Origin of the sequence: Pseudomonas sp. JL3, assembly GCF_031570575.1 — a bacterium.
In the GTDB taxonomy this organism is placed as follows: domain Bacteria; phylum Pseudomonadota; class Gammaproteobacteria; order Pseudomonadales; family Pseudomonadaceae; genus Aquipseudomonas; species Aquipseudomonas cucumis.
This window is the reverse complement of record NZ_JAKWJK010000002.1, coordinates 170,957-225,353: the sequence shown is the minus strand read 5'-3', so window position 1 is coordinate 225,353 and position 54,397 is coordinate 170,957. Positions and strand designations below refer to the sequence as shown.

The 54,397-nt window shown below is 58.8% G+C and carries 62 protein-coding genes and 4 pseudogenes (2 of these 66 cut by a window edge); 31 read left to right on the top strand and 35 right to left on the bottom strand.

Features of this window, described 5'->3' with window-relative positions; all coding sequences use genetic code 11:
* The 3 genes from MMG91_RS04275 to MMG91_RS04265 all read right to left on the bottom strand — a co-directional run.
* On the bottom strand, positions 1-140 hold the 5' portion of the coding sequence (locus MMG91_RS04275) for a hypothetical protein (protein ID WP_305446103.1). 88 nt of this gene lie to the left of the window's left edge; the window shows 140 of its 228 coding nt (coding positions 1-140); its start codon is at positions 138-140; the stop codon falls past the left edge of the window.
* Positions 141-179: 39 nt separating this feature from the next.
* Complete coding sequence (locus MMG91_RS04270) at positions 180-926, bottom strand: tRNA (adenine(22)-N(1))-methyltransferase TrmK (RefSeq protein WP_310658843.1); 747 nt, start codon at positions 924-926, stop codon at positions 180-182.
* Between the two features lie 131 nt (positions 927-1,057).
* On the bottom strand, positions 1,058-1,219 hold the full coding sequence (locus tag MMG91_RS04265; protein ID WP_305446105.1) for a DUF2986 domain-containing protein: 162 nt from the start codon (positions 1,217-1,219) through the stop codon (positions 1,058-1,060).
* Positions 1,220-1,308: 89 nt separating this feature from the next.
* Here MMG91_RS04265 and MMG91_RS04260 point away from each other — a divergent pair, with 89 nt between their 5' ends.
* Together MMG91_RS04260 and MMG91_RS04255 are read left to right on the top strand one after the other, a co-directional pair.
* Positions 1,309-1,518 (top strand): hypothetical protein, encoded by a 210-nt coding sequence (locus MMG91_RS04260; RefSeq protein ID WP_305446106.1) that lies wholly within the window; start codon positions 1,309-1,311, stop codon positions 1,516-1,518.
* 122 nt (positions 1,519-1,640) lie between these two features.
* Positions 1,641-2,171: a helix-turn-helix domain-containing protein gene (locus MMG91_RS04255; protein WP_310658842.1), complete on the top strand. Its 531-nt coding sequence runs from the start codon at positions 1,641-1,643 to the stop codon at positions 2,169-2,171.
* A 217-nt stretch (positions 2,172-2,388) separates the two neighbouring features.
* Here the strand turns inward: MMG91_RS04255 and MMG91_RS04250 are convergent.
* Positions 2,389-2,526 (bottom strand): annotated as a pseudogene (locus MMG91_RS04250) (transposase); the annotation flags it as partial.
* A 16-nt stretch (positions 2,527-2,542) separates the two neighbouring features.
* Positions 2,543-3,472 carry a LysR substrate-binding domain-containing protein gene (locus tag MMG91_RS04245; protein ID WP_310658841.1) on the bottom strand — a complete coding sequence of 310 codons (930 nt, stop codon included), beginning with the start codon at positions 3,470-3,472 and terminating at the stop codon, positions 2,543-2,545.
* A gap of 155 nt (positions 3,473-3,627) precedes the next feature.
* Between MMG91_RS04245 and MMG91_RS04240 the strand changes: the two genes are divergently transcribed.
* Both MMG91_RS04240 and MMG91_RS04235 read left to right on the top strand, forming a co-directional pair.
* Positions 3,628-4,386 (top strand): TSUP family transporter, encoded by a 759-nt coding sequence (locus tag MMG91_RS04240; RefSeq protein WP_310658840.1) that lies wholly within the window; start codon positions 3,628-3,630, stop codon positions 4,384-4,386.
* A 149-nt stretch (positions 4,387-4,535) separates the two neighbouring features.
* Positions 4,536-4,973 (top strand): annotated as a pseudogene (locus MMG91_RS04235) (phage infection protein); the annotation flags it as partial.
* 285 nt (positions 4,974-5,258) lie between these two features.
* On the opposite strand, the pseudogene MMG91_RS04230 reads toward MMG91_RS04235, so the two are convergent.
* Positions 5,259-5,426: pseudogene (locus tag MMG91_RS04230) on the bottom strand (arsenate reductase ArsC); the annotation flags it as partial.
* A gap of 233 nt (positions 5,427-5,659) precedes the next feature.
* Here MMG91_RS04230 and MMG91_RS04225 point away from each other — a divergent pair.
* Positions 5,660-5,965 (top strand): panthothenate synthetase, encoded by a 306-nt coding sequence (locus MMG91_RS04225; protein WP_310658839.1) that lies wholly within the window; start codon positions 5,660-5,662, stop codon positions 5,963-5,965.
* Positions 5,966-6,035: 70 nt separating this feature from the next.
* Here MMG91_RS04225 and MMG91_RS04220 read toward each other — a convergent pair whose 3' ends face one another.
* Together MMG91_RS04220 and MMG91_RS04215 are read right to left on the bottom strand one after the other, a co-directional pair.
* The gene (locus MMG91_RS04220; RefSeq protein WP_310658838.1) at positions 6,036-6,371 is read right to left on the bottom strand and encodes a hypothetical protein; all 336 of its coding nucleotides are present in this window, start codon (positions 6,369-6,371) and stop codon (positions 6,036-6,038) included.
* A gap of 124 nt (positions 6,372-6,495) precedes the next feature.
* Complete coding sequence (locus tag MMG91_RS04215; RefSeq protein WP_305502468.1) at positions 6,496-6,885, bottom strand: cytochrome c family protein; 390 nt, start codon at positions 6,883-6,885, stop codon at positions 6,496-6,498.
* Positions 6,886-7,021: 136 nt separating this feature from the next.
* Between MMG91_RS04215 and MMG91_RS04210 the strand changes: the two genes are divergently transcribed.
* Positions 7,022-7,819, top strand: a complete 798-nt coding sequence (locus MMG91_RS04210; protein ID WP_305502469.1) for an alpha/beta fold hydrolase — start codon at positions 7,022-7,024, stop codon at positions 7,817-7,819.
* A gap of 15 nt (positions 7,820-7,834) precedes the next feature.
* Here the strand turns inward: MMG91_RS04210 and yfcF are convergent, their stop codons facing one another.
* Complete coding sequence (yfcF, locus tag MMG91_RS04205; RefSeq protein ID WP_305446114.1) at positions 7,835-8,467, bottom strand: glutathione transferase; 633 nt, start codon at positions 8,465-8,467, stop codon at positions 7,835-7,837.
* Between the two features lie 135 nt (positions 8,468-8,602).
* Between yfcF and MMG91_RS04200 the strand changes: the two are divergent.
* The 3 genes and pseudogenes from MMG91_RS04200 to MMG91_RS04190 form a co-directional block, all read left to right on the top strand.
* Positions 8,603-8,872 (top strand): annotated as a pseudogene (locus MMG91_RS04200) (thioesterase); the annotation flags it as partial.
* Between the two features lie 42 nt (positions 8,873-8,914).
* On the top strand, positions 8,915-9,418 hold the full coding sequence (locus MMG91_RS04195) for an SLATT domain-containing protein (RefSeq protein WP_305446116.1): 504 nt from the start codon (positions 8,915-8,917) through the stop codon (positions 9,416-9,418).
* 48 nt (positions 9,419-9,466) lie between these two features.
* Positions 9,467-9,952, top strand: a complete 486-nt coding sequence (locus MMG91_RS04190; RefSeq protein WP_305446117.1) for an adenosine-specific kinase — start codon at positions 9,467-9,469, stop codon at positions 9,950-9,952.
* Between the two features lie 94 nt (positions 9,953-10,046).
* Here the strand turns inward: MMG91_RS04190 and MMG91_RS04185 are convergent, their stop codons facing one another.
* The 3 genes from MMG91_RS04185 to MMG91_RS04175 all read right to left on the bottom strand — a co-directional run bounded on the left by MMG91_RS04185 (position 10,047) and on the right by MMG91_RS04175 (position 12,439).
* The gene (locus tag MMG91_RS04185) at positions 10,047-10,868 is read right to left on the bottom strand and encodes a MinD/ParA family protein (protein ID WP_310658837.1); all 822 of its coding nucleotides are present in this window, start codon (positions 10,866-10,868) and stop codon (positions 10,047-10,049) included.
* A gap of 275 nt (positions 10,869-11,143) precedes the next feature.
* Complete coding sequence (locus MMG91_RS04180) at positions 11,144-11,530, bottom strand: cupin domain-containing protein (protein ID WP_310658836.1); 387 nt, start codon at positions 11,528-11,530, stop codon at positions 11,144-11,146.
* 96 nt (positions 11,531-11,626) lie between these two features.
* Positions 11,627-12,439 carry an AraC family transcriptional regulator gene (locus tag MMG91_RS04175; RefSeq protein ID WP_310658835.1) on the bottom strand — a complete coding sequence of 271 codons (813 nt, stop codon included), beginning with the start codon at positions 12,437-12,439 and terminating at the stop codon, positions 11,627-11,629.
* 253 nt (positions 12,440-12,692) lie between these two features.
* On the opposite strand from MMG91_RS04175, the gene MMG91_RS04170 reads away from it, so the two are divergent.
* A complete protein-coding gene (locus MMG91_RS04170) occupies positions 12,693-13,553 on the top strand; it encodes a CAP domain-containing protein (RefSeq protein WP_305446121.1) in 861 nt (286 codons plus the stop codon).
* 205 nt (positions 13,554-13,758) lie between these two features.
* Here the strand turns inward: MMG91_RS04170 and MMG91_RS04165 are convergent, their stop codons facing one another.
* From MMG91_RS04165 to MMG91_RS04155, 3 genes are read right to left on the bottom strand one after another with little or no spacing between them, the layout of a single operon-like run.
* Positions 13,759-14,991, bottom strand: coding sequence for a nucleoside permease (locus MMG91_RS04165; protein ID WP_310658834.1), 1,233 nt, complete (start codon positions 14,989-14,991; stop codon positions 13,759-13,761).
* 54 nt (positions 14,992-15,045) lie between these two features.
* A complete protein-coding gene (locus MMG91_RS04160; protein WP_310658833.1) occupies positions 15,046-16,149 on the bottom strand; it encodes a sugar phosphate isomerase/epimerase family protein in 1,104 nt (367 codons plus the stop codon).
* Entirely contained in the window at positions 16,146-17,312 is a 1,167-nt protein-coding gene (locus MMG91_RS04155) for a Gfo/Idh/MocA family protein (RefSeq protein WP_405046515.1), read from the bottom strand. The genes MMG91_RS04160 and MMG91_RS04155 overlap by 4 nt, the downstream gene beginning before the upstream one ends.
* Before the next feature lie 200 nt (positions 17,313-17,512).
* On the opposite strand from MMG91_RS04155, the gene MMG91_RS04150 reads away from it, so the two are divergent.
* Positions 17,513-18,514, top strand: coding sequence for a LacI family DNA-binding transcriptional regulator (locus tag MMG91_RS04150; protein WP_310658832.1), 1,002 nt, complete (start codon positions 17,513-17,515; stop codon positions 18,512-18,514).
* Positions 18,515-18,524: 10 nt separating this feature from the next.
* A complete protein-coding gene (locus MMG91_RS04145) occupies positions 18,525-19,022 on the top strand; it encodes a heme-degrading domain-containing protein (protein WP_310658831.1) in 498 nt (165 codons plus the stop codon).
* A gap of 71 nt (positions 19,023-19,093) precedes the next feature.
* On the opposite strand, the gene MMG91_RS04140 is transcribed toward MMG91_RS04145, so the two are convergent.
* From MMG91_RS04140 to MMG91_RS04120, 5 genes are all read right to left on the bottom strand, one after another.
* Entirely contained in the window at positions 19,094-19,747 is a 654-nt protein-coding gene (locus MMG91_RS04140) for a peroxiredoxin (RefSeq protein ID WP_305502477.1), read from the bottom strand.
* A gap of 162 nt (positions 19,748-19,909) precedes the next feature.
* Positions 19,910-21,322, bottom strand: coding sequence for a cytosine permease (locus MMG91_RS04135; protein ID WP_310658830.1), 1,413 nt, complete (start codon positions 21,320-21,322; stop codon positions 19,910-19,912).
* A 55-nt stretch (positions 21,323-21,377) separates the two neighbouring features.
* The gene (locus MMG91_RS04130) at positions 21,378-22,118 is read right to left on the bottom strand and encodes a TorF family putative porin (protein WP_310658829.1); all 741 of its coding nucleotides are present in this window, start codon (positions 22,116-22,118) and stop codon (positions 21,378-21,380) included.
* A gap of 111 nt (positions 22,119-22,229) precedes the next feature.
* Positions 22,230-23,972, bottom strand: a complete 1,743-nt coding sequence (locus tag MMG91_RS04125; protein WP_310658828.1) for an amidohydrolase — start codon at positions 23,970-23,972, stop codon at positions 22,230-22,232.
* Between the two features lie 18 nt (positions 23,973-23,990).
* Positions 23,991-25,859: an amidohydrolase gene (locus tag MMG91_RS04120; RefSeq protein WP_310658827.1), complete on the bottom strand. Its 1,869-nt coding sequence runs from the start codon at positions 25,857-25,859 to the stop codon at positions 23,991-23,993.
* Between the two features lie 563 nt (positions 25,860-26,422).
* On the opposite strand from MMG91_RS04120, the gene MMG91_RS04115 reads away from it, so the two are divergent.
* From MMG91_RS04115 to MMG91_RS04105, 3 genes are all read left to right on the top strand, one after another.
* Positions 26,423-26,779 carry a DUF6124 family protein gene (locus MMG91_RS04115; protein ID WP_310658826.1) on the top strand — a complete coding sequence of 119 codons (357 nt, stop codon included), beginning with the start codon at positions 26,423-26,425 and terminating at the stop codon, positions 26,777-26,779.
* 131 nt (positions 26,780-26,910) lie between these two features.
* A complete protein-coding gene (locus MMG91_RS04110) occupies positions 26,911-27,486 on the top strand; it encodes an antitoxin Xre/MbcA/ParS toxin-binding domain-containing protein (protein WP_310658825.1) in 576 nt (191 codons plus the stop codon).
* Positions 27,486-27,983: an RES domain-containing protein gene (locus MMG91_RS04105; RefSeq protein WP_310658824.1), complete on the top strand. Its 498-nt coding sequence runs from the start codon at positions 27,486-27,488 to the stop codon at positions 27,981-27,983. The genes MMG91_RS04110 and MMG91_RS04105 overlap by 1 nt, the downstream gene beginning before the upstream one ends.
* Positions 27,984-28,051: 68 nt before the next feature.
* On the opposite strand, the gene MMG91_RS04100 is transcribed toward MMG91_RS04105, so the two are convergent.
* The 3 genes from MMG91_RS04100 to ggt all read right to left on the bottom strand — a co-directional run bounded on the left by MMG91_RS04100 (position 28,052) and on the right by ggt (position 31,586).
* The gene (locus MMG91_RS04100; RefSeq protein ID WP_310658823.1) at positions 28,052-29,074 is read right to left on the bottom strand and encodes a LuxR C-terminal-related transcriptional regulator; all 1,023 of its coding nucleotides are present in this window, start codon (positions 29,072-29,074) and stop codon (positions 28,052-28,054) included.
* Positions 29,075-29,188: 114 nt separating this feature from the next.
* Entirely contained in the window at positions 29,189-29,722 is a 534-nt protein-coding gene (locus MMG91_RS04095) for a cysteine hydrolase family protein (protein ID WP_310658822.1), read from the bottom strand.
* Positions 29,723-29,858: 136 nt separating this feature from the next.
* Positions 29,859-31,586: a gamma-glutamyltransferase gene (ggt, locus tag MMG91_RS04090; protein WP_310658821.1), complete on the bottom strand. Its 1,728-nt coding sequence runs from the start codon at positions 31,584-31,586 to the stop codon at positions 29,859-29,861.
* A 151-nt stretch (positions 31,587-31,737) separates the two neighbouring features.
* Here ggt and MMG91_RS04085 point away from each other — a divergent pair, with 151 nt between their 5' ends.
* Positions 31,738-32,256 carry a methylated-DNA--[protein]-cysteine S-methyltransferase gene (locus tag MMG91_RS04085; RefSeq protein WP_310658820.1) on the top strand — a complete coding sequence of 173 codons (519 nt, stop codon included), beginning with the start codon at positions 31,738-31,740 and terminating at the stop codon, positions 32,254-32,256.
* 44 nt (positions 32,257-32,300) lie between these two features.
* Here the strand turns inward: MMG91_RS04085 and MMG91_RS04080 are convergent, their stop codons facing one another.
* Positions 32,301-32,894 carry an NUDIX domain-containing protein gene (locus tag MMG91_RS04080; protein WP_305446130.1) on the bottom strand — a complete coding sequence of 198 codons (594 nt, stop codon included), beginning with the start codon at positions 32,892-32,894 and terminating at the stop codon, positions 32,301-32,303.
* Positions 32,895-33,007: 113 nt separating this feature from the next.
* Positions 33,008-33,445, bottom strand: coding sequence for a hemerythrin domain-containing protein (locus tag MMG91_RS04075; protein WP_310658819.1), 438 nt, complete (start codon positions 33,443-33,445; stop codon positions 33,008-33,010).
* 148 nt (positions 33,446-33,593) lie between these two features.
* On the opposite strand from MMG91_RS04075, the gene MMG91_RS04070 reads away from it, so the two are divergent.
* Positions 33,594-34,016, top strand: coding sequence for a GNAT family N-acetyltransferase (locus MMG91_RS04070; protein WP_310658818.1), 423 nt, complete (start codon positions 33,594-33,596; stop codon positions 34,014-34,016).
* Positions 34,017-34,163: 147 nt separating this feature from the next.
* On the opposite strand, the gene MMG91_RS04065 is transcribed toward MMG91_RS04070, so the two are convergent.
* Positions 34,164-34,514, bottom strand: coding sequence for a hypothetical protein (locus tag MMG91_RS04065; RefSeq protein WP_305446133.1), 351 nt, complete (start codon positions 34,512-34,514; stop codon positions 34,164-34,166).
* A 162-nt stretch (positions 34,515-34,676) separates the two neighbouring features.
* Between MMG91_RS04065 and MMG91_RS04060 the strand changes: the two genes are divergently transcribed.
* The 9 genes from MMG91_RS04060 to MMG91_RS04020 all read left to right on the top strand — a co-directional run bounded on the left by MMG91_RS04060 (position 34,677) and on the right by MMG91_RS04020 (position 39,664).
* A complete protein-coding gene (locus MMG91_RS04060; protein WP_008008546.1) occupies positions 34,677-34,931 on the top strand; it encodes a hypothetical protein in 255 nt (84 codons plus the stop codon).
* A gap of 2 nt (positions 34,932-34,933) precedes the next feature.
* Positions 34,934-35,263: a DUF6388 family protein gene (locus MMG91_RS04055; RefSeq protein ID WP_310658817.1), complete on the top strand. Its 330-nt coding sequence runs from the start codon at positions 34,934-34,936 to the stop codon at positions 35,261-35,263.
* Positions 35,264-35,291: 28 nt separating this feature from the next.
* Positions 35,292-35,996: a YoaK family protein gene (locus MMG91_RS04050; protein WP_305446135.1), complete on the top strand. Its 705-nt coding sequence runs from the start codon at positions 35,292-35,294 to the stop codon at positions 35,994-35,996.
* 196 nt (positions 35,997-36,192) lie between these two features.
* Complete coding sequence (gene tusD / locus MMG91_RS04045) at positions 36,193-36,585, top strand: sulfurtransferase complex subunit TusD (RefSeq protein WP_048396957.1); 393 nt, start codon at positions 36,193-36,195, stop codon at positions 36,583-36,585.
* 1 nt (position 36,586) lies between these two features.
* On the top strand, positions 36,587-36,949 hold the full coding sequence (gene tusC / locus MMG91_RS04040; protein WP_310658816.1) for a sulfurtransferase complex subunit TusC: 363 nt from the start codon (positions 36,587-36,589) through the stop codon (positions 36,947-36,949).
* The gene (tusB, locus tag MMG91_RS04035; RefSeq protein WP_310658815.1) at positions 36,949-37,242 is read left to right on the top strand and encodes a sulfurtransferase complex subunit TusB; all 294 of its coding nucleotides are present in this window, start codon (positions 36,949-36,951) and stop codon (positions 37,240-37,242) included. Before tusC ends, tusB begins: the two co-directional genes overlap by 1 nt.
* Positions 37,239-37,574, top strand: coding sequence for a TusE/DsrC/DsvC family sulfur relay protein (locus MMG91_RS04030; RefSeq protein ID WP_310658814.1), 336 nt, complete (start codon positions 37,239-37,241; stop codon positions 37,572-37,574). Before tusB ends, MMG91_RS04030 begins: the two co-directional genes overlap by 4 nt.
* Positions 37,571-38,572, top strand: a complete 1,002-nt coding sequence (locus MMG91_RS04025; RefSeq protein WP_310658813.1) for a glycosyl transferase family protein — start codon at positions 37,571-37,573, stop codon at positions 38,570-38,572. The genes MMG91_RS04030 and MMG91_RS04025 overlap by 4 nt, the downstream gene beginning before the upstream one ends.
* A gap of 90 nt (positions 38,573-38,662) precedes the next feature.
* Positions 38,663-39,664 carry a glutathione S-transferase family protein gene (locus MMG91_RS04020; protein ID WP_310658812.1) on the top strand — a complete coding sequence of 334 codons (1,002 nt, stop codon included), beginning with the start codon at positions 38,663-38,665 and terminating at the stop codon, positions 39,662-39,664.
* Positions 39,665-39,711: 47 nt separating this feature from the next.
* On the opposite strand, the gene cysG is transcribed toward MMG91_RS04020, so the two are convergent.
* The 6 genes from cysG to MMG91_RS03990 form a co-directional block, all read right to left on the bottom strand.
* Positions 39,712-41,106, bottom strand: coding sequence for a siroheme synthase CysG (cysG, locus tag MMG91_RS04015; RefSeq protein WP_310658811.1), 1,395 nt, complete (start codon positions 41,104-41,106; stop codon positions 39,712-39,714).
* Positions 41,107-42,387, bottom strand: coding sequence for a serine--tRNA ligase (serS, locus tag MMG91_RS04010; protein ID WP_310658810.1), 1,281 nt, complete (start codon positions 42,385-42,387; stop codon positions 41,107-41,109). It abuts the gene before it with no gap.
* A gap of 15 nt (positions 42,388-42,402) precedes the next feature.
* Entirely contained in the window at positions 42,403-42,777 is a 375-nt protein-coding gene (gene crcB, locus MMG91_RS04005; protein ID WP_217857144.1) for a fluoride efflux transporter CrcB, read from the bottom strand.
* Positions 42,777-44,099, bottom strand: a complete 1,323-nt coding sequence (locus MMG91_RS04000) for a replication-associated recombination protein A (RefSeq protein WP_038982565.1) — start codon at positions 44,097-44,099, stop codon at positions 42,777-42,779. The genes crcB and MMG91_RS04000 overlap by 1 nt, the downstream gene beginning before the upstream one ends.
* A 107-nt stretch (positions 44,100-44,206) precedes the next feature.
* The gene (gene lolA, locus MMG91_RS03995) at positions 44,207-44,830 is read right to left on the bottom strand and encodes an outer membrane lipoprotein chaperone LolA (protein WP_007904916.1); all 624 of its coding nucleotides are present in this window, start codon (positions 44,828-44,830) and stop codon (positions 44,207-44,209) included.
* Positions 44,831-44,898: 68 nt separating this feature from the next.
* Entirely contained in the window at positions 44,899-47,307 is a 2,409-nt protein-coding gene (locus MMG91_RS03990; protein WP_305446143.1) for a DNA translocase FtsK, read from the bottom strand.
* A gap of 307 nt (positions 47,308-47,614) precedes the next feature.
* On the opposite strand from MMG91_RS03990, the gene trxB reads away from it, so the two are divergent.
* The 4 genes from trxB (at position 47,615) to infA (ending at position 50,406) form a co-directional block, all read left to right on the top strand.
* Positions 47,615-48,574, top strand: coding sequence for a thioredoxin-disulfide reductase (gene trxB, locus MMG91_RS03985; protein WP_305446144.1), 960 nt, complete (start codon positions 47,615-47,617; stop codon positions 48,572-48,574).
* 68 nt (positions 48,575-48,642) lie between these two features.
* Positions 48,643-49,323, top strand: coding sequence for a leucyl/phenylalanyl-tRNA--protein transferase (aat, locus tag MMG91_RS03980; protein WP_310658809.1), 681 nt, complete (start codon positions 48,643-48,645; stop codon positions 49,321-49,323).
* A gap of 56 nt (positions 49,324-49,379) precedes the next feature.
* The gene (locus MMG91_RS03975) at positions 49,380-50,087 is read left to right on the top strand and encodes an arginyltransferase (RefSeq protein WP_305446146.1); all 708 of its coding nucleotides are present in this window, start codon (positions 49,380-49,382) and stop codon (positions 50,085-50,087) included.
* 100 nt (positions 50,088-50,187) lie between these two features.
* A complete protein-coding gene (infA, locus tag MMG91_RS03970) occupies positions 50,188-50,406 on the top strand; it encodes a translation initiation factor IF-1 (protein ID WP_002553999.1) in 219 nt (72 codons plus the stop codon).
* A 215-nt stretch (positions 50,407-50,621) separates the two neighbouring features.
* Here infA and clpA read toward each other — a convergent pair whose 3' ends face one another.
* Entirely contained in the window at positions 50,622-52,892 is a 2,271-nt protein-coding gene (clpA, locus tag MMG91_RS03965) for an ATP-dependent Clp protease ATP-binding subunit ClpA (RefSeq protein WP_052967012.1), read from the bottom strand.
* Between the two features lie 30 nt (positions 52,893-52,922).
* On the bottom strand, positions 52,923-53,285 hold the full coding sequence (clpS, locus tag MMG91_RS03960) for an ATP-dependent Clp protease adapter ClpS (protein WP_015094394.1): 363 nt from the start codon (positions 53,283-53,285) through the stop codon (positions 52,923-52,925).
* Positions 53,286-53,509: 224 nt separating this feature from the next.
* On the opposite strand from clpS, the gene MMG91_RS03955 reads away from it, so the two are divergent.
* The gene (locus MMG91_RS03955) at positions 53,510-53,791 is read left to right on the top strand and encodes a cold shock domain-containing protein (RefSeq protein WP_310658808.1); all 282 of its coding nucleotides are present in this window, start codon (positions 53,510-53,512) and stop codon (positions 53,789-53,791) included.
* 60 nt (positions 53,792-53,851) lie between these two features.
* On the opposite strand, the gene icd is transcribed toward MMG91_RS03955, so the two are convergent.
* Positions 53,852-54,397, bottom strand: the end of a protein-coding gene (gene icd / locus MMG91_RS03950; protein ID WP_123358348.1) for an NADP-dependent isocitrate dehydrogenase. The gene runs 711 nt beyond the window's last position; only the last 546 of its 1,257 coding nucleotides appear in the window; its start codon lies beyond the right edge, outside the window; the stop codon is at positions 53,852-53,854.

The window sequence follows — 54,397 nt, the reverse complement described above, 5'->3', positions numbered from 1 at the left end:
AGGCTGTTCTCACCATCCCCATAATGCAGCTGTAGCAGGTGCATCGCTGCCTCATGGACAGGCAGTTGAGGCTGCTCGAATTCGAACATGTATGTGCGGGGCTCGCCGTTGAACAGGTATTCCAGGGTGTAGTTGCGCATGGTGGGATCCTCGTAGGCGTGCAACTGTCTCCTGACTTATCAGCCAGCGTTTAGCTTAGTTGCTCGGCTTTGCACTGTTCCGCTTGGCTCAAAAGCCAGCAGCTCGGTAATCCACCGAGCCTGCCGGGCGATATCTTGCACCTTCTCCTCGGGCACGGCCTGCCGCGCCCGAGCTAAGCTGGTCAGGGTCTGTTGCTTGTGGCGCAGAATGCGCTGCCACTTAACCAGGAACGCCGGGCTGCGTGCCTGCATCTGCAGCGGGCCGAAGTACAGCTCCTCGGCGGTGTATAGCACCGGCCCGACGCGCTCGGCGACAATGATCTCGTAGTAGAAGCGGTTTTCCCGGAGCACTTCCTCGCAGAGGATACGGTAGCCATTCTCCATCAGCCATTGGCGCAATGGCTGCTCGCCGCCGTTGGGCTGCAGGATCAGGCGCTCCTGGCCGCTCAGGCGCGCCTTGTCGCTGTCGAGGATATCGCGGATCGTCTCACCGCCCATGCCACAGATGCTGATCGCCGTGATCCCGTCTGCCGGCTCGATCGCCGCCAGGCCATCGGCCAGGCGCACGGTGATCCGCTGATCCATTCCGTTCTCGCGCACCGTGCGTTCGGCCGAACGGAATGGCGTCAATGCCACCTCGCCCGCCACCGCCGCTGCGATGGCGCCACGACGCACCAACGCTACCGGCAGGTAGCCGTGATCCGAGCCGATATCGGCCAGGCGCGCATCTGCTGGTATATGCGCCGCGACGCGCTCCAGGCGCATGGACAATGTGTGTTCGTTCAACTGCAGTTCCTTTTCACCACGAACGTCCAAAACCTTTGGCCGGATCGGGGCGCGATTCTGTCGAGTAACATGATGCATTTCAAATTTCTGCGACCAGGGCCATGGCTTGCCCTGTCATCGGTGTACCTGGATCAGCACTCAGGAGAAATGATTGAGTCCAGACTGGGTTCAGCAGCCAGTTTCAATCGGTCAGCTTTACTAACGTATTTAGACTTACTGGGCGGTGCCAATTTGGCACTGGCCTTTTTTGCGTGAGCCTTTAATAACTGCTTTATTTTTTTACGACGATTCATGTTTTCTACTCGGCGTGTAAGTTCTTGAATGATGGCAGAGGTTTGCACCCCAATGTCACTGTTTGACCATCGGTTGGAATGAACAGCCTGTGCCCGACACCGGCCTCGGCCGCTGCCTGCGCCAGTTCCTCTCGGGTGACGGGACAATGGTTGATGGCTTCCAAATGGTTCGCGACAACGGTGCCCTGGCTGAGACGCGTAAATTCGAGCACCTCTTCCAGCCCCATTATGATTTCGCCGCCAATATCGAAGCGAGCCCCGCCGGCGGGTACGACACTCACCTGAGGCTGATGCTGTAGCACGAGTCAACAGTGTATCGCCCGCCAGATACAGGCTGGGCTCGCCGGGAAACTCAATCAGATAGCCGACGCCATGCTCCATCAGTTGACCGATCAGCCCCTCGCCGTGCATGCAGCGAACCGTGCGAATCCATCCGCTCAGGAACTGCATCTTCAACGAATCTGATGCCACCGCGAGCGGTGTGAACGGTTACCTGCCGATCGCTCAGACGCTGATCGAGCGGCATGTCAGCGCGACGGTCTTTCACGATCTCAACAGGCTGATGGTACTCCCTCGCCCCACACAGTCGCACGACGCCTTCCAGTCCCTCAGCCTCATTGAGCAACCCAGCCAACTGTTGCGACGGGTGCACACCTTGGTACAAGGGCTGTCTGCCAACCAGATCACCGTTCAGAGACTGGCAGATGAGTTGGGTATGTCAGAACGCACGCTGGCGCGCAAAGTAAGGGATGAAACGGGAACGGCAGCAGCGACTTATACACGCCGCATCAAACTGAGCCAGGTCAGTGAACGCCTGACCCTGACCTCTGCGCCCATCAAAATGATCAGCGACGAACTAGGCTTCAGCAGCGATTCCAACATGCGACGAATGTTCAAGGAACTGACCGAGCTGACCCCGGCACAATATCGACAGCGATTCGCCCGGTTCTAGCACGCGGAAGTTATAGCTACCCAGTTTGGCTGTTCTGATGTGGGCGAATTCGGACGCCGCACTGCGAGTACGATGCGGTTGGGACCTGGCCTTGGATTCGATGGCGGTCAGCAGAATCCACCCTAAACCCTTGTTGCTGTCGACAAGCCTTTTCCCCGCAATGCGCGCCTTAGGGTTTGGCCCCCCCCAACGACCAACTTAAAACGTCGTTGTTTGCTCGGCGAAACAAATCGCTGTCCCGAAAACGACCGTGTCGATTCTTGGAGAAGGTTGAGTGATTAGGGACTTCATCTTCAAGGCTCCAGCGGCAAAACCAGCGATACGCCAGGTTCAAACGGCCATTCAGTTCGAGGTCCCTTGCAGTCCAGCCCCTAACGCATCACCGCATGCTTTTCACCAAGGCTGTCGCCAAAGCCACGGATCACCGCCAGCAATGACTTCACCCGCAGCGGCAGATTCCCGGCCGGGTACACCGCGTGCATCTGCGGGCTCTCACCGCCGCTGGAGGTGAGTTTGTACTCGGGACAGACTCGCAGCAACCGCCCCGCTTCCACTTCAGGCTCCGCCATCCAGTCTGCCAGACGGGCGATCCCGACGCCCGCCAGGGCCGCCTGGAATACCGCCAAACCGGAGCTGAAACGAAATTTGGGATGAACCCGAAAGCTGATGGCCTGTTCCTCGCTGCGAAAATTCCACTCCTTGAGAATCCGCGGCGCTGTATGCAGGATCAGCGAGTGCGCCTCCAGCGCCTCGATGGAGTCGGGCATCCCGCGCCGCTCCAGATACCCGGGGCTGGCATACAAATAACGTGAGTAGTTCCAGAGCGGAAAGCCGATCAGCTCACTGGATTGCGCAAACGCGCCGCGAATCGAGAAGTCCAGCTTGCTCTTGGCCGGGTCGATGATCTCATCGGTGAAAATCACATCGACGCTCACGTCTGGATAACGCTCGGCGTACTGCGCGATCAGCCGGGGCAATACCCCGTGGCCAAGGAACTCGGGGGCGGAAAAGCGGACCCAGCCGTAGGCCTGGCCGCTGATGCCGGCCAGGTCTTCATCCGCCTCACGTTGCAGATCCAGCATTTTGTAGGCATGGGGCAACAAGCGCTCACCCGCCTCGGTCAAGCTCACGGCATTGGAGGAGCGATTGAACAACTTGACCCCGACACTTTCCTCCAGGGCCTGAACGGCGCGGGTCAGAGCACTGGGAGAGCGCCCCAGGGCCCGTGCCGCCGCGACGAAGCTACGCTTGCGAGCCACCGTTGCGAAGGCTTCGAGTTCCCCCAACATATCCAATGCCATGTGCCACCTCGTTGCACTTTTCACAACGTGGCATTGCAACACAAAAAAAGCCCTTCCGTTAACCTTCCTGCTCAAGTACGCAGGCAAGCCGATGCGACGAAACACGTAGAAGCCGCCGGACGCTCACCCACCCTTCATCGTCAGAGCCTGATTTCATGGTCGATATTATTATCCTTTGCGTGTTCGCCTTCGCCGCCGGCCTGATCGATGCGGCAGTGGGCGGCGGTGGACTGATCCAGATACCCGCGCTATTCAACGTGCTGCCCACGGCACAACCGGCGGCGCTGCTGGGTACCAATAAGGTCGCGGCAGCCTGCGGCACCGCATTCGCGGCCCGGTCCTTCGTGCGCAAGGTGGTGATCAACTGGGGTCTGGTGATCCCCGCCGCCTGTTCGGCCTTTGTCATGGCCTTCTTCGGAGCCGCCACGGTGTCGTTTGTACCCCAGTCGATGATTCGGCCGGCGGTGCTGGTGTTGATCGTGCTGATGGCGATCTACACCTTCTGGAAAAAGGACTTCGGCGCCCTGCACAAACCCATGCACATCGGCACCAAGGAAAAACTGCTGGCGATCGTCATCGGCGGTGCGATCGGCTTCTACGACGGACTGTTCGGTCCCGGCACTGGCAGCTTCCTGATCTTCCTGTTTATCCGTTGCTTCGCCTTCGATTTTCTTCATGCCTCGGCGTCGGCCAAGCTGGTGAACATCGCCACCAACATAGCGGCGCTGATGTTCTTCATTCCGACGGGTAATGTGCTCTACCTGATCGCAATCCCCATGGCGGCATTCAACATCCTGGGCGCGCTGACCGGCACCTGGCTGGCGGTTCATAAAGGCGTGCCCTTTGTCCGGGCTCTGTTCCTGGTGTTGCTGGTGATCCTGATCGGCAAACTGTCCTACGACCTGTTCGTGTAAACCTGAGGACGTGGAGGCGGCATTTGCCCACTACGTTTCAACCATTGCTGGCATCGATAGTCACCATCACGCCAATGAAGTTCTCATAAAAAATCCTCGGCGTAACATCCGCTCCATACCCAACCAATAACACCCCGGAGCACACCACCATGAAACGCCAAATCCTCCTCAGCATCGCTTTTTCGGTTTTTGCAGTTAACGCTTTCGCCGCTTCCTCTGCTCACCCGGTCGTCGCCGAAGGCGGCTTGGATCGTTTGATTGAAAGCCGTTTGGCTGAAGGTGGTTCGGATCGTCTGATCGAAAACCGCGTCGCTGAAGGTGGTTCGGATCGTTTGATCGAGAACCGCGTCGCCGAAGGTGGTTCGGATCGTTTGATCGAGAACCGCGTTGCTGAAGGTGGTTCGGATCGTTTGATCGAGAACCGCGTTGCTGAAGGTGGTTCGGATCGTTTGATCGAGAACCGCGTTGCTGAAGGTGGTTCGGATCGTTTGATCGAGAACCGCGTTGCTGAAGGTGGTTCGGATCGTTTGATCGAGAACCGCGTTGCTGAAGGTGGTTCGGATCGTTTGATCGAGAACCGCGTTGCTGAAGGTGGTTCGGATCGTTTGATCGAGAACCGCGTCGCTGAAGGTGGTTCGGATCGTCTGATCGAGAACCGCGTCGCCGAAGGTGGTTCGGATCGTTTGATCGAGAACCGCGTTGCTGAAGGTGGTTCGGATCGTTTGATCGAGAACCGCGTCGCTGAAGGTGGTTCGGATCGTCTGATTCAGAATCGTGCGGCATGAATGAGTGGCTTTAGCGCAACACTCAACCAAAAAACCCGGCCTCATCAGCCGGGTTTTTTCATGCGTTTTTAGTGCCCGACGGGATCATCAAAGATGGTCAGCGCGGGTCTTCACAGTGATGAACATTTTGATGCGATCGTGGATTTCCTGAATGGCATGACGGAACGGATCATGTTTTTCACTGGTGATGGGGTCCTCGAAATTCCACACGATCACTTCTCCGGCGCCGGGCATCCTTGAAGCCTCTTCGGAGGAGGCAAACCTGCCTAGGTAACCGTAACGTTGCGGCATACACGCCCTGACGCTGCCAGGCCTCGTCGCTGAATCATCAAGAACGACCGTCCGTAACCCTGCCCTGGCACCCTCCAACCCTTCGCTATTCTTAACCACACACCACCGCTGGCACGGCTGAATGCACGGCTTGCGGCATCATCGTCAGGAGTAAGGATCCGGGTAAGGAGTACGCCACTTCAACAGAGTATCGAATAATGAAAATGCTACTGATGGTCGAGTTTCCCCATGAGCCTTTCAACGCGCTTGTCAGGTCCGGGAAAATCGGCGAAATCATGAACCGCATTCTGGAAACCATTAAGCCGGAGGCGACTTATTTCACTGAGCAGGATGGAATGCGAAGTGGGATTTTTCTGATCGATATAGAAGACCCTTCCGAAATTCCCGGATATGCGGAACCCTTCTTTCTCAACTTTCAGGCCAACTGCAAACTGCGTGTGGTCATGAGTGCGCAGAACCTGCAAGACGCGGGTCTGGAGGAGCTCGGTAAAGCATGGGGGTAGGTTCGATCAATGAGTGAAAAACCTGTGGTGAGCGAGCTTGCTCGCTCACCACACAGGCGGAGCCTGTCGCTTACTGAACGGTTTTCAGCTTGACCACATCACCGGAGATTGTGGTGGTGTAACCGGTCAAGACCCAAGCCCAGAACCAGTTTTCCTGCACCTGGGTATTGATCATCGCGTCGCCGCCCTTGGCCTTGATCGCGGCATTCTGAGCGCGGATGAAGCGGTTGTTCTGCTGGATCGGGATGAGGCCAAACAGCAGGAGGCCAGTGGCGGTCGCTTCACTGTGGCCAACCACAGTGTACTGGCTGCTGTCGTACTGCTGAGTCTTCATCGGGGCGCCGGTGCAACCCCCCAGAACCAGACCGAACAGGACTACGGCAACCACTTTGCTGAGATAATTCACTGCATCACTCCATTAGAAATACCCGGGATCCGTCTCTCGGGCGGCGCATACTTTAACGGATGAGATAGCTCATTGATATCACCTGTACAGCCTTTACGCGGCAAACATCTTGATGAGGCACAGATTATTGCGGCTGAAATGTCTGAAGGTAGGCCAACAGATTTTCGATCTTCTGCGGATCGCTCAGGCCCCAGAAAATCATGCGGGTTCCGGGGACTACTTCTTTTGGCGCTTCGATATAGGCGGTGAGTGTTTCGCGAGTCCAGATGACGCCTGATGATTTCATCGCAGATGAGTACTGGTAGTCCGTCGTGCTTCCCGCAGGACGCCCGAAGATGGCATTGAGCTGCGGACCAAAAGAGCCCCGTGCCGAAGTCCCGACTTGATGACAGCCGCCGCAGATACGGGTAAATAGTTTCTGACCGGCTTCGGCATCCCCCGCCGCTTCTGCTTGCATGCTGAATAACCCGGTATTGAGCATCAAGGCGAAGGTCAGTACGGCGGCGTTTTTCATGTGGTGCTCCAAATCAGGTGTTGCTGACAGCAAAAACGGGCGGCTATTTCATCATGACTGGCTGCTACACCGAAGCCTTGACGTTAATCTATAACTCTCTTTGTTCCTTTAAACGTCGTTGCGCAGGAGGGCCAGAATGAAACCCGTGGAACCCTTTTTCCGGGACTCAGGCGTAGGCCCGGGCGTTGTCTGCTTTCATGCCAATGCGAGTCACTCGGTGCAGTGGCGTGGACTGCAAGATCATCTGGCCGCAAAGTTTCGGGTTCTGGCGCTCGATTCGTTTGGCGCCGGCAAGAGCCCGGCATGGCCCACCGATCGAATCGTCACCCTCAGTGAAGAAGCCCGCTTCGCCGAGCCGGTGCTCGCCCGCGCCGGCGAACCGCTCATTCTGGTCGGTCACTCTTACGGTGGGGCGGTGGCGTTGATCGCAGCGTTGCAGAACCCCGGCCGGGTGCGCGCCATGGTTTTGTATGAGCCAACCTTGTTTGCCCTGCTCGACGCCGAATCACCTCCACCCAATGAAGCGGATGCCATCCGTGAAGTCGTCGCACACGCCGGGCTGGCACTTGAGGCGGGTAACCTCGACGCCGCAGCCCAGCACTTCATTGACTACTGGATGGGTGCCGGGGCCTGGGAGCAAACCCCAGAACAACGCAAGCCCTCCATCGCCGCCGCGGTGGCCAATGTGCAGGGCTGGGCTCACGCGCTGTTGAACGAACCGACGCCATTGCAGGCGTTCCGTTCGCTCAACCTGCCAGTGCTTTTCATGGTGGGCAAGGACTCGCCGGCATCGTCACGGGCAGTGGCGCGGCTGCTGACCGCCACACTGCCGAACGTTGAAGTGGTAGAACTCGAGGGGCTCGGTCATATGGGGCCGATTACGCATCCCGAGATCGTCAATCAGGTCATCGAGCAATTTATTGAGCGCAGTTGACCTGATTCCACGCCACTAAAGCGCAGGACGCTGCAGTTTGACCCACTCCTGCACCGTCGGCCGCTGCCATTGACGTTGCGCGTATTCCACCAGCGCGGATGGCACGGCGTCACCGTTGAGTATCAACCGGTTGAGCATCAAGGCCAGGTCCACATCGGCGATCGACCATTGCCCGAACAGGTACTCGCGGCCGTCAGCCAGCAGCGCTTGTGCGGCACCGATCAGCTTGCGCGCGGCCGACTCGGCAGCGGGCGACAAGGGCGCTGATTTGAGGCCATAAAACACCACCAGTGTGGATCGCTCCTGCCGAATGGGCAGCAAATCACTGCGCAACCACGCCTGGACTTGTCTTGCCTTCGCGCGCTGCGTCAGCTCTTGCGGGTAAACCGGCGTCTGAGGGAGAACGTCTTCCAGGTATTCAGTGATCGCCGACGATTCAGACAAGGCAAAATCGCCATGCACCAGCGTCGGTACGCGCTGGGTCAGCGAGAGGCTGGCATAGTCTTCTGACTGGTTTTCGAAGGCGTCGAGGTCCAGCGGGCTCAGTTCGAATTCGATGCCCTTTTCGCGAAGAACCACGAAAGCCGACATGGCATAAGGGCTGGTGAATTGAGCATCAACGTACAGGCGCAGGCGGGAATCATTCACGGGGTCATCTCCATATGGTGAGCAAACACGCTACGAGATCCAATGCCATAAAGAAAATGCATGATTTTTATGGGGGCATTCCTGAGCGGAATATCTGATTGGCGGGCAACCGCTGAGATGACTGCCCCAGCGCATGAGTGGAGCTTTATGGAACACCGCTTCGTGAGCAAAGGACGGGTGATTGGCGTCGTTATCATGCGAGGGCTGTTCCGCGCGGCCAAAGGCGCGGTCCCACCTGCCGAGTTTGTCCGGGAGCTGGGATTGGCTGAACGGTCACCCGAGATGTCGCCGTGGCTGACAACCTGGTCGCAAAGCTGCGACGATATGAGCCGCCAGCTCCGAGAGGAAGAAGGTATGGCGATTCAGCCCCGTCCTGTCTCTGAACCCGAACAGGCGGTCAAATAGTAGCTAATATTCACCTCAATCCCCCTGCCAAGGACTGCAACCATGAGCCGGCTCGAGCTATTGACCAAATGGAATCGCATGATTGTTCGGTTGCAGATTGAACACGAAATCAGTGCCCGGGATTTCGAGAAATTCAGCTGGAAACTGGGTATCCCCTGCGTTGTTCTGTCGGCCATCGTCAGCGCCAGTGTCTTTGGCTCGATCAGTGACTCATCGCCCGTTTGGCTCCAATACCTGGCCGGTGTCCTGTCACTCCTGACCTTGGTGTTGAGTTCGGTTCAGACCTTCCTGAACTTTGACACCCGGGCTGCCGGGCACAAGGACACCGCCGAGAAACTCGGGGCGATCTCGCGTGAGATTCAGGACGAAATCGCCAGCGGCAAGGACGAAGCGATCCTGGGCCCGATCGTTTTTGACATCCGCAAGCGCATTGATTCGATTCTTCTTGATGCGCCGACCTTGCCCAAGTCGACGATAAGGAGACTGGGGGACGTTCGCGTCTACACAGAGCCACCGCCAGCAGGGCAAGACACCGTCCCGGCTTGATAAAAGGCCAGACTCTGGTTCGCAGCATCGTGAAAGGAGGCGTTTGAAATGCAACTCATCACGTTGAAAATCGATAAGCCGGAAACGACGAACTTCATTTTGGGTCAGACGCACTTCATCAAGTCCGTCGAGGACATTCACGAAGCGTTGGTCAACGCCGTGCCAGGTATTCAGTTTGGCGTGGCCTTTTGTGAAGCCTCCGGCAAATGCCTGGTGCGATGGTCCGGCACCGATACCGCCATGATCGAACTTGCGCAGAAAAATGCGCAAGCCATTGCCGCGGGCCATAGCTTTATCATTTTCCTGGGCGACGGTTTCTACCCGCTGAACGTGTTGAACGCCGTCAAAATGGTTCCAGAGGTGTGCCGTATTTTTTGTGCAACGGCCAATCCCACCGAAGTGATTGTTGCCGAGACGGAACAGGGGCGAGGAATTCTGGGCGTGGTGGATGGCTTCTGTGCCAAAGACATTGAAGGTGATGAAGATATTCTGTGGCGCAAGAACTTGTTGCGGCAGATCGGCTACAAGTTGTGATTTGAGTCTGTGTAAACGTTTTTGTGGCGAGGGAGCTTACTCCCGCCACAGGTTTCTCACCGACTCAAGATTTTCTTAAGGCAGGCTTTGCGCCTCACCTGCCAGAATTCTGCACAAGTTGCTCAACAAAAAACTCCACATGCCCTCTCGGATGAGTCGGCAATGGCCAGGTATCGACGTTGTGAGCCAGGGCCTGGAAAGCTTGAGCGCATTTGGAACGGGGAAAGGCTTCAAGCACTGCACGTCCCTTCTGCACGGCTTTGTGCGCACATTCATCGCTGGGTATCGCGCCGACGTATTGCAGCGAGACATCCAGGAACATGTCGGTAATCTTTTCCAGCTTGGCAAACAGATTACGGCCTTCCGACGGGCTGCCCGTCATGTTGACCAGCACCCGAAACCGGTGCAAACCGTAATTCAGGCTAAGCAATTTGATCAGCCCGTAGGCGCCGCTGATTGAAGTGGGTTCATCGCACACAACCACCATCACTTCCTGGGCCGCGCGGATGAAATTGACCACCGAGCCACCGATACCGGCGGCCGTATCGATCACCAGTACATCAAGCTTGTCGCCAATATCGCTAAAAGACTGGATCAGCGCACGGTATTGCGCCGGCTCCAGATGAATCATGCTCTGCAAGCCAGAAGAGGCCGGGGCAACACGAATGCCTCCAGGCCCAGGCAACAGCGCCTCGGACAGCTCGCAACGTCCTTCGATGACATCGGCCAGTGTGTAGCGGGGGGTCAGCCCCAACAGAATATCGATATTCGCCAGGCCCAGATCGGCGTCCAGCAATACGACGCGCCGGCCCATTTTTGCCAGCGCCAATGAAAGGTTAACCGCCACCGTTGTCTTGCCCACGCCACCTTTACCGCCAGTCACAGCGATAACTTGCACGCAATGCCCATCATCCATTTTGTCTTCCCTTCCTTGCGCATCGTGTGCCAGTACGTCATGGCCACCGTCCAGATGCCGCAAGAATAGCTGAAAAGCGCGGAATAGCCGCTTTATCTTCCGACGAGAGGCACTTCGCCACATGTCATCGAGCCTTTTCAATGAAAACGCCCCTAATTGGTTGATTCAGAGCGTTCCTGAATGCTTGCTGGCAAATGTAGCGATAGATGCGGATGAACTGGCGCCAGGCTCTCAGGCGCCCTGCTCACCCAGCGATGAAGAAACTACCAAAACGTCTAAATCCAGACGTCATTGATTGCGGTTCTTTCTCCCTGTTGATCGCCGGTATTCAGCACGCCACGCGGCTCGATCAGTAGCATCTTCACCTCTCGCTCAGCATAAGGCTTGTGTTCGACGCCCTTGGGGACGACGTACATTTCTCCCTGCCTGACCACGACGGCCCCCTCTCGAAGATCAATGCGAAGCTCGCCTTCGAGGACGATAAAGGTTTCATCGGTGTCGGCATGGGAATGCCAGACAAAGTCGCCTTCGATTTTCACCACCTTGAACTGGTAGTCGTTCATTTCGGCAATAACCTTGGGCGCCCATTGCTCGTTGAACAAAGCCAGTTTTTCGGCAAAGTTAATCGCGGTGCAGGTTGTCACGCCGGGTTGGGAATTCATTTGGGTTGCCCTCATTAGCCAGGATATCGAGCACTGACTTTAGAAACGCCTCAACGCTGCGTATTGCATGATTGTGCAAGTAACCCAAGAACATCCTCAAACAAGGCCCAGCCGCTTCATCCACCGGCCGGGTGAGACGCCGTAGGTCTGGACGAACTGACGCGTCATGTGGCTTTGATCGAAAAAGCCTGCGGAGACGGCCGCCTCCGCCATCGAATGGCCCCCGAACATCAGTGCTCTTGCCAGATCGAGACGTCGTTGAGTCATGTATCGATAGGGGCTCGTACCGTACAGCGCACGAAAATCACGGCTCAGGCTCCAGCGGTCTCGACCACTGGCCTGCGCTAATTCATCCAGGGTAATGACTCGATCCAGCGACTCATGAATCAGCGCACGCGCGCGTTCGGCCGCTGCAAAGTCAAACGACTTGCGCCGCCCGCGTTGACCCGAGAGCACATCCAGCGCCTGCGCGAGATCGTAAATGGCATCGTCTTCTTCCAGGGGTTCGATGCAAGAATCGAGGTTCTGCAGCAGCACCTGGGTTGCGGCACAAAGTCGTGGGTCGCTGGATAACCCGCCGTCGATGAAGGGCAAGGGTTTGCCGCCTAATACTTGCTGAATCAAAGCGGGCTCGATGTAGATCATCCGATAATGAAAACCCGCCTCGGTGCCGGCTTCACCGTCATGCACCTCGTCCGGATGCAAAACAATGGTTTTCCCGGGCAGGCTGTGACGCTTGGTATTGCGGTACTGGAAGCTTTGTACACCCGACAGCGTTCGTCCGATGGCGTACGTATCGTGGCGATGTGGGGTAAACCCATGGCCGCCAAAAAAGGCTTCGATACGCTCCATCTTCAACGGCTGGGCCGAGCGCTTTACCCAATCTTTGTCACCCCTGGTTTTTGTCATGTCCCTGTACCCCCTGAAGGATGTCGGTACGGTACCAGCCAGAGAGTCCGATGTCCCCGGCGGACTGACCCGTGTAAGCCTGAATCAGCCCCACGACGGCGCCGCCAAATTTGTCTCTTCCCCTCGTGAACCAGTCTTCAGACCCGCAGTCTTAGCCGTGCCGTAAAAGAAGCTCACCCAACGCAGCGCTCCTACGGTCATTGCTCGCCCCTACCCCACTTTACCGTCGTCATCCCATCAGAGTTGTTCGTTCATGCGCCCAACCGTCCGCCGCTGTCGCTTTATCTCGCTGTGCCTGATGCCTTTGCTTCCGCTGCTCGCCAGCCCCGCCCATGCCAGTGGGGAGCGGCAACTGGTGGAAGTCATCAACGACTACCGCGCCGATCCCGATCGCTGCGCAGGGCGTGCGGTCAAGCCGTTGCGGCCATTGTCGCTGAAATCGAACCTGGCGTTACCGGTCGGCTATGGCGGCGGTTTGCGCAACGCCTTGAAAGCTAAAGGCTATCAAGCGGTGACGGTGCGCACCATTCGCCTGGTCGGCGCGCAGGATGCCGATGAGGCGTTTGACATGCTTGAGAGCGACTACTGCGGGGCGCTGCTCGATACCCAGTTCGCCGACATCGGCGTCACTCGCGCCCGCAGCGAATGGCAGATAGTACTGGCGCAACCGGTGCTCGACGGACGTGTCGGTGATTCGCGAGAAGCGGGCAAGGCGTTGCTGGCCGCGGTCAATGCGGCACGGGCCAGGCCACGCCTGTGCGGGCGCCAACGCTTTGCCGCCACACGGCCGTTGACCTGGAATGCCGCCTTGGGCGCCGCTGCGCAAGGCCATAGCAAGGCAATGGCCTACGGCAATTACTTCGCCCACCGCGATCCTGACGGTGATATGCCATTGGATCGGGCCAAAGCCGCCGGCTATCGAGGCCGGCAGATCGGCGAGAACATCGCCGCCGGGCAAAGCTCACCGAACAAAGCGATGGCCAGCTGGCTGGCCAGCCCCGGACATTGCGCCAACCTGATGAACCCGATGTTTACCCAAGTGGGCGCAGCCTATGCCGCCGATTCGCGCAGCGATGAGGGTGTTTACTGGACGATGCTGTTTGGCGCGCCTTGAGTGCATTCCATACCCCCTGAAATGCCAGTCGGTAATAACAAACCCTGTGGGAGCGGGCTTGCCCGCGATGAGGTCAGCAGACTCAACATCAATGTCGCCTGACACACCGCCATCGCGGGCAAGCCCGCTCCCACAAGGATCTGAGCCGAACACCAAATTGGTGAACCACAGGTTCCGATGGTGTTCTTCAGACTCGGGTCATGCTTCAAATACTCGACGGCGCTGCCACGCTTTGCCGCCCTTTGAAGGCCAGCGAAAAACAGAAAAATATCGCCAACGCGAACCCTGCCGGGAACAGCCAGATGCTTTTCCAGTCATGGCTGTCAGCCGATGCATAGTGATCGGTGACCGCCCCGGCCACCCAAAAGCCAATCAGCATGCCCAAGCCGTATGTCGCGAGCGTGATCAACCCTTGCGCAGAGCTTCTGAAACGCTCCGACGCTTTGGCATCGGTGTAGATCTGCCCCGAAACAAAAAAGAAGTCGTAGCAGATGCCATGCAAGGCGATGCCGGTGAACAGCATGAAAGCGAGGTCCCCGTTGTTGCCGTAGGCGAACAACAGGTAGCGCAACGCCCACGCCAGCATCCCCACTAACAGCGCGATCTTGATGCCGAAACGCTGAATGAACAGCGGCAGGAGCAACATGAACAGCACTTCCGAGACTTGCCCGATCGCCATCTTGGCGGTCGGATTGGTCACGCCGATTTCCGCCAGGAACGGGTTGGCATTCTGGTAATAAAACGCCAACGGAATGCAGATCAAAATGGAGGCGATGAAGAACACCAGGTAGCTGCGATCCTTCAACAATCCCAAGGCATCCAGCCCCAGCATTTGCTTCAAGCCGACACGGCCCGGCTCAGGTTTGAGCGGCGCGGTGCGCGGCAGGCTGAAGCTGTAGATCCCAAGCACGAGGGACGCGACGGCCGACATCAGAAACGTGTTGCGCAAGCCACCGGATGAGATCGCTTGTTGCGAATCCCAGGCAAACACAAAGCTGATCACCACCCCCGCCACGATCCAGCCGAGGGTGCCCCACACTCTGATCCGCGAGAACTCCAGGGCCGGGTCGCGCATCTGCCGGAACGCCACTGAATTCACCAATGCCAGCGTCGGCATGTAGATCATCATGTAAGCCAGCACGAACGGGTAAAACGCACTGAAGTCAGGCGCTCGATAGAGTTGCAACAGCAGCACCGCGCCGATCAGATGCAACACCGCAAGAATGCGCTCGGCATTGAAGTAACGGTCGGCAATCAAACCGATCACAAAGGGCGCGATGATCGCGCCCCAGGACTGCGTCGAGAACGCCATGCCGATCTGCCCGCCGCTGGCCCCAAGATTACTGGAGAGGAAGGTGCCGAGGGTTACGAACCATCCGCCCCAGATAAAGAACTGCAAGAACATCATTACGCTTAATCGCGCACTCATCGTGGTCATATCAGTCACCGCTTTATTGTTTTTTTTGGGGGGAGAAAGGGGCAAACAGGTTTTTCAGGCGTCGGGCAAACCCAATAGCCGCCGATTGAAACGTTCGTCGGACGCCACGCTGGCGAAATCGTCAAAGGCCTTTCGGGTTTTGCTGATCATGTGCTGCTGAATGAAGGCCGCGCCTTCTGCGGCGCCCTGCTCCGAATCCTTCAGGCAACACTCCCATTCCAGAACCGCCCAACCGGCAAAGTCGTACTGCGTCAATTTGCTGAAAATCGATTTGAAATCGATCTGCCCATCGCCCAGAGAACGGAAGCGGCCAGGCCGCTCTACCCAACCTTGATAGCCGCCGTAGACACCCGAACGGGCATCGGGCCGGAACTCGGCGTCCTTGACGTGGAACATGCGGATGCGCTCGTGGTAGCGATCGATGAAGCCCAGATAGTCCATTTGCTGAAGCAGCAGGTGACTCGGGTCGTAGAGGATCGCGGCGCGCGGATGGTGATCGACGGCCTCAAGAAAACGCTCGAACGAGGCGCCGTCGTGCAGGTCTTCGCCGGGATGGATCTCGTAGCAGAGGTCGACGCCGGCTTGCTCGAAACAATCGAGGATCGGCAACCAGCGCCTGGCGAGCTCGGCGAACCCTTGCTCGACCAGACCGCTCGGACGTTGCGGCCACGGGTAGACATAGGGCCAGAGCAGCGCACCGGAAAACGTCGCGTGCGCCTTCAACCCCAAGCGTTGGCTGGCGCGCGCGGCGAGCTTCAACTGATCGATGGCCCACTCGGTTCGAGCCTGAGGCTGGCCGCGCAACTGCGCGGGGGCGAAGTCATCGAACAACGTATCGAACGCCGGATGCACCGCTACCAGTTGGCCCTGCAGATGCGTCGACAGCTCGCTGATTTCGACACCCGCCTGGGCGCAGACGGCTTTCAACTCGTCACAGTAATCCTGACTGTCGGCGGCGCGCGCCAGGTCGATGTATTGCGTGCCCAGGGTCGGCAATTGAATGGCCTTGTAACCCTGCGCTGCGGCCCAGCGGGCAATGTTGGCGAGCGTGTCGAAGGGCGCTTCGGCGGACATGAACTGCGCGAGGAAAATACCCGGGCCGCGCAGGCCTGCCGGTGTTGGGGAGGTGTGGTTCACGGGAGGGTTCTCCGGATTCATGGGTTGCAGATCAGTTCGGTCCACTTCGCGTCGCCGCGATGATTGGCGACCACCGCCTCGATGAACGCCATGCCACGCAACCCGACTTCGATGCCCGGCACGCCGGGAGCATCATTGCCTTCGATGTTGCTGCGGATCGCGGTGGCAAAATCACCATAGAGATTGGCCATGGCCTCGAGATAACCTTCGGGATGCCCGGCAGGCAAACGCATGCGCTGGCTGGCGGCCTCGCATAACCAGGGCTGACCGACACCGGAACGAAGGATGCTCAACGGTTGATCGAGGGAGCGATGGATCAGGCTTGCAGGCTCTTCCTGACGCCACTCCAGCCCGCCCTTGTCGCCATAGACGCGGATCTTCAACGGGTTCTCTTCGCCAGCGCAGACCTGGCTGGCGATCAACACCCCGCTGGCCCCGGCGGCCATCTTGAACAGCATCGCCGCGTCGTCATCCAGTTGCCGCCCGGCAACGTGCGAGCCCAAGGTTGCGCACACCTGTTCGATGGGTTGGTCCGCGACGAATTCGGCCAGTGAAAAGGCATGGGTGCCGATGTCGCCAATGCAGCCGCCCAGCCCGGACTGCTCGGGCTGATCGCGCCAACTCGCCTGCTTGTTGCCCTGCCCGGCCACATCCCGGCTCAGCCAGCCCTGCGGGTACTCGACGATGACCTTGCGCACCGCGCCGATCACGCCGGTACGCACCATCTTGCGCGCCTGCCAGACCATCGGATAACCCAGATACGTGTGGGCCAGTCCATAGAGGCGGTCGCTGCTTTTCACCACTGCCTTGAGCGCCAGTAGTTCGGACAGATTCAGTGCCGCGGGTTTTTCGCTGAACACATGAAAACCCGCGCTCAGTGCCTGGCTGGCGATCGGCGCGTGCAAGTGATTGGGCGTGACGATGACCAACAGCTCCATGCGCTGGTCGGCAGGCAATGCGCGCTCGCTATCGAGCATCAGTTGCCAGTCGCTGTAGCAGCGTGAGGCGGACAATCCCAGCGCGGCGCCGGTGTCCTGATTGTTGCGGGCGTCTCGGCTGAAGGCACCGCACACCAGTTCAAAACGACCATCGAGGCCGGCGGCCTGGCGGTGGGCTTTGCCGATGAAGGCGCCCTCGCCGCCCCCGACAAACCCCATTCTTATTTTTGCCGTTGCAACATTCATCGCGAATTTTCTCTTGTTCGGGGCGGATTAGTGCTCAGGTTTGGCTATGATGTAACCGGTTACATCATGCCGGGAATTTAGGCTCAGTTACTTCAGGTGTCAAACCCGGGATTAAAAATGAAGGTCATTTCAGCGCACGGCCGGACTGCGGTAAGCTCGCCGGCCATGTTTACATCTGCCGGTTCGATAACGAGGTCGTCTTGTCCAATATCCGTGAAGTAGCCCGGCTGGCCGGCGTCTCGGTGGCCACCGTGTCCAGAACGCTGAAGTCGCCCGAGCGCGTACTCCCCGAAACCCGAGACAAGGTCAATGCAGCCGTGGAACAGGCCGGCTACCGGCCGAACCTCATGGCCGTGCAGTTTCGTTCGCGCAGAACCGGCAACCTGGTGATTCTGGTCCCGGCCATCGCCAACACATTTTTCGCACGGGTGATCAGCGGTGCCCAACAGGCGGCACAGGCGGCCGGTTACCGCCTGCTGCTGTGCGACACCCAGGGTCGCGAGGAAATCGAACGGGAATTTGCCGCGCTGGTGTACGCCCACCAGGCCGACGGCGTGATTCAGTTGCGCGCCTACGACCCGTTTGAATCGCCCTTCCCGCATGGCGAGTCACTGCCTTTGGTCAATGCCTGCGAGGTGATTCAAGGCGGGCGGCATCCGACGATCAGCCTCGACAACCGGGCGGCGGCCAAGGCCATGACGGAGCATCTGATCGATCTGGGTCATCGCCGGATCGGCCTGATCAAAGGCCCGAAAAGCAGCCCGCTCACACGCGACCGTGTGGCCGGCTATCAAGATGCATTGCATCAGGCCGGTATCGAGCCGGCCCCACAATTGATCTGCCACGGGGACTTCACGTTGAAGGCCGGTTTTGATGGTGCGGGAATGCTGCTGGATTTGCCCGACCGTCCGACCGCGTTCTTTTGCGAAAACGATGAAATGGCAATCGGTGCATTGAAGCGCATCAAACAACAAGGTTTGCGGGTACCCGACGATATTTCGTTGGTCGGCTTCGATGACATTCCATTCGCGGCCTACTGTGATCCGGCGTTGACGACCATTGCGCAACCCGCCGAAATCTTTGGCCAAAAAGCCGTTGAAATGCTGATCGCCCTCATTGAAAAAAAGCCCATCCCGGACCGCCATGTGGTGCTGCCGTTCACATTAACCGTGCGTAACAGTACGACCGCCCGAAAGGGATGAGGGAGAAATCATGGACATCAAAACCGACCTGCAACGCATCGCGCTCCAGGAAGAAACCCTGAAATTTGAGCGCTTCGACAAAGCGACGGCCTGGGACTTGGGCACCCGTTTGAAAACCGCCTGCGAGGAGCAAGGCGTGTCCACCACGATTGAGGTCAGGCTGGCGCGGGACACCGTGTTTTTCTACTCGATGCCGGGAACCTCCGCCAGCAATGCCGACTGGGCACGACGCAAGCGAAATGTCGTAGAACTGATGGAACTCAGCTCATACCGCGTAGGCCTGTCTTTTAAGCTTCAGGGCGATTCACTCGAAAGTTTGATGGGGTTGCCCCTGCGTGATTACGCCGATCATGGGGGCAGCTTCCCGGTGTCGGTCAAGGACGTAGGGTGCATTGGCGCCGTCACCGTTTCAGGGCTGCCCCAGCGTGAGGATCATGCCCTGGTGGTTCAAGTGTTGGCACAGATGTGTGGGGCCGACCCGAGCGAACTTGCGCTCGAGGACGAGTAGCCTGCAGTCGCCACCGAGTCTTGCCCATCAATGCCCGCGCAGGCGGGCATTGGGGTCTCCCAACGAATCGGTTACTTCGGTTGCGCCACCGTGCGCAGATAAGGTTTCAGCGTTTTGAAGCCATCCGGATACTTCTTCCTGGCGTCCTCATCGGAGACCGAAGTGGGAATGATCACGTCCTCACCCGGACGCCAGTTCACCGGGGTCGCAACCGTGTGCTTGGCATTCAACTGCAGAGAATCGAGCAGACGCAGCACTTCATCGAAGTTGCGCCCGGCACTCATCGGGTAGATCAGCATCGCCTTGACCTTTTTGTCCGGGCCGATGATGAACACTGAACGCACCGTGGCGTTGTCCACGGCAGTCCGTGCGCCCCCACTGGCATTCGGATGAATCATGTCGTAGAGCTTCGCCACCACCAGGTTCTCGTCCCCGATCATCGGATAGTTGACCGCATGCCCCTGGGTCTCTTCGATGTCTTTGGCCCAGGCCTGATGGTTACTGACAGGGTCGACGCTGAGCCCCACGATCTTGGTGTTGCGCTTATCGAACTCCGGCTTGAGCCCCGCCATGTAGCCGAGCTCCGTGGTGCACACCGGGGTGAAGTCCTTGGGGTGCGAAAAAAGAATCGCCCACTTGTCGCCGATCCACTCGTGGAAATGCAGCGGGCCTTCGGTGCTTTCGACGGTAAAGTCCGGGGCTTCGTCGCCAATACGGATTGCCATGATTGTTCTCCTTACTGTTGAGTCGTAGGGAAGCCGCTGGCTGCTGTTCCAACGGCGCTCAGGATCTGCGTTGAACCTGCCAACGCGGATCAGTATAGGAGACGCTTGAACACAAGGTAGTTATCGTCGCGCCCACTCTACAGCCCTTGATCGACGGGGCCTTCAAGCCTTCGAGTTACTTTCGACCGACACAGCAAGCCCCGATGTCCTGGCCACCCAGTAATAGAGAATGCCCGGTACCACCAGCCCGACGATCCAGGAAATATCGACGCCGCCAAGCTGCGCGACCATCGGTCCGGAATAGAAGTGCGTGTCGACAAAAGGTAGCTGAACCAACACACCGAAGACGTACACGCTGATCCCCAACACATTCCAGCGGCCATAACGCCCCGCCGGGTCGGACAACGCGGGAATGTCATAACGCTCTTTGTTGACGAAGTAATAATCCACCAGGTTGATCGCGCTCCACGGCGTGAAGAAGGTCAATAAGAACAGGATGAAGTATTTGAACGTCGTGAGAAACGAGTGCTGCCCCAGCAATGCAAGCGCGGTCGACGCCCCGACAATCGCCAGCACAAACAGCATGCGTTTGCCGGCGGATATCTCGAAGCCACGACGCAAGCCACTGATAATGGTGGCCATGCACATGAAGCTGCCATAAGCGTTGAGGGTCGACACCGTGACCTTGCCGAACACCACGCTCAAATACAGCAAGGAAGCGATCACACCGCTACTGCCCAACCCAACGATGGTGGCGACTTCATGCCCGCGAAAACCCGGGCCCGCCAACGCAGCGGCGAACACCCCCAGCACCATGGAAGCCTGCGCGCCCAGCACCGTCCCCAGGCCTACGGCGGTGAAGGTCTTCCAGGACGAAGTATTGCTCGGCAGGTAACGTGAGTAGTCAGCCACATAAGGGCCAAACGCGATCTGCCAGGACGCGGAAAGGGATACCGCCAGCAGGAAAGTGCTCCAGCCGAAATGGCGATTTTCCAGCAACAGACCGATGTCGTTGAGCGTCATCAATCGGGTAAACAGATAGACGAAAGCAATGATGCCCAGCACGCTGGCCACCCGTCCGACCAAGTGGATGACCCGATAACCGAAGATCGTCAGAAACGCGATGCAGGAGGCGAAAATCAGAATTCCGGCGCTGTCGCTAACGTTGATCAGCTGAGCAATGGCCTGCCCCGACAGTACCGCGCCGGTGGCGCTGAAACCGAGGTACATCAGGCACACCAGCACAATCGGGATCGCCGCCCCATAGACGCCGAACTGCACACGACTGGAGATCATCTGCGGCAGCCCAAGCTTCGGCCCTTGTGCCGCATGCAGGGCAACCACCGCACCGCCGAGCAACTGGCCGATCAGCAAACCAATCAGTGACCAGAACACATCGCCGCCCAGCACCACGGCCAGCGCGCCGGTGACGATCGCGGTGATCTGCAGGTTGGCGCCGAGCCACAGGGTGAACTGACTGTAGAGGCTGCCATGACGCTCGGCCTCGGGAATGTAATCGATCGAACGTGTCTCGATCAGGGGACTTCGCTGCTGACTATCGCTGACCTTGGTCATTAAGGTGCTTTCCTGTGAAGAACAGTTTGTTGTTTTTATCGTGTCGGCTTGAACACTAGAAGGCCTTGCTGGCACTGGCTACCACGGTGGCAGTGCATAGATCGCCATAGCCGTACCAGCTCGCGCATTCGCTTTTCGACAGGTCGGTATCGATGTAGCTGAGGCCCCAGGTCACGCCGACGAAATCACGGGTCAGTTTGGCTTCCCACTCGGTGTAGGCATCACGGCTTTCACCGTTGGAGGACCAGAAAGCCGGGTCTTTGACATCGTTGCGACCCACGCGCAGGTCCAGGCCGATCTCGGCCGGCAATTCGATTTTGTAGCTGAGGTAGGTGTAAAGGGTGTCCTGGTCCTCGCCAAAGAAGTTCGGCGTATCGTTTGAGTAGTTGGCGCCGAGCTTCACGCCATAAACATCAAGGATGGCGTAGACCTCACTCAGGTTGAATTGGCCTTCCTTTGGATAGTCGTACTTGAGGTACCCCAGATCGAGACTGATTGCCTCGGTCGCCTGCCAGTAGTAGCCCGCGTAGTACTCGAGTTCCTGCCGGGTCTTGTAGGGGCCGCCGAAATCGACATTCGAGGTCCAGGCGCCAACGTACAAGCCGCTGCTGTGCACCAGCGTGGCGCCGGCCTGAACTGCCGGATCCCCCAGGGTTTGCGAAATGCCACGCGTGCGGTAGTCACTGACAACGCCCAGGGTCATGTCGAGGCTGAAGTTGTCGTTAAGTGTCAGTGCCTGGCTGGTCAGGGGAGCCAATACAAGGCTGGCAAGGGTCAATGCTGAGCGTACGTTCATACAAGTCTCTTGTTTTTATGGATCAGCGGGTGATTTCGGGCATGGCGTTGCCCAGCCCCTCGCAATGCGAGGGGCTGGTGCATTTTTCTGGGTGCTGCCGGCGGGTAGTCGTCAGGACGCGGGCGCGTAAACCTGCTTGCCAGCGAAGAAAGTCTTCAGGACCCTGGTGTCGAACAGCTCGTCGTCGCTGACCTTGAACACATCGCGGTCGAGGATGATCAAATCGGCCTGTTTGCCGGGCGCCAGCGAGCCAATCTGTTGCTCCAGTCGCAGGACTTTGGCGGCATTGAGGGTATAGGCGTACAACATGGTCTGGCGATCAATGCTTTCATTGGCATTCAACACCCCCAGCGGCCCTTTGCGAGTGCTGGCCTGGGCGATGGCATTCCACGGGTTGGGGCTGGACACCGGCCAGTCACTGCCACCGGCGATGACCGCACCGGCGTTATGCAGGGACCTGGCGGGATACTGGTAACCGTAAGCAAACGCGCTGATATACGGTTTGACCAACTCCACCGTGTAAGACTCGCCGGTAGCCCACAGCAGCTGCATGGAAGCGATCACGCCAAGCTGCTTGAAGCGCGGGAATTCCTTTGGATTGACCAGTTGCAAGTGGGTAATGCTGTGGGCCATCGGTGTCGGGTTGAGCTTGCGCGCGTATTCAATGCCATTGAGTGACTCACGTACGGCGCGGTCGCCGACCGCATGCGTGTGCACAATCCAGTCACGCTTCTCCGCCGCGACTACCAACTCACCAAAGTGTGCCGGGTCGATCAGCAACTGACCGTTTTTTTGACTGTTGGTGAACGGAACAATCACCGCTGCCGTCTGCCCCGGAAACTCCAGAACGCCGTCCGCAAAGACCTTGATGCCAGGGAAGCTCAGGTTGGGCACGCCCTCGAATTTCTTCATCACCTTGGCCAGCACCTCCAAGTCCGCCGGCCGGCTTTTTGGGTTGGCCAGCAACAGAGCTGCGACGTGGGCATTGAGCTCGCCCTTCTCTGCCAGTTCACGGTAAAGCGGTAGAACTCCGTAGCTCTGCTCGGTGGCCTGGAAATCGAACAGCGAATCACCACTTCCGGCATTCGCTGCCGCGTCCATCCAGGCGGTAACGCCATATTGATTATTGACCTTCACCGCCTCGCGGGCAGCCTTCAACATGACCTCGTTGCCGGGCGCGGGGATCTGACTGCGTACCTTGTCCCAGCGCGACTCGGCGAACAAACCATTGGGGGTGAAGTCCGCTGCGTGCCCCACGAAACTGCGGTCCTGCTCCGACAGGCCTTTTACCAGTGCCGCGTCGATCTTCAGACGCTTGAGCATCGCGTTGTTGGCCCAACCGGTATGCCCGTCAATCCCGCTGAGGACCACCGGTTGGTCCGCCCAGCGGCCCTGATTGAAGCGCTGACCGAGCTCGCGGCTTTTCTCCCAATAGGCCGAACTCACCCCGGCAATGCTGATCACGTCACCCGCCCGTGCACGCCCCGCTTCATCCTGCTCGATTACCCATTGCTCGAGTTCCGGCAACGGCTTTACCTCATCCAGCAGGTTAGCCCCTTGGCTGTTGAAGGCCGCAACGACCGGGTGGCTATGGGTATCAATCATTCCAGGCATCAGTACTTTGCCCGCCAGATCGATTCGTTGCGTCTGGGCATCGGCCAGGGCGTTGATCTCGGCATCGCTGCCCACTTTAAGAATCTTGCCGTCTTGCACCGCCACGGCCTGAACCAGTGCTTGACCGGGTTCGGCGGTAAAGACCTTGCCATTGAACAGCACAAGATCAGCGGCAGCCATGGCCTGCACCGAAGAAATGGCCAGGGCTGCGGCCAACAGGTTGGGAATGAATAGTTGCATCGGAACACTCTCTTGTTTTTATTGGGCAGCTCGGGATGTGGAAGCTTGTGACAATGCCTTCGGATCAAGTCCAACGAACGGCGCCTTGGCCCACACGACCTTGCCGCCGACCATCGTCAGCAGTACCTCGTTTCGGCCCAGTTCATCCTCCGGCACCTGCATGAAGTTCTTGTCCAGCACGATCAAGTCGGCGAACTTGCCCACTTCGACCGAACCGACGACAGCGTCCAGTTTCAGTTGCTCGGCGGCGTTCATGGTGATGGTGCGCAGCACGTCAGTGCGCGACAGCGCCGGGTCGGCATTCAACCTGCCCGCATACTTGGGGCCGTAGCTGTGCGGGTTCAGTGGATCGCCTGAACGGGTGACACCGATCTTCAGCGCCAGGAACTCATCGAGCGGGTCGACGGGCCAATCGCTGCCATAAGCAACCCGGCCGCCAGCGCGGCTGATGCTGCCCGATGGCTCCATGCGGGCAAAACGCGCAGGCCCGAGATGATCGCTGGTGCCGTCGACCGTGGACGGCGCCTGCTGGGCCCACTGGAACGACATGTTGGCGGTCACATCAAGCGCCTTGAAACGTGAGTAGTCGGCGGGGTCCACCGATTCGGCGTGAGTAATGGCTGGACGAAAGCCATTGTCAGGCAGTTGCTGGCGCACGTATTCGATACCGTTCAACGAGTCACGCACCGCTCGGTCCCCGGTGGCGTGAAGGTGCGGATCGAGGCCGGCCCGCACCGCTTGCAACAGCAACGGATTGAGCACTTGCGGCGGGTAGTAAAGCTCACCGGTATTCTTGCCAGGCGTCCACTTGGGCGCGGCATCGGTGCCGGCATTGCGCAAGTACGGCGTCAACATTGCCCCGGTATCCGCTGGAGCGTTGATGATGCCGTCCATGAACAATTTGACGTGACGCATGCTCACACCCGGCGCGACTTTGGCTTCGCCCTGGTCATAGGTGCTGGCCAATGCCTTGGCCTCGGCGATGGTTTTCGCCGGGTCTGCCGCGGCCGCGGCAGGGTCGAGTTTGATCGCCAGCAAGGCCCGTGCGGTCAGCTCGCCCGACTGTTGCAGGGTGGTAAACGCTTTGCCATTTTCAGGTCCCGACAAGGCATCGAAGAAACTGGTGATGCCTTGCTGGCGCATGGCGTCGAGCGCCGCCCGGGTCTGGTTGAGTTTTTCTGCGTCGCTGGCCGGCGGCACCACGGCAGCCATGGCATCGGCGGCACCGTCTTCGCAAATACCGGTCGGGTTGCCGGCGCTGTCGCGCACGTATTTGCCATCCCCCGGATTGGCCGTGTGCTTGTTGATGCCCGCGACCGCCAGACCGCGAGAGTTTGTCAGCACGGTATGGAAGTCGGTGGAACGGACCTGAATCGGGCGATGGGTCTTGAGTGCATCGAGCGTCGACTTGTCGGGATCGCCGTCGAGCCCGGTCATGCCCATGCGGTCCCAACTGCCCACTTCAAGCCAGACATCCGGGCCCTTGCCCTTGTCGGCATCCAGACACGCCTGAATGGTTTCCTGGAAAACCTTGCGGGTCATCGTCTGGTATTTCAGGTCGCACAACGTCATGGCGCGACCGCCGTCCCCCGGATGCATGTGCGCATCGACGAAGCCCGGCATTAACATGCGCCCCGCCAGATCGATCAACTGTGTCTGCGTGCCGATGTACGAGGCAACGCCTTCATCGCTGCCGACATAGACGATCTTCCCGCCCGTAACGGCGATCGCCTGCTGCACGGAGTTCTTGCCATCGACGGTGTAGACATAGCCGTTGCGCATCACCATGTCAGCGGGTGTCGAACCCTGTGTCTGACACCCCACCAGCGCCATGCAGGAAAATGCCGTTGTCGACGCAACGGCGATAAACAGCCTGGAAAATTTCAACTGCCTCACCTCTATTTTTATAGTTTTGGAAGTGGCCCGAACAGACGGCCGCAAGCCTCTGATATGCAGGGCATACCCTATAGGGCGCGGGCGTCGGATGGACCTCTACAAATGAGGAGGGGTGAGGCAATTAAATGACAGGGATCCGTTCTGGTGTAGAGGCGGAACCTGTGGGAGCGGGCTTGCTCGCGAAGACGGCGGCGCAGTCAACATTGATCGAAGAGGCTTGTTTAAAAGACCTCAAAGTTACGTCCTGAAAGCTACAAAACCTTGCGCCGTTGCCTACGGCTGCACCAGAATCCGCCGGCTTGTGCGCTTTGGGGTCACTCGGTAACTTGATTCGTGTCACTGCTCATCAGTGATCGGGTTTAGCAGCCCGTCGTGACGAAGCGCATTTGCATCCAGACAGTCAGGTCATTTCATGCCTGCACTTTATGGTAGCTGTGCGCAGGGCGCCCTCGGGCGCGCCGGATTCGTCTCCGCCGGTCTGCTAACCTGCACACAGCTGCCACCTTCGTTTAGCAGCGATTCGGTGATGGCTCCAAATTGTTGGAGACGTAAATATGTTCAAGGTAACGCCAAACCCGCCAGACGCCGATCCGATATCCCCATACGAACCCGATTCAAAAAAACTCAACGAGGCCGCCGAGCGGGCTCTGAACTTCCACTTCCCGTCGAATGCCGACATCAAAGCCACCGAGCGTAAACCCAGCAAGATGTTTGCCGTGGACCCAGAAGCCACAGCCGAAACCCTGGCGGTTTTTTTGGTTGAGACGCTGGCTTCGGTCGATGTGATGGTCCATCAGTTGGTGGATCATCTGGAGGGTGAATCGCGCTACGCCCTGCTGGGCATTTCAAACAGCATCATGGTGGCGGAGATCACCGCGAACCGGGTGCTGGATAAAATCGATACGCCTTAGAAACGTGAGCTCCACTCCCCTTGTAGGATCGCCGCACCGCTCGCTCCTATAAGGGACGCGTTGTTGGATTAGGTCTTTTCTGCCATTTGGCACTATAGTTTATGCCAGATGACAAAGCGGCGGAGGCTGCCATGAGCGCCAAGAAAAAAGATGTCGTAGTCGACGAGGCAGGCAAAGATGCCAGCCCAAAAAGAAAGGTTAAACCACGCGAATCCGATGTTGCCGTAACCGTCTTGAGTAATGGCGAGCGTGCGGTGAAGGTGAAAATGCCGGGGTCGAGTCGCGTGCCCCCAATGGTTGCGGTCTTGCTTTCTGGAAGAAATAGCGATGATCGTATGGAGATTTACAGGGCCGTTAAAAACGGTTTCCCGCTGCAGTCGGTGCTCGATATGATCGAAAACAGCGAGGTGTATAAGCAACGCGGCGTGCTGTCGAAAATCGTTGGTGCATCTGATCGCACGCTAGCGCGGCGGTTGAAAACGCCCAATGAAGCGTTGACCGCGGAGCAAAGCACGCGAGCGCTCAACTATGCGGAGGTCTTGGAAAAGGCAACGGAGGTGCTGGGTTCGCGTGAGCTTGCCGAGCAGTGGATGGTCAAACCTGCACGGGGCCTGGATGGTGAAATCCCCATCGACCTGATTTCAAATTCGGTCGGGTATGAGTTGGTGACTGACTTTCTGACGCGCATTGAGTATGGGGTCTATTGATGGCTAAAGACCCTTTGAGCAGTGAGATTCACTTCTGGCGCCTTGATCCTGCTGAGTATGCCCCCTCCTGGAATTCGGGTATTGGCGCTGAAAAAGTGGGTGGGCGCTGGACCCCTAAAGGTATGGCCACGGTTTATGCAGCCCTGGATGCCTCTACGGCCATCCTTGAAGTTGCGGTGCATAAGGATTTCGACGCGCTGGATTGCAAGCCCCATCGTCTTACCCAGGCCCGAGTCCTGAACCCGTCCAGGATTTATGTGGTGCAGCCCGAAAGCATCGCAAACTCTAATTGGCTGGTACCAGGTACCCCAAGTCGCAGCCAGCAACAGTTCGGTGCGGACCTGTTAAGTGTGTACCCCTTTGTGTTGGTCCCTTCCAGTGTCTCGCCGCATAGCTGGAATTTGTTGATGAACCCGCAATTGGCTAATGGGTTGTACGAGTTGGTGTTGCAAGAGCCTTTTGCCCTTGATGGGCGGCTTAATAAGCCTTCGTCTTAAAGGTGCCTTCGCGGGCAAGTCGGATCGCCGCCCCGCTCGCTCCTACAGAGAGCGCGTTGTAGGCGGATTTAATCGCGGCGCGGCGCATCGGCGAGCGAGGTCGCTGAACGCAGCACCGAACCCAGTTCCACCTTGCTCTTCACGCCCAGTTGCAGGTAGCAGTTGCGCAGATAAGTGCGCACTGTCGCAGGACTCAATTCAAGGATTTTGGCAATTTCCTTGTAGGAATGACCGGCGGCGAACAGCATCGCTGCCGTTCGCTCGCGTGGCGCAAGCATCGCCCCGCGCGACTGGGCTTCGAGCGACAGGATGACGTGTTCGGCGTTAGGGCTCAGTGTCAGGGCGCAGCGGCCCAGGCGGATGGCGCAGGGTGCCTTTTGCAGTTGCGCGATCACCTGCGCGGGAAGCATTGAACCGTTCCAGCCGGGTAACTCACGTTCGATGGCTGCACACAGCGTTGCCCCCACGTACAGCAAGCTGCCGTCCATGCGCGCGACGCCAAAGTCAGACGCCCCGTTGCCTGTGTCGAAGCGAATCATGTCCTGCACCTGGAATCGCCATAGCTGCAACAGGTGGTCGCAGAAGGCCGAAAACAGATCGGCCTCGCTGTCGTTGAAAACCGAGGCATCAATGCCTCGGTAGAGACAGACGAAGAACATCATGCCGCTTTCGGGTAACTCGAAGGTGATGCACATCAGGTGGTAGAGGCCGTGGCGCCGGGCGAACGCGTTCACTTCTTCATTGGGGTCGGTGAAACCGCTGTCGCGCACGACCTCACCGGGTCGACTCATGGTGTCATGGGAGAATTTGTCGTTGCGCGCACACGTGTGCCACTCGGCGGCAAACGACTCGGGCAGATTGATTCGCCCGTGCATCCAGTTTCTGGGCGAAACATCGACGCCTGACCCAGACATCTCGCCCCACCAGGCCGAAGCGAAGGGCACCAGTTGGCTAAATGCCTGCAAGCCGTCGGTGATAAACCGGGATGCACCGCGATCCCGGGCAAGACGCCCCAAGTGCAATACGCAAAGATTGAATGCCTGCAATGTTGCCATCGACGCCTTGGCGCCGACTTCATCACCCTCCTCCATCGTTCTGATCCTGTTTGCTACATGGCGTATTATTTTTTTGACCATGCCATAGGCGCAGCGATTGCGTCCAGCCCCAGGCGCGCACGCTCGCTCGCCACGGGGCTGGCGGTGTTTTCAAACTTTGATTTCACTGGCCGGCATCACATCGATCCGCGCCACGGAGCCGGTCAGGTGCGCCAGATCCTTGTTGTGTTCGGCGATGATGTCTTCGGCGCTCATCATGCCGTTGTCGATGGTGGAATGGGCGTCGGCCACCAGCACAACGTCGTAGCCCAATTGATGCGCCTGACGGACGGTGGCGTTGACGCAGTAGTCGGTTTGCAGGCCGCAGATGATCAGGCGGTCGGCGTCCAGCTCTTGCAGCTGTTCATGCAAGTGGGTCTGGTAAAACGAATCCGGGGTGGTTTTGCGCAGCCGCAGGTCTTGAGGTGAAGTTTTCAGACCATCGGCCAGTTGCCAGCCTTCGCCGCCGTATTGCAACAGGTCGCCCTCTTCTTCGTGCTGGATCAGGATGACCGGGATGTCGGTGTCCCGGGCTTTGGTGCTGAGATCGTTGATGGTTTCGATGACGCCTTTGATGTCGAAGCATTCATACTCGCCGGTGCACAGCGCGCGTTGGACATCAATGATCAGGAGTGCGGTGCTCATGGCTTCCTTCCTTAGATAGGTCGGTACAACGATGGAATTCAACTCCCTTTTCGAGCATGTAGCAGCTGTCGAGGCAGCATTCGAGGATCGGAGATCAGGGCCACCCGGGGAGTTCGGGTGGCCCCGATCGCCTGTTTCAGTAACCGAGTGACAACCCGGTATTACGCCGTGGATCGTTCGCTCCATAGAAGCGGTTCTTGCCCACTGGCTTGCCTTCCAGCGAAGGCGCACCTACCAGAATAGCTGCGATATGGTTAGGGTCCTGCGGCCCGGCAAATTTGTGCCCCCAGCTTTCGAGCATCTTCTTCGTGTCCGGGCTGGTGGCGAAGTTTTCCAGGTTGGTTTCTTCCGGCAACCACTGTTGGTGGAAACGCGGCGCATCTACTGCTTCCTGGATGTTCATGCCGTAGTCGATCACGTTGAGGATGGTCAGCAGGGTCGCGGTGATGATGCGGCTGCCACCGGGAGTGCCAACGACCATGACGACTTTGCCGTCCTTGGTGACGATGGTCGGGCTCATGGACGACAGCGGCGCTTTGCCGGGGGCGATGGCGTTGGCTTCGCCCTGCACCAGGCCGTACATGTTCGGCACGCCGATTTTCGAGGTGAAGTCGTCCATTTCATCGTTGAGGATGACCCCGGTTTTGCTCGCCATGACGCCAGCGCCGAACCAGTCGTTGAGGGTGTAGGTCACCGACACCGCGTTGCCCCATTTGTCGACGATCGAGTAATGGGTGGTGTTGCTGCCTTCATGGGGCGCTACGCCGGGTTTGATCTCGCGGGATACGCCAGCCTTCTGCGGGTCGATGACTTCGCGGATTTTGGTCGCGTAGTTTTTATCCAGCAAATGGGCGATCGGATTTTTCACGAAGTCCGGGTCGCCGAGGTAGCTGTTGCGGTCCACATACGCGTGGCGCATCGCTTCGATCTGGTAGTGCATCGCCTGAGCCGAGCGGAAGCCCAGCTCTTTCATCGGGTAGCCGTCGAGGATGTTCATGATCTCGCAGATCACCACGCCACCGGAGCTTGGTGGTGGTGCCGAGACCACGTGATAGCCGCGGTAATCGCATTCGATCGGCGCCAGTTCACGGGTCTGGTATTTGTCGAGGTCGGCCTGGGTGATGATGCCCTTGTTGGCCTGACTGGAGGTGACGATGGCGTCGGCCACCCAGCCTTTATAGAAACCGTCAGCACCCTTCTCGGAAATTTCCCGCAGAGTTTTGCTCAAGTCTTTTTGTACGAGTTTCTGGCCCACCTGCATCGGCTCGCCATTGCTCAGGAAGATCGAGCCCGAGTCGCGCATGTCTTTCTTGAAGACGTCGGTGGCGTACTCCAGCAAGTCGACATCGCCCTGCTCCAGCACAAAACCGTCTTCGGCAAGCTTGATCGCCGGGGCGATCACTTCCTTGCGGGGTTTGGTACCGTATTTCTTCAGGGCCAGTTCCATGCCCGAAACGGTGCCCGGCACGCCAACGGCAAGGTGGCCGCGGGTGCTCAGGTCCGGGATGACGTTGCCCGCTTTGTCGAGGTACATGTCGGGGGTCGCGGCCAGCGGGGCTTTTTCACGGAAGTCGAGGAAGGTCTTGCGCCCGTCCGCCAATTGAATCGTCATGAAACCGCCACCGCCCAGGTTCCCCGCCGCGGGGTACACCACCGCCAGCGCATAACCCACCGCAACGGCGGCATCGACGGCGTTACCGCCATTCTTGAGCACATCGACGCCGACGTGGCTGGCCAGATGCTGGGCGGTGACAACCATGCCGTTTTCGGCTGCGACCGGGGCGACGGAGGCCGCGTGGGCCGTCAGGCAACTCAGCGCCAATGCGGTTGCCACGAGCGATCGGGTAAAAGGTTCGAACTTCATGAGTCGGCCTCTTTTTGTTTTTAGGTTCTGTTCAAGAACAGGGGGAACGGTTCAAGAGCAGTAGGCAAGTATGGCTGGGATTGCGTATTGCGCCTCCCCGACGAGGCAGTATGCTGGGCCCCTGTTCAACACTTTTACGGAGTCCGCGGGCATGTCCTACACCTTCACCACCCTGGCGTCTCCGGTCGGCGAATTGAAATTGGTGGCGAAAGGCGCACGACTGGCGGCCATCCTCTGGGAAAACGACAAACCGGGCCGGGTAAGGCTGGGGCCGATGACGGAAGCAGCGGACAACCCGATCCTGCTGCGCACCGTACAGCAGCTGCAGGAATACTTCGCCGGCACGCGTAACCGTTTCGAACTGGAACTGGATTTTGCCGGGACGGAATTTCAGCAGAAGGTGTGGCAGGCGCTACTGACCATTCCGTTTGGCGAGACGCGCAGCTACAGCGAGATTGCCCGGCAGATCGGCAATCCCAGTGCGGTTCGTGCGGTGGGGGCGGCTAATGGCAAGAATCCGATTTCGATAGTCGCGCCGTGTCATCGGGTGATCGGTGCGTCGGGGAAACTGACGGGGTTTGCCGGTGGGCTTGAGGCTAAGGAACGGCTACTGACACTGGAAGGGTACGAGTGCCACGGGGCTGGCAGGATAAATGATTTGTTTATCTGACGGCCCCTACAAAAAGACAGGGAACCTAAATCGCCGCCCGCAGCTCAAACCGCTCCGAAGACATCCTTCATCGCCGCATACTGCAGCAGCATGATGGTCTTGGCATCGCAGATCTCCCCGCGATAAAACGCCGCCAGCGCCTCGTCGAACTTCCACTCCAGCACTTCCAGTTCTTCGGTTTCTTCCTCCAGCCCGCCGCCATCACTGACTTTCGAAGACGCGTCGTACTCGGCGATGAAGAAATGCAGCTTTTCAGTCACCGAACCGGGGCTCATGTAGGCTTCGAAAACCTTCTGCACATGGTGGACGCGATAGCCGGTTTCCTCTTCGGCTTCAGCGCGAATGCGCTCTTCAGGCGCAGCGCCCTCCAGCAGCCCCGCCGCTACTTCAATCAGCAACCCGTCATGGCCGTTGACGAACACCGGTAACCGGAACTGGCGGGTCAGCACGACGGTTCTCTTCTCGCGGTTGAACAGCAGGATCGCAGCACCATTGCCGCGGTCATAGACCTCACGAGTCTGACGCTGCCAGTCGCCGTTGTTGCGCAAGTAATCGAAGGTGATTTTCTTCAGCAGATACCAGTCGTGGGACAGCACCTGGGACTCGATGATGTTGACCCGCTCGGCTGTGTTCGACATGACAATCCATCCTTATGTTCGTCAGAAAGCGTCCATGGTAGGCGAAAACAGAAAAGCCCGGCGACTGCCGCAATGCTGTTCATTTAGGTGAACAGCATTGCGGCGCTTTCCCCTCAGGAAAGTTGCGCCTTGTATTCTTTCTGATACTGCCCGGCGAGGGTTTCTTTCTGTTGGTCGTCGAGCAACTTGCCGGCCATCTGGAAGAACTTCTGCTCCTCCTCTTTCAAGTGGTGATGGACCTTCTCCGAGAGCTTTTTCGCCGTTGCCAACCAGGACGGACTGGACATTTCGGTCGCATCCAGCGCTTCCATCATCTCGTCCATTTCGTGGTGTTCGGAGATGGCATGGCGGCTAAGGTCCACGCCGTTGTCGAACTCCATCAACGGCATGTAAAAATGGCGTTCTTCAGCAGTTGCGTGGGCCTGAAGCTCGGATTTGAGCCGCTTGTAAGCCTCGACCCGTTCCGGGGTGTCGCCACGGGTTTGAATCAGTGCATCGGCATAGCTTCGCTGACGGTCGTGGCTTTCGCGCAAGGCTTCAAAAATGTTCACGGGCTGTCCTCACTGGGTGTGTTCAGCAATGATGCTGTTCAGGCTAGACATTCCCGGAGCCCCGGGGGTTCCTTGGGGCGGCGAGGGCTAGAACAATCGCCGCAACCGGGATAGGCTCCGTGTTCACTGCCATAAGGATGTGTAGCCTATGACCCTGCGAATCGAATTGTCGAAAAATGCCACTCAGGAGGAGCGCGAGGCGATCCTCACACCGCTGCGCGCCTACAACGCCGCAAAGGCCGGGGCCACGGTGTCGGAGCAAATTGCTTTGCTGGTACGCAATGACAGCGACGAGATTCTCGGCGGGCTTTATGGCCGAGTGTTTTACCAGTGGTTTTTCATTGAGTTGTTGTCGGTGCCTGAGCTGGCCCGGGGACAAGGGATGGGCTCGAAGCTGATGCAGATGGCCGAAGACCTGGCGCGGGAAAAGGAATGCATCGGGATCTGGCTGGACACCTTCGACTTCCAGGCGCCAGAGTTTTACAAGAAGCACGGCTACAGCGAGTTGGGGCATATTGCCGACTACCCGCCGGGCCACAAGCGCTTCTTTTTCCAGAAGCGTTTGGGCTGATTAAAACGCAAAACCCTGTGGGAGCGAGCTTGCTCGCGATAGCGGCGGGTCAGTCGAAATCAATGTCGAATGACAAACCGCCATCGCGAGCAAGCTCGCTCCCACAGGAACTGCATCTGCCCAACAACCGGTGCACTAGGTGCCTGCTTACAAACAGGTCGCCAACGCCGCCAAACGGCGCTTGGCGACAAAATCGTCATGCTGCGCGTAGTAGCTCAACGCTGTGCCCGAGGCATCGGTGGTCACGTCCACGAAGGACTCGGCCGAACGGGTGTAGACCGTCGAGCCACTTTTCTTGCCCGGCTGCAAATACGCGCCCGCATCGACGCCGAATACCGCCTCGTCCTGCCAGGCAAATTGCACGCACTGGGCGACGACTTTTTCCGGTTTGTCCGAGGTCAGGGTTTTGTACGGGGTTTTGGTGCGGGCGTCATTCATCGCCGATCCGGCGCAGCCCGCCAGCAAGGTTGCGGCCAGCGCCACCATCAGAATTCGCATTGCGTTCGCTCATCAGGAAAAAGCGGACTGTATCACCGCGGCGCGGCTTATCGTTCTGCTTTACTTCATTTATACCGCGACACCGCGCAACGATTCGCGCACCCTGTCGCGCCATTAACGCCGCATCGCCCATTTTTCCGGGCGCATTTTTCTGGAAAGGTCATGACACCCAACGCCGAATACTACAAACCGACCGCTGAATACGCCGACAAACTGATCAGCCAGATCGGTCAGACGCCTTCCTGGATCGCCAAGCGAATTGGCGTCACCGACAAGCGGATTCGCTACATTCTTGATGGCGAAAGAACCGTCAAAGGCGAAACCACGCCCATCCAGATGACCTACCCCGAGCAGTTTGCCCTCGAGTGTCTGGCCGCGGCCGCCAAGGCAAGCAAAAAGCAGTCTTCTAAGGAGTGACCATGGCGGCAACCGGACAGCAACACGAGCAGGCGCTGAAAAAGTTTCTCGATGAGCGTCCTGCGCTGCGCGTCGAACTGGATAACCTGAATCCACTGTTGGCCCAGGCCAAGGGCGTGACGGCCGCGCAGTACCGCGACGAGCGCTTGCATGAAGCGTTCGAAGCCGAGGCTGAGCGCCTGGGTTTGTTTGCCTGGGAGCTGACGTTGCAACTGACCGCCGCCACGCCTGAGGATTACCAGGCCCAACGCCTGGAGGTGCATAAGGAAGTCGCGGAGATGGCCGGCATGGACTGGCTGGAGTATTGCGAGTTATATGGGTTAACCAAATAATCATCGCTGCTCAAGGAAGTCCTCTTCAATGCTCCCTTCTCCTTCAGGCGCCCGGGCCACGCCGGGCCATCTGCATACTCACAAATGGCGCGGACGCATCGGCCTGTCGATGGTCGCCAGTTTGTCGGTCCTCGCCGGTATGACCGATGCCATCGGCTTCATGGCCAGCGGCGACTTCGTGTCCTTCATGAGCGGCAACACCACCCGCCTGGCCGTGGCGATCAGCGATGGCGACCTCGGGCTGACCCTGCGCCTGGTAATCCTCGTGGCCACATTCGTCGCCGGCAACGCCCTGGGCATTGTCGTCAGCCGTTTCGGAGGTCGTCGGGCGTTGCCGTTGCTGCTGTGCATCGCCACCCTGCTCTGTGGCGCAGCGGCCTGGCCCTACGAAACGCAATTGCCGGCGCTGCTGGCGACGATCATCGCCATGGGCATGCTCAATGCCGCCGTGGAAGAGGTGAATGGACTGCCGGTCGGCCTGACCTACGTCACCGGCGCGCTGTCGCGGTTCGGCCGTGGGCTGGGACGCTGGATGCTTGGCGAGCGGCGCAATGGCTGGCGGGTGCAGTTGGTTCCGTGGACCGGGATGTTTGCCGGCGCGGTGATTGGGGCTTTACTGGAGCATCATCTGGGGCTCAAGGCGCTGTTTGTCAGCGGGCTGCTGGCCGGGGCGCTGGGGTTGCTGTCGTTGAAGATACCGCGGCGTTGGCAGTTGGGTTATATGCCGCGCTGAATTTTGTATCGACTGTTTGGGCCTCATCGCGGGCAAGCCCGCTCCCACAAAGATTTGTGTGATGCCGAAGATTGCAGCTTCACTACATAACCTGTGGGAGCGGGCTTGCCCGCGATGGCGGTCTACGAGTAAACGCCCTTCGCCGCCCCGCCCATAAAGCTTTATCATGGCCGCAGTTTTGCTGATCGAGCCCGTCATGAAATTCGCCATCGCGCTGTTTTCCGCCGCCCATGCGCCCTCCTCGCGCCGCGCCTTACTGTTCGCCCAGGCCGCGCTGGCCGGCGGGCATGAGATTGTCCGGCTGTTTTTCTATCAGGATGGCGTCTACAACGCGTCCGGCAGCGTGGTCACGCCTCAGGATGAGCAAGACTTGCCCAAGCAATGGCGCAACTTTGTCACTGAGCATCAACTCGATGGCGTGGTCTGCATCGCCGCCGCCCTGCGACGTGGGGTGTTGAACGAGGAAGAAGCCCAGCGCTATCAGCGTGAGGCGGTAGCGGTCGGCGCGCCGTGGGAATTGTCCGGCCTCGGCCAGTTGCATGACGCGGTGCAGGACGCTGACCGCTTGATCTGTTTCGGAGGCGCGTGAGATGGCTAAATCCTTGCTGATTATCAGCCGTCAGGCGCCGTGGTCCGGGCCGAATGCGCGGGAAGCGCTGGACATCGTGCTGGCCGGCGGTGCCTTCGATCTGCCGATCGGCCTGCTGTTTCTCGATGACGGCGTGTTCCAGCTCGCCGCAAAACAGGACGCCAAAGCCCTGCAACAGAAAGACCTGAGCGCCAACCTGCAAGCGCTGCCGATGTTTGGTGTTGAAGACCTGTTCGTGTGCGGTGAAAGCGCCGCGGCCCGTGGCCTGGACCCAAAAGGCCTGTCGCTTGAAGAAGCCCGGGTGTTGGCCGCCCAGGAAATCACCGCCCTTATTGACCGTTACGACCAGGTGATCACCCTCTGATGTCGACTTTGCATGTGTTGTCTCATTCCCCTTTCGGCGACGATCGCCTGGGCAGTTGCCTGCGCGTGATCGGCGCCAACGATGCGCTGCTGCTGAGTGGCGATGCGGCTTATGCCTTGCAGCCAGGCACCGCTCCATTCAGCACGCTGCATGCTCGCAACCTGAAACTGTTCGTACTGGCCGAAGATGCACAGGCCCGGGCTCTGCAAGTCCCGGACTGGGCCAAGGCCATCGATTACCCGGCCTTCGTCGAACTGTCGATTCACTACGACAAGGTCAACAGTTGGCTATGAAATCCCTGACGGTCGGCGCCCGTGCCATTGAACTGGACAAGGACGGTTTCCTGGTCGAACTGAGTGACTGGTCTGCCGAGGTGGCTGTCGCCCTCGCCGCGGCCGAAGACATCGAGTTGAGCCCGGAACATTGGGAGATCCTCGAACTGCTGCGCCGTTTCTACGACGAATTCCAGCTGTCCCCGGCGACCCGCCCGCTGATCAAGTACACCGCATTGAAACTGGGCCCCGCCAAGGGCAACAGCCTGCACCTGAACCGACTGTTCAAAGGCACCCCTGCCAAACTCGCCGCGAAACTGGCGGGCCTGCCCAAACCGACGAATTGCTTATGACCGACTATCCAGCATTGACCCTCGAAACGCCCGCCGAGCACCCGTTCGCCCAGTTCGTGCGGATTCTTGGCAAAGGTAAACGCGGTGCCCGCAACCTGACCCGCGAAGAAGCCCGCGAGGCCATGGGCCTGTTGCTCGACGACAAGGTCGAGGACACCCAGCTGGGCGCGTTCCTGATGCTGTTGCGGCACAAGGAAGAAAGCGCCGAGGAAATGGCCGGCTTCACCGAAGCCTTGCGTGAACGCCTGAATCCACCGGCGCTGGCGGTCGATCTGGACTGGCCGACGTATGCCGGCAAGAAGCGTCACCTGCCGTGGTATCTGCTGGCGGCCAAGTGCCTGGCGCAGAACGGCGTGCGCATCTTCATGCATGGCGGCGGCGCGCACACGGCCGGTCGGCTGTACAGCGAACAACTGCTCGAGACACTGAACATTCCACTGTGCCGCACCTGGCAGCAAACCGGCGCTGCGCTCGATCAGGGCGGCCTGGCGTTCATGCCATTGGTGGACTGGGCCCCGCAACTTCAGCGGATGATCGACCTGCGCAATACCTTGGGCCTGCGCTCGCCGATCCATTCCCTGGCACGAATTCTCAACCCGTTGGGCGCTCGCTGCGGTCTGCAAAGCATTTTCCACCCTGGCTATCAGGCCGTGCATCGCGATGCCAGCGGTTTGCTGGGCGATACCGCCATCGTCATCAAGGGCGACGGCGGTGAAATCGAGATCAACCCGGACGCCGACAGTCACCTGTATGGCACCACCGGCGGCGAAAGCTGGGATGAAGAATGGCCGCAGCTGTCGACCCAGCGCCACGTCAAACCCGCTTCGCTCGATCCTGAGCATTTGAAAGCGGTGTGGCGTGGCGACGTGGTCGACAGCTACCCGCAAATGGCGTTGATCTCGACGATGGCCCTGGCGTTGCGCGGCCTCGGTCAGACCCGCGAGCAAGCGTTCGAAACCGCCCAGCAGTATTGGGATGCAAGGAACCGATCGATTTAACCGATCATAACTGCCTAACCTTTGCGCTTTTTGTTCGAACCTATGCGCATAGACTCCTCTCCAACGCTTATCGGTTGAGGAGTCAGGAAAATGGGTTTGTTAGTCGAAGGCCGCTGGCAAGATCAGTGGTACGAAAGCAGCAAGGATGGCGCGTTTCAGCGCGAACAGGCGCAGCGTCGTAACTGGCTGACGGCCGATGGCAAGCCGGGTCCGACCGGGGATGGCGGCTTTGCGGCCGAGGCTGGTCGCTATCATCTCTATGTGTCCCTCGCCTGCCCGTGGGCTCATCGCACCCTGATCCTGCGTAAGCTCAAAGGCCTGGAAAGCCTGATCGATGTGTCGGTGGTCAGTTGGTTGATGCTGGAAAACGGCTGGACCTTTGACAAGCACCTCGGCTCGACCGGCGACAAGCTTGATCACTTCAATTTCATGCACCAGCGCTACACCGCCGACACCGCCAACTACACCGGCCGCGTCACTGTGCCGGTGCTCTGGGACAAGCAGACGAATCGCATCGTCAACAATGAGTCGGCGGAGATCATCCGCATGTTCAACAGCGCTTTTGATGAGTTGACCGGCAATGACCTGGATTTCTACCCGGCGCCATTGCGGACCGAGATCGATGCGCTGAACGAGCGGATTTATCCAGCAGTGAATAACGGCGTCTATCGCGCCGGGTTTGCTACGTCGCAGCAGGCTTATGAAGAAGCGTTCGATGAGTTGTTTGGTGAGCTGGATCGGCTGGAGCAATTGCTGGGCGCGAATCGGTACCTGACGGGTGAATACCTGACGGAGGCGGATATTCGGCTGTTCACGACAATGATTCGTTTCGATGCGGTGTACTTCGGACACTTCAAGTGCAACCTGCGACGGATTGCCGATTATCCGAATCTGTCGAACTGGCTACGGGAGATTTATCAGTGGCCGGGGATTGCCGAGACGGTGAGTTTTGAGCACATCAAGAATCACTACTACGGCAGCCACAAGACCATCAATCCGACCGGGATCGTGCCTAAAGGGCCAGCGCAGGATTTCACTGCGGCTCATGATCGGGCGCGGTTGAAGGGGAAAGGGGTTTGGTGCAAGGGTTAACAAAGGATCGTTCCCACGCTCCGCGTGGGAACGATCAAACTCAGTCTCTAGACCTGCGCCTGAGCCCCTTCAAACCACGCCAATTTCTCGCGCAATTGCACCACTTCCCCGACGATCACCAGCGTCGGCGCATGCACTTCATGCTCCGCCACCAGCCGGGGAAGGTCAGCCAGGGTGCCGGTAAACACCCGCTGATTGACCGTGGTGCCCTGCTGGATCAACGCCGCCGGGGTATCGGCCGCGCGACCGTGTTTGATCAACTGCTCACAGATGATCGGCAAACCCACCAACCCCATGTAAAACACCAGGGTTTGCGCCGGTGCGACCAGGTCGGCCCATGGCAAATCGGTGGAACCGTCCTTGAGGTGCCCGGTGACAAACCGCACCGACTGCGCGTAATCGCGGTGAGTCAGCGGAATCCCGGCATACGCTGCGCAACCGCTGGCTGCAGTAATGCCCGGAACAACCTGGAACGGGATGCCATGGGCTGCCAGTTCTTCGATCTCTTCACCGCCACGCCCGAAGATAAACGGATCGCCGCCCTTCAACCGCACCACGCGCTTGCCGGCTTTGGCCAGATCCACCAGATGCTGGTTGATCTGTTCCTGAGGCACGGCGTGATCGGCGCGGCGCTTGCCAACGTAGACCCGCTCGGCATCGCGACGGCACAAATCCAGAATCGCCGGCGCCACCAGACGGTCATACAGCACCACATCGGCTTGCTGCATCAGGCGCAAGGCGCGGAAGGTCAACAGATCCGGATCACCCGGCCCGGCGCCCACCAGATAAACCTCGCCGGTAGCGACAGGCGCTTCGCCATTGATTTTCGCCAACATCAAGCGCTCGGCCTCGGCGCCCTGCCCGGCCAGTTGCCGGTCGGCAATCGGGCCCTGGAATACATCCTCCCAGAACGCCCGGCGCTGCTGCACGTCCGGAAACAGGCCTTTGACCTGAGTGCGGAAACGCGCCGCCAGACCGGCCAATTGACCGTAGGTGGAAGGAATCCAGGTTTCCAGCTTGGCGCGAATCAACCGCGCCAGCACCGGCGCATCGCCGCCGCTGGACACCGCGATGATCAGCGGAGAACGGTCGACGATCGCCGGGAAGATCACGCTGCACAGGGCCGGCGCATCCACCACGTTGACTGGCACGCAACGCCGATGAGCATCGGCGGAGACTTGCGCGTTCAGCGGTTCGTCGTCGGTGGCGGCGATGATCAGCCCGCAACCGTCCAGGTCCGTTTCGGCGTAGCCACGCAACAGGCACTCACCACCGCTGCCGACCACTAGCTCGCTCAGTTGCGGTTCGATTTCCGGTGCGACCACCCGCAGCAGCGCACCGGCTTCGGCCAGCAGGCGGGATTTGCGCAAGGCAATTTCCCCTCCGCCGACGACCAATACACGACTGCCGCGAAGGTTATGAAACAGCGGCAGATAGTCCATTTAGCCGATGACCTCAAGGCCACCCATGTACGGCTTGAGCACCTCAGGCACACGGATCGAACCGTCGGCCTGCTGGTAGTTCTCGAGCACCGCCACCAGGGTACGACCGACCGCCAGGCCGGAACCGTTCAGGGTGTGAACCAGCTCAGGCTTGCCGGTTTCCGGGTTGCGGAAACGCGCTTGCATGCGCCGGGCCTGGAAGTCGCCGCAGTTGGAGCACGACGAAATTTCGCGGTATTTGTCCTGGCTCGGAATCCACACTTCCAGGTCGTAGGTCTTGACCGCGCTGAAACCCATGTCGCCGGTGCATAGCGCCAGGGTGCGGTATGGCAGTTCCAGCAGTTGCAGGACTTTTTCAGCGTTAGCGGTCAGGCCTTCCAGCGCTTCCATCGAAGTCGACGGCTCAACGATCTGGACCATCTCGACTTTGTCGAACTGGTGCTGACGGATCATCCCGCGAGTGTCGCGACCCGAAGCACCGGCCTCGCTGCGGAAGCATGGCGTGTGTGCCACGAATTTGATCGGCAGCAGTTTCGAATCGACGATCTCGCCAGCGACGATGTTGGTCAGCGACACTTCAGCGGTCGGGATCAGGTACAGATCGGCTTCGCCTTCGCGGCTGATCTTGAACAGGTCTTCTTCGAACTTCGGCAGCTGACCGGTGCCCTGCAACGCAGGCGCCTGCACCAGGTACGGGGTGTAAGCCTCCTCGTAACCGTGTTCGTTGATGTGCAGGTTGATCATGAATTGTGCCAGTGCACGGTGCAGACGAGCGATCGGGCCGCGCAGCAGGGCGAAACGGGCGCCGGACAGCTTGGCGGCGGTTTCGAAGTCCAGCCAGCCGAACTTCTCGCCCAGGGCCACGTGGTCCTGAACCGGGAAATCGAAGGCTTTAGGCGTGCCCCAGCGGCGCACTTCAACGTTGCCTTCTTCGTCATCGCCGACCGGCACCGATTCGTGCGGCAGGTTCGGGATGCCCAGCAGGATCGAATCCAGCTCGGTCTGAATCGCGTCCAGCTCGACTTTACCGGCGCTCAACTCACCCGCCATGCGCTCGACGTCGGCCATTAACGGCGCGATGTCTTCGCCGCGTTGCTTGGCCTGACCGATGGACTTGGAGCGCGCGTTACGTTCAGCCTGCAATGCTTCGGTGCGGGTCTGGACGGTCTTGCGCTGTTCTTCCAGCGCTTCGATGTGCGCAACATCCAGGGCAAAGCCACGGGATGCCAGGCGGTCCGCTACGTCCTGAAGGTTGCTACGTAACAGTTTGGAATCGAGCATGTCGGTTTCTCGTTATCAAAGTTTGGTCAAGGACAGGCCAGCCCAGGTGGCGAGCAGCCCGCCGAATACGCTGATGGCCGCATAGCCCAGGGCCAGCGGCACTTGCCCGGTTTCCAGCAGGCGCACCGTATCCAGTGAAAAGGATGAAAAAGTCGTCAGCCCCCCGAGGAAGCCGATCATCAACCCGGCGCGCACCTCTATCGGTACTTCCGGGCGCATCAAAAACAGACCGTACAAAACGCCGATCAGCAAACAGCCCACGATATTAACGGCCAGCGTCGCGGTATAGAAGTGCCGCGGCCAATTCGCGTTGATCCAGTTCCCGGTGGCGAAGCGCAATAGCGTACCGGCGACACCGCCGACAGAAACGGCAACGATCAATGGAATCACTATTTTCTCCGCTGCCGTGGGCTTAGACGATCAAGTTGCGCGAGGTGATTAAGCTTTTCGCCAATCTTCAGCTCCAGGCCGCGGGGCACTGGTTGATAAAACCGTTGCGGTTCGAGCTCGTCCGGGAAGTAGTCTTCGCCGGCGGCGTAGGCATCCGGCTCATCGTGGGCGTAACGGTATTCGTCGCCATAGCCCAATTGCTTCATCAATTTGGTCGGCGCGTTGCGCAGGTGCAGCGGCACTTCGAGCGAACCGTGTTCGGTGGCGCTGCGCATCGCGGCTTTGAAGCCCATGTACACCGCATTGCTTTTCGGCGCGCAGGCCAGATAGGTAATGGCCTGGGCCACCGCCAACTCACCTTCGGGACTGCCAAGGCGTTCCTGCACTTCCCACGCCGCCAGGCACAGGCTCAGGGCGCGGGGGTCGGCATTACCGATGTCTTCGCTGGCCATGCGCACCACGCGCCGGGCCAGGTACAACGGATCGCAACCGCCATCGATCATCCGCGCGAACCAATACAGCGCGCCATCGGGATTGGAGCCGCGCACCGACTTATGCAGCGCGGAGATCTGGTCGTAGAAGGCTTCGCCGCCCTTGTCGAAACGTCGACGGGTATCGCCGAGCAGACTTTGCAGCAGGTCAACGCCGATCTCACTGTTGTCTTCGGCCAGATCCGAGGCGTTTTCCAGCAAATTGAGCAGACGCCGGCCATCGCCATCGGCGGCGGACAACAGCATCTGGAAGCCTTCATCGCTAAGGGTCAGTTGCCGCTTGCCCAACCCACGCTCTTCGGTCAGCGCGCGATGCACCAGCTTGCGCAGGGCCGCTTCGTCGAGGCTTTTGAGCACATAGACGCGCGCCCGGGACAGGAGCGCGTTATTGAGTTCGAACGAGGGGTTTTCGGTGGTCGCACCGATGAAAATCAGCGTGCCGTCTTCAACGTACGGCAGGAACGCATCCTGCTGGGACTTGTTGAAGCGGTGTACTTCGTCGACGAACAGGATGGTGCGTTTACCGTATTGCCCGGCCTGCTGCTTGGCGACTTCCACCGCCTGGCGGATTTCCTTCACGCCGGCCAGCACCGCCGAAACCGTTTCGAAGTGCGCATCGGAGACTTCCGCGAGCAGGCGCGCCAAGGTGGTTTTACCCACCCCCGGCGGTCCCCAGAAAATCATCGAATGCAGAGCACCCTGCTCCAGCGCTTCGCGCAAAGGCTTGCCGCGAGCGAGCAGGTGTTCCTGACCGACGTACTCATCCAGATTGGCCGCGCGCAGGCGTGCGGCCAAGGGTTGAGCGATCGGGGCGCTGCGAAACAGGTCCATCACTACTTATGAAACCTCACTGGGTCCTGATGCCGATCAGTCAAGGATTGAACAGTGCAGTTCCTGTGGGAGCGGGCTTGCCCGCTCCCACAGGTTCTATCTGCTCTTTATTCCTGAATCACGTCGGCACCCTTGGGGATGTCGAACTTGAATTTGGACGCAGGAATCGGCTCGTTGGCCTTCACGCCGGTAAACAGGATATTGGTGCGCTGGCCGACGCTGTCAATCAGTTGCATGTCATTGACCAGACCGTTGCGGAACGACAGACGCAGACTGTCGAACAGGGTGTCTTTGGTTTTCGGCTTCAGGGTGAAGTCGATCACGCCACCGGCTTCCTTGGCGCTGATGTCGAAGCTCTGGCTGATCTTGGACACGTCACCGGACAACAGCAGCGCAGGAGTCTGGGTCAGACGCTGGTCGAGGGTCTTGATGGTGACCTGCTCCAGGTCCGGATCCCACAGGGAAACCTTCTTGCCGTCGGACACCATCAGTTGCTCTTGCGGCGCATCGGTGTGCCAGTAGAACAGGCCCGGACGCTGCAAGGACATTTGCCCGGCGGTTTCCTGCAACTGGGTGCCACTGCCATCGAGGGTCAGCTGGGAGAAACGCGCGGTCAGGGTCTGGGATTTTTCCAGCAGTTGAGTCAGACGCGCCACGTCCTTGTCATCGGCGTGGGCCGAGAGCGTGGTCAAAGCCAGTACCGGCAGCAACAGCATGCGGATAAGACGCATGGGAGTCCTCATAAACATTCGTGGGAGTGCGGGCGACGTCTCAAGACACCGCCCCTTTCAAAACCGGATCAGTCGCGCACCGGGCCAGGGGCCAGGACTTCACGCGAACCGTTGGTGTTCATGGACGTCACGACCCCGGCCATTTCCATGGCTTCGATCATGCGCGCCGCGCGGTTGTAGCCGATTTTCAGCTTGCGCTGAACTGCGGAGATGGATGCGCGGCGGCTTTCCAGTACGAACTGCACCGCTTCGTCGTAGAGCGCATCGGTTTCGGCATCATCGTCGCCACCGCCACCGCCGCCGTTTTCAAAGCCGCTACCGGCCTCTTCGACACCAGCGAGGATGTCATCGTTGTATTCCGGTGCGCCGCGCAGTTTCCAGGCTTCAACCACCCGGTGAACCTCGTCATCGGACACGAACGCGCCGTGAACACGAATCGGCAGACTGGTGCCCGGCGGCATGTACAACATATCACCGTGGCCCAGCAGTTGTTCGGCGCCGCCCTGGTCGATGATGGTCCGCGAATCGATCTTGCTCGATACCTGGAACGCCATACGGGTCGGAATGTTCGCCTTGATCAGACCGGTGATCACGTCCACCGACGGCCGCTGGGTCGCGAGGATCAAGTGGATACCGGCCGCACGGGCCTTTTGGGCGATACGGGCGATCAGCTCTTCAACCTTCTTGCCGACGATCATCATCATGTCGGCGAATTCGTCGACGACCACGACGATGGTCGGCAGTTTTTGCAGCAGTGGTGCCTCGTCGTGGATGCTTTCACGCTTGTACAGCGGATCGCTCAACGGCTCGCCGGCGTCCTGGGCTTCCTTGACCTTGGCGTTGAAGCCCGACAGGTTACGCACGCCCATCTTCGCCATCAGTTTGTAACGCCGCTCCATCTCGGCGACGCTCCAGCGCAAGGCGTTGGCGGCGTCCTTCATGTCGGTGACCACCGGGCACAGCAGGTGCGGAATGCCCTCGTAGATCGACAGCTCAAGCATTTTCGGGTCGATCATGATCAGTTTGGCGTCTTCCGGGCCAGACTTGAACAGAATCGACAGGATCATCGCGTTCACACCCACCGACTTACCGGAACCGGTCGTACCGGCCACCAGCAAGTGCGGCATTTTCGCCAGGTCGGTGATGACCGGCTTGCCGCCGATATCATGACCCAGGGCCAGGGTGACCGGGGACTTGAAGTTATCGTACTCGGGGGTCGACAAGACCTCGGAGAACCGCACGATCTGCCGGTCTTCGTTAGGGATCTCGATACCAACCGTGGTCTTGCCCGGAATCACTTCCACGACACGCACACTGGTCACGGCCAGGGAACGGGCCAGGTCTTTCGCCAGGTTGGAGATGCGACTGACTTTGACGCCGGCTGCCGGCTGGATTTCGTAACGGGTAATGACCGGGCCCGGGTGAATCGAATCCACCGAGACTTCGACGCCGAATTCCTTGAGTTTGATTTCCAGCAAGTGGCCGACGGCCGCCAGGGATTCAGGCGAATAATTGAGTTGTTTCTTTTCCGCGGGGTCGAGAATCGAGATCGGCGGCAAGGTGCCTTCCACGGCGCTGTCGACGAACAACGGCGCCTGCTTCTCTTTTTCCACGCGCTTGCTGGGCGCTGCGGGTTTGGGCGGAGCCGGGGCAATCACCGGCGGCACCTGCTTCTCGCGCTCGGACATGTGCTTGCTCAGGGCCTGCTCGCGCTCGATCAGGCGCTCCTTGACTTTGGCCTGCTCGCGTTTGTCGGTGACAGTCGGGGCGACCACGTCATGCACGCGATCGTCGACCTCACGCAGTTGGGCGACCAGTTGCTTGCGTTCCATACGGGCCGCCCACCAACGATTGGCCGCACCCTGAAACAGTTCGAACAGATCAAGGGTGATCTTGCCGGTGACGTCCATCACCTTGAACCACGACAGGTCGGTGAACACCGTGAGGCCGAACAGGAACAGCGCGATGAACAACAGCGTGCTGCCCTGGATGTTCAGCGCGTTCCTGGCCAGATCGCCGAGGCTTTCACCCAAAGCGCCACCCGCCCCCGCTGGCAGACCGGTCGCCGCGTGGAAATGGATGTGGGCCAGCGCTGCACCCGACAGCACCAGAAATACCAGGCCGATCAGGCGCCAGGAGAACAGCCAGCCGCTCCACTGCCACGGCTCGTGGCGCTGGCGGAAGATCTGATACGCCTTGATCGCCAGCAACAGCGGGAAAATGTAGGCGAAGTAACCCAGGACCATGAACAGGATGTCGGCGCTGTAAGAACCGGCAGGTCCGCCGAAGTTCTGCACATCGTCGATCTTGCTGTTATGGCTCCAGCCCGGATCGTCTTTGCCGTAGGTCAACAAAGCCATCATCAGGAACAGGCACAAGGCGCCGATGGCGATCAATGCACCTTCCTTGAGCCGGTAGTGCAATTGCTGGCGCCAGAGCGGGACGACTGTTTTAGGTGCTGCGGTGGATTTCTTCAAAACGCTTCTTTTCCTGCGCCCATGGCGCGTCCATCTGTTGAATGACTATAAAAACTGCCCAATCCAGGCAGGTAAAAAAGTTAACAGGCGCAACTGGGACTACTTTTAACACTGCGCCCCGGTTTTTCGAAATACGGCACGCACCGCTTTTTTGATACAAACACTGTTACAAGCAGGCATTGTACGGGTTTGTTCGCCCGATGCCATGCTTGAGACCCTTGGGTGCAAGCATAGCCAACAGCACAGTACGCGCAGTCCAATTTGAGCATGCATTCTCTTTTGTGACAAAGGCTTATGAGGTGTTTTTATGAGTGAAGCGAAGCATTCCCGCCTGATTATTCTGGGTTCCGGCCCTGCCGGTTACAGCGCAGCCGTTTATGCCGCTCGCGCCAACCTCAAACCCGTTGTCATCACCGGCATACAGGCAGGTGGCCAGCTGACCACCACCGTCGAAGTCGACAACTGGCCCGGCGACGTCGAAGGCCTGACCGGCCCGGTACTGATGGAACGCATGCAAAAACACGCCGAACGCTTCGACACAGAGATCGTTTACGACCACATCCATACGGCCAAGTTGCAACAGCGCCCGTTCGAGCTCATTGGCGACAGCGGCACCTACACCTGCGATGCGCTGATTATCGCCACCGGCGCTTCGGCGCAATACCTGGGGCTGCCATCGGAAGAAGCCTTTGCCGGCAAAGGGGTTTCGGCTTGTGCCACCTGCGATGGCTTCTTCTACCGCAACCAGGTGGTCGCAGTGGTCGGCGGAGGTAACACCGCCGTCGAAGAAGCGCTGTACCTGTCGAACATCGCCAAGGAAGTTCATCTGATTCACCGTCGCGACAAACTGCGCTCGGAGAAGATCCTCCAGGACAAGCTCTTCGAAAAAGCCGCCAACGGCAATATCCGCCTGCACTGGAACCAGAATCTGGACGAAGTACTGGGCGATGCCAGCGGCGTGACCGGTGCCCGCCTGCGGCACAGCCATACGGGCGAAACCAATGATTTGTCGCTGGCTGGCGTATTCATAGCCATCGGCCACAAGCCCAACACCGACCTGTTCCAGGGCCAGCTGAAAATGCGTGACGGCTACCTGCTGGTCAAGGGCGGCAGCGAAGGTGACGCCACCGCCACCGACATCGAAGGCGTATTCGCCGCCGGTGATGTGGCCGATCATATTTACCGCCAGGCGGTGACCTCTGCCGGGGCCGGCTGCATGGCCGCGCTGGATGCCGAGAAGTATCTCGATGACATCCCCACCGTTTGACGGTTAACCTCCTTCAAGGCGGGCTCAACGGCCCGCCACCGCCCTCCCCTTCTGCAAGCCCGGATGCCATGCTGACTTGGTTACAACGCAATACCCTGACCTTCCCGCCACTGGAAAAAGCCATGCGCGACCCCAACGGGCTGCTGGCCGCGGGCGGCGATTTGTCCGCCGATCGTCTGATTCAAGCTTATCGTCACGGTTGCTTTCCGTGGTTCTCGGAGGGCCAGCCGATTCTCTGGTGGTCGCCGGATCCGCGCACGGTTTTGTTTCCCGACGAATTGCATGTCTCCCGCAGCTTGAACAAACTGCTGCGCCAACAGCGCTATCAAGTGACCTTCGATCGGGATTTTGCCGCGGTCATCCGCGCCTGCGCCGCACCGCGCGAGTACGCTGACGGCACCTGGATCACCCAAGCGATGCAGGATGCCTATGTCGAGCTGCACAGGCGCGGTTACGCCCATTCGGTGGAGGTCTGGGACGATGGCATACTGGTCGGCGGGCTCTACGGCCTGGCTATGGGGCAATTGTTTTTCGGCGAGTCGATGTTCAGTCGCGCCGACAACGCCTCCAAATATGGCTTCGCCACCCTGGTGCGACACCTGAAAGACTCAGGTTTTGTGCTGATCGACTGCCAGATGCCTACCGATCATCTGCACAGTCTGGGTGCCCGAGCCATTCCCCGCCGCGAATTTGCCGGCTACCTTGCGCGGCACCTGGATCAACCGGGCCGTGCCACCTGGGTTTGCTGAGCGACTTTCCCCCACGTGGCTTACACTTAATCAAAAGCTTATCCCGAGGGTTGATCATGACCGAGTTGGCGCGTTTGAAGTTTTATGCCACTCAGCCCCACTCTTGCAGTTATCTGCCCGAGGAGCAGGCCACGACGCTGTTCCTCGACCCTAGTCAGCCCATGGATGTGCATGTCTACGCAGACCTGTCGGAAATGGGTTTTCGTCGCAGTGGCGATCATCTCTACCGGCCCCATTGCCAGCATTGCAATGCATGCGTACCGGCGCGCATTCCTGTGGCGCAATTTACCCCCAACCGTCAGCAGAAACGCATTGTCAAACGCAATGCCGACTTACAGGTGCGTCCGGCCAGGCCAAAGTTCAGCGAAGAGTATTTCGACCTCTATCAGCGCTACATCGAACAACGTCACGCCGACGGCGATATGTACCCGCCGAGCCGCGACCAGTTTTCGACCTTCCTGGTGCGTGACCTGCCGTTCTCCCGCTTCTACGAATTTCGTCTCGAAGGCCGACTGCTGGCAGTGGCCGTCACTGACTTGCTGCCCAACGGTTTGTCAGCGGTCTATACCTTCTACGAGCCCGCCGAAGAGCGTCGTAGCCTGGGGCGTTATGCGATCCTGTGGCAAATCGGCGAAGCCCGACGCCTGGGGCTGGAAGCCGTCTATCTCGGCTACTGGATCAAAAACTGCAAAAAAATGAGCTACAAGACCCAATATCGCCCTATCGAACTGCTGATTAATCAACGTTGGGTCATCCTGAGCTAGAACCCCTTGGCTTAAACCCCATTTTTCGGGCACAATGCACGCCGCTTTTGCCTGGCGCAGTTGCACCGGGCCATTCATTGGACACCGAGGGCTTTACTGCATGTCGAAAGAAGACAGCTTCGAAATGGAAGGCACTGTCGTCGACACCCTGCCCAACACCATGTTTCGTGTGGAGTTGGAAAATGGGCACGTCGTAACCGCGCATATTTCCGGCAAGATGCGCAAGAACTACATCCGTATTCTTACCGGCGACAAAGTGCGCGTCGAGCTGACGCCCTATGACTTGAGCAAAGGGCGCATCACCTACCGCGCTCGCTAATCAAGTCAATACAAAACGCCCGGCTATGCCGGGCGTTTTTGTTTGCGGATCGTTCCCACGCTCTGTGTGGGAACGCCTCAACGGACGCTCTGCGTTCGGCTTTTGAAGGGACGCGGAGCGTCCCGGGCTACATCCCAACGCGGAGCCTGGGAACGATCATGGCAGAAAGCAAAAAGGCGCCAATCGGCGCCTTTTTGCTTTGTTGCGGTTTAACGTCAGGCCATTTCAGCCGTGGTCTCGAACTCGAAGGTCAGTTCGCCGTCCTTGATGTCGATGTGTACCACACCGCCATGTTCGGCCAGTTCGCCAAAGAGAATCTCCTCCGCCAGCGGACGCTTGATCTTGTCCTGGATCAAACGCGCCATTGGACGAGCGCCCATTGCCGAGTCGTAACCACCGGCCGCCAGCCAACTGCGAGCAGCATCGGTGACTTCCAGCAGCACGCGCTTGTCTTCCAACTGCGCCTGAAGTTCGGTAAGGAACTTGTCCACCACGCTTTTGATGACCTCATGGCTGAGGCGACCAAACTGGATAATGGTGTCCAGACGGTTGCGGAACTCCGGCGTGAAGCTCTTCTTGATCACTTCCATCGCATCGGACGAGTGGTCCTGATAGGTGAAACCGATCGAAGCACGGGCTGCAGTTTCGGCACCGGCGTTGGTCGTCATGATGACGATTACGTTACGGAAGTCCGCCTTGCGCCCGTTGTTATCGGTCAGCGTACCGTGGTCCATGACCTGCAACAGCAGGTTGAAGACTTCCGGATGCGCCTTCTCGATTTCATCGAGCAACAGCACGCAGTGAGGCTGCTTGGTGATGGCTTCGGTCAGCAGACCGCCCTGATCGAACCCGACATAGCCTGGAGGCGCACCGATCAGACGCGATACGGTGTGGCGCTCCATGTACTCGGACATATCGAAGCGAACCAGCTCGACCCCCAACGCCTTGGCCAGTTGCCGCGCGGCCTCGGTTTTACCAACACCGGTCGGCCCTGCGAACAGGAACGAACCGACGGGCTTGTCAGGCGACTTGAGGCCGGCACGGGACAGTTTGATCGCAGTCGACAGCGAGTCGATCGCCGCATCCTGACCAAATACCGTGAGTTTCAGGTCACGCTCAAGGTTACGCAGCAGCTCTTTGTCGGAACTGGTGACGTGTTTTGGCGGAATTCGCGCGATTTTCGCGACGATATCCTCGACCTGAGCCACTTCGATGCGCTTCACACGCTTCTCGATCGGTTGCAGACGCTGATAGGCGCCCGCCTCGTCGATGACGTCGATGGCCTTGTCCGGCATGTGCCGGTCATTGATGTAACGCGAGGCCAGTTCAGCAGCGGCGCGCAGGGCTTCATCGCTGTATTCGATGTTGTGGTGCGCTTCAAAACGCCCTTTCAGGCCGCGCAGGATGCCAATGGTGTCTTCCACCGAAGGTTCCGACACATCGACCTTCTGGAAGCGCCGAGCCAGAGCACGGTCCTTCTCGAAGATCCCGCGGAATTCCTGGAACGTGGTCGAACCGATGCAGCGAATGTCGCCCGAAGACAGCAATGGCTTGAGCAGGTTCGAAGCATCCATGACGCCACCGGACGCAGCGCCCGCACCAATGATGGTGTGGATCTCGTCGATGAACAGGATTGCCTGCGGACGTTTTTTCAGCTCATTGAGCAGCGCCTTGAAGCGCTTCTCGAAATCGCCGCGGTATTTGGTCCCGGCCAGCAAAGCCCCCAGATCGAGGGAATACACCACGCTGTTGGCCAGCAGGTCCGGCACCTGGTTGTCGACAATGCGTTTGGCCAGGCCTTCGGCAATCGCCGTTTTACCCACGCCCGCCTCGCCCACCAGCAGCGGATTGTTTTTGCGACGACGCGCGAGGATCTGCGCGACACGCTCGACCTCCAGCTCACGGCCTACCAACGGATCGATACGACCCTGGCGCGCAAGTTCGTTGAGGTTGCTGGCATAAGCATCCAGAGGATTGCCTGAGGAAGAAGACTCACCGCCCTCGTCGTCCTGCATATCTTGTTCACCTTCAGAGTGATCGCCATGCCCCGGCACTTTGGAAATGCCATGGGCGATGTAGTTGACGACATCGATGCGCGCAACGCTCTGCTGTTTCAGCAGAAACACTGCCTGACTCTCTTGCTCACTGAAGATTGCGACCAGCACGTTAGCGCCAGTCACTTCGCGTTTGCCCGAGCTCTGTACGTGAAAGACAGCACGTTGCAATACACGCTGGAAGCCCAGGGTTGGCTGGGTTTCACGATCCTCGTCATGAAGAGGGATCAATGGCGTGGTGGAGTCGATGAACTCCTGCAGATCATGCTTGAGTTTGTCGAGGTTTGCGCCGCAGGCACGCAAAACGGTGGCGGCAGCCTCATTATCCAATAGGGCCAACAGCAGGTGTTCGACGGTCATGAATTCATGACGCTTCGAACGAGCCTCCTTGAAGGCAAGATTGAGGGTGACTTCGAGCTCGCGGTTTAACATAGCTTCACCTCATACCCAAGTGGTCGGCGATTAACCGTCCTTCTCGATTTCACAGAGTAGCGGATGCTGGCTTTCCCTGGCGTACTGGTTGACCTGCATGGCCTTGGTCTCGGCGATGTCGCGGGTAAACACTCCACATACTGCCCGTCCTTCTGTGTGGACGGCCAGCATGACCTTGGTCGCCAGCTCGCGATTCAGGTTAAAAAACACCTCGAGCACTTCGACGACGAAATCCATCGGTGTGTAGTCATCGTTGAACAAAACCACCTTGTACATCGGTGGCGCCTGTAAAGCAGGCTTAGCCTCCTGAACAGCAATGCCTGCGGAATCGTCGTCGTGTAAATCAGGGCGATCCTGATTGAATGTTAGTCGAATCTGGCTGATTGCATGCATGGAAAGAAAGGTTCGTCAGTTGTGCAAATACAGTGGTGGGGGCGGCTATGAACGTTTTCAACTCCGACTGCCCGGTCACCTTGACTATCGGAAAATCGGTGTTACAACCAATAGAGCCCACAGTGGGTAAAAAAGGTCCGCGGAGTCAATCTATTTGCAAGATTAGACTGCGGATTAACTGGATGATACTCCAGTGATGGAGTCTGTTGCAGAGGGATATGGGTATGGCTGTCGGTAAGGTGAAATGGTTCAACAATGCCAAGGGGTTCGGTTTCATTAACACCGACGCCAGAGAAGGTCGTGACGAGGATGGCAAGGATATCGATTTCTTTGCCCACTATTCGGCTATTGAAATGGACGGATACAAAACCCTCAAGGCCGGACAAATCGTTAGGTTTGAGATCATTCAGGGCCCCAAAGGGCTGCATGCAGTAAAGATCGCATCTACCAACTCCCCGAACGAACAGAGCGCCCCTGCCACCCGACAAGAAACAGTGTCGAGCTGACGCAGCTCGTCATCCAGTCATAAAAAAACCGCCCGAAGGCGGTTTTTTTTGTCAGTTGGCTTACATGTGCGAGATCAGCGCATCACCAAACGCAGACGACGACAGCAGTTTCGCGCCCTCCATCAGACGTTCGAAGTCATAGGTCACGGTTTTCGCGGAAATTGCGCCGTTGGTACCTTTGATGATCAGGTCGGCCGCTTCGGTCCAGCCCATGTGACGCAGCATCATTTCGGCGGACAGGATCAACGAACCCGGGTTGACCTGGTCCTTGCCGGCGTATTTCGGCGCAGTACCGTGGGTCGCTTCGAACATGGCCACGGTGTCGGACAGGTTGGCGCCCGGCGCGATACCGATACCGCCCACTTCCGCCGCCAGGGCGTCGGAGAGGTAGTCGCCGTTGAGGTTCAGGGTTGCGATCACATCGTACTCGGCCGGGCGCAGCAGGATCTGCTGGAGCATGGCGTCGGCGATGGCGTCCTTGACGATAACGTTCTTGCCGGTTTTCGGGTTCTTGAACTGCATCCACGGGCCGCCGTCGAGCAGGGTCGCGCCGAATTCTTCAGCAGCCACTTCGTAGGCCCATTCCTTGAAGGCACCTTCGGTGAA

Coding starts and splice junctions, on each gene's coding strand:
- MMG91_RS04065 (WP_305446133.1), bottom strand. CDS start 34,514: ATGCGAATTCTGATGGTGGCGCTGGCCGCAACCTTGCTGGCGGGCTGC.
- MMG91_RS04115 (WP_310658826.1), top strand. CDS start 26,423: ATGTTCAAGGTAACGCCAAACCCGCCAGACGCCGATCCGATATCCCCA.
- clpA (WP_052967012.1), bottom strand. CDS start 52,892: ATGTTAAACCGCGAGCTCGAAGTCACCCTCAATCTTGCCTTCAAGGAG.
- aat (WP_310658809.1), top strand. CDS start 48,643: ATGCTGACTTGGTTACAACGCAATACCCTGACCTTCCCGCCACTGGAA.
- MMG91_RS04160 (WP_310658833.1), bottom strand. CDS start 16,149: ATGAATCCGGAGAACCCTCCCGTGAACCACACCTCCCCAACACCGGCA.
- MMG91_RS03955 (WP_310658808.1), top strand. CDS start 53,510: ATGGCTGTCGGTAAGGTGAAATGGTTCAACAATGCCAAGGGGTTCGGT.
- MMG91_RS04210 (WP_305502469.1), top strand. CDS start 7,022: ATGAAACCCGTGGAACCCTTTTTCCGGGACTCAGGCGTAGGCCCGGGC.
- MMG91_RS04155 (WP_405046515.1), bottom strand. CDS start 17,312: ATGAATGTTGCAACGGCAAAAATAAGAATGGGGTTTGTCGGGGGCGGC.
- MMG91_RS04125 (WP_310658828.1), bottom strand. CDS start 23,972: ATGCAACTATTCATTCCCAACCTGTTGGCCGCAGCCCTGGCCATTTCT.
- MMG91_RS04185 (WP_310658837.1), bottom strand. CDS start 10,868: ATGGATGATGGGCATTGCGTGCAAGTTATCGCTGTGACTGGCGGTAAA.
- MMG91_RS04080 (WP_305446130.1), bottom strand. CDS start 32,894: ATGTCGAACACAGCCGAGCGGGTCAACATCATCGAGTCCCAGGTGCTG.
- ggt (WP_310658821.1), bottom strand. CDS start 31,586: ATGAAGTTCGAACCTTTTACCCGATCGCTCGTGGCAACCGCATTGGCG.
- MMG91_RS04180 (WP_310658836.1), bottom strand. CDS start 11,530: ATGAATTCCCAACCCGGCGTGACAACCTGCACCGCGATTAACTTTGCC.
- MMG91_RS04085 (WP_310658820.1), top strand. CDS start 31,738: ATGTCCTACACCTTCACCACCCTGGCGTCTCCGGTCGGCGAATTGAAA.
- MMG91_RS03975 (WP_305446146.1), top strand. CDS start 49,380: ATGACCGAGTTGGCGCGTTTGAAGTTTTATGCCACTCAGCCCCACTCT.
- MMG91_RS04030 (WP_310658814.1), top strand. CDS start 37,239: ATGAAATCCCTGACGGTCGGCGCCCGTGCCATTGAACTGGACAAGGAC.
- MMG91_RS04195 (WP_305446116.1), top strand. CDS start 8,915: ATGAGCCGGCTCGAGCTATTGACCAAATGGAATCGCATGATTGTTCGG.
- MMG91_RS04020 (WP_310658812.1), top strand. CDS start 38,663: ATGGGTTTGTTAGTCGAAGGCCGCTGGCAAGATCAGTGGTACGAAAGC.
- MMG91_RS04165 (WP_310658834.1), bottom strand. CDS start 14,991: ATGACCACGATGAGTGCGCGATTAAGCGTAATGATGTTCTTGCAGTTC.
- serS (WP_310658810.1), bottom strand. CDS start 42,387: ATGCTCGATTCCAAACTGTTACGTAGCAACCTTCAGGACGTAGCGGAC.
- MMG91_RS04000 (WP_038982565.1), bottom strand. CDS start 44,099: ATGGACCTGTTTCGCAGCGCCCCGATCGCTCAACCCTTGGCCGCACGC.
- MMG91_RS04215 (WP_305502468.1), bottom strand. CDS start 6,885: ATGAAAAACGCCGCCGTACTGACCTTCGCCTTGATGCTCAATACCGGG.
- MMG91_RS04095 (WP_310658822.1), bottom strand. CDS start 29,722: ATGAGCACCGCACTCCTGATCATTGATGTCCAACGCGCGCTGTGCACC.
- MMG91_RS04060 (WP_008008546.1), top strand. CDS start 34,677: ATGACACCCAACGCCGAATACTACAAACCGACCGCTGAATACGCCGAC.
- MMG91_RS04135 (WP_310658830.1), bottom strand. CDS start 21,322: ATGACCAAGGTCAGCGATAGTCAGCAGCGAAGTCCCCTGATCGAGACA.
- MMG91_RS04100 (WP_310658823.1), bottom strand. CDS start 29,074: ATGGAGGAGGGTGATGAAGTCGGCGCCAAGGCGTCGATGGCAACATTG.
- MMG91_RS04245 (WP_310658841.1), bottom strand. CDS start 3,472: ATGGCATTGGATATGTTGGGGGAACTCGAAGCCTTCGCAACGGTGGCT.
- MMG91_RS04110 (WP_310658825.1), top strand. CDS start 26,911: ATGAGCGCCAAGAAAAAAGATGTCGTAGTCGACGAGGCAGGCAAAGAT.
- MMG91_RS04170 (WP_305446121.1), top strand. CDS start 12,693: ATGCGCCCAACCGTCCGCCGCTGTCGCTTTATCTCGCTGTGCCTGATG.
- tusB (WP_310658815.1), top strand. CDS start 36,949: ATGTCGACTTTGCATGTGTTGTCTCATTCCCCTTTCGGCGACGATCGC.
- tusC (WP_310658816.1), top strand. CDS start 36,587: ATGGCTAAATCCTTGCTGATTATCAGCCGTCAGGCGCCGTGGTCCGGG.
- MMG91_RS04140 (WP_305502477.1), bottom strand. CDS start 19,747: ATGGCAATCCGTATTGGCGACGAAGCCCCGGACTTTACCGTCGAAAGC.
- MMG91_RS04070 (WP_310658818.1), top strand. CDS start 33,594: ATGACCCTGCGAATCGAATTGTCGAAAAATGCCACTCAGGAGGAGCGC.
- MMG91_RS04130 (WP_310658829.1), bottom strand. CDS start 22,118: ATGAACGTACGCTCAGCATTGACCCTTGCCAGCCTTGTATTGGCTCCC.
- trxB (WP_305446144.1), top strand. CDS start 47,615: ATGAGTGAAGCGAAGCATTCCCGCCTGATTATTCTGGGTTCCGGCCCT.
- lolA (WP_007904916.1), bottom strand. CDS start 44,830: ATGCGTCTTATCCGCATGCTGTTGCTGCCGGTACTGGCTTTGACCACG.
- tusD (WP_048396957.1), top strand. CDS start 36,193: ATGAAATTCGCCATCGCGCTGTTTTCCGCCGCCCATGCGCCCTCCTCG.
- clpS (WP_015094394.1), bottom strand. CDS start 53,285: ATGCATGCAATCAGCCAGATTCGACTAACATTCAATCAGGATCGCCCT.
- cysG (WP_310658811.1), bottom strand. CDS start 41,106: ATGGACTATCTGCCGCTGTTTCATAACCTTCGCGGCAGTCGTGTATTG.
- MMG91_RS04190 (WP_305446117.1), top strand. CDS start 9,467: ATGCAACTCATCACGTTGAAAATCGATAAGCCGGAAACGACGAACTTC.
- infA (WP_002553999.1), top strand. CDS start 50,188: ATGTCGAAAGAAGACAGCTTCGAAATGGAAGGCACTGTCGTCGACACC.
- MMG91_RS04055 (WP_310658817.1), top strand. CDS start 34,934: ATGGCGGCAACCGGACAGCAACACGAGCAGGCGCTGAAAAAGTTTCTC.
- MMG91_RS04240 (WP_310658840.1), top strand. CDS start 3,628: ATGGTCGATATTATTATCCTTTGCGTGTTCGCCTTCGCCGCCGGCCTG.
- MMG91_RS04265 (WP_305446105.1), bottom strand. CDS start 1,219: ATGAATCGTCGTAAAAAAATAAAGCAGTTATTAAAGGCTCACGCAAAA.
- MMG91_RS04050 (WP_305446135.1), top strand. CDS start 35,292: ATGCTCCCTTCTCCTTCAGGCGCCCGGGCCACGCCGGGCCATCTGCAT.
- MMG91_RS04025 (WP_310658813.1), top strand. CDS start 37,571: ATGACCGACTATCCAGCATTGACCCTCGAAACGCCCGCCGAGCACCCG.
- MMG91_RS04145 (WP_310658831.1), top strand. CDS start 18,525: ATGGACATCAAAACCGACCTGCAACGCATCGCGCTCCAGGAAGAAACC.
- MMG91_RS04225 (WP_310658839.1), top strand. CDS start 5,660: ATGAAAATGCTACTGATGGTCGAGTTTCCCCATGAGCCTTTCAACGCG.
- MMG91_RS04175 (WP_310658835.1), bottom strand. CDS start 12,439: ATGACAAAAACCAGGGGTGACAAAGATTGGGTAAAGCGCTCGGCCCAG.
- MMG91_RS04105 (WP_310658824.1), top strand. CDS start 27,486: ATGGCTAAAGACCCTTTGAGCAGTGAGATTCACTTCTGGCGCCTTGAT.